The following is a 57,671-nucleotide window of genomic DNA, read 5'->3' as shown; positions in this document are numbered from 1 at the left end:
AAAGCATTGTTAAGTAAAATGAATTTACCTACCGATTAACTTTTCTTAAAATATTTTTTCGGATATTCAAAAAAATCCAATTCAAAATCTTTGGCAGTAATACTCTTCCAGTCTTTTTGTGTTCTCATACAAACAATTCCACAAGTAGGTATATTATCAATTTCTTCATTACACAGAAAATTTTGTAAATCAGTTAGCCCGGGATTGTGTCCAACCAGCATAATAGATTTAAATTTTTGATCAACATCTACAATGAATTTTAAGAGCTTAGCTGATGAGGCAAGATAGAGCTTATCATTCCAAATGATTTCTGATTCTGCAATTCCAAACTTTCTTGCAAATTCAATTGCTGTTAATTTAGTTCGAACAGCTGGACTAGCAAGAATCAACTCAGGTATCACATTTTTTTCTGCTAACAGATTTGCCATAAAAGGCGCATCTCTTTTGCCACGCTTATTTAATGGTCTATAAAAATCATTCAATTCAGGATTATCCCAACTTGATTTTGCATGTCTTACTAATATGAGTTGTCGCATAATAATTATTTTCTGTGATTGTTATCATTTGCTAAACTAAATCAAGCTGCTAAGTTTCGCCACGAAAATAGATTAAGCATAATACACAATCAAGAATCTGAAATATATTTGATGAATCTGGAGTTAATAAAAAAATCCGAAACATTTGTAAAGAATACTCTTTCTGAGAGATGTCCTGCTAATTACAGGTATCACAATTTTTACCATGTTCAGAAAGTTGTTGAAGCTGCAATGAATATCTCTGAATCAGAGCAGGTAACCGATGATGAAAAAGAAATTATTATTCTTGCGTGTTTATTTCATGATATTGGTTACATCGATATTTGTGATGGGCACGAAATTAAAAGTTGCACATATGCAAGAAACTTTTTAACAAAAGAAAATTATCCGGAAAAAAAGATTCAACAAATTGAATCTTGTATTTTAGCAACAAAAATTCCTCAGCAACCAAAAAACAAATTAGAAATGATTGTGTGTGATGCTGATCTTCATCATCTTGGTTCTGATGACTTTCTTGAAGTTGGTAATAATCTAAGACTTGAAATCGAATATAGTAATAAAATTCATTTTACAGATGAAGGATGGCTAGAGAAAACTATTAGTTTCAATAAAAGTCACTCATATTTTACTGATTATGCAAAAAAAATTTTTGGCGTAAAAAAGATTCTGAATGTAATTCGATTAGAACAAATGTTAGAATCAGAAAAACAAAAAGTGAAATAAGAATAACAACTTCTTTTTATATTCCCCATATCTTGCTTCTTCGTCTTTAATCTGAGGTTCAAAAAAATTTTGTGAAAATTATCAATTAAGTCACAGTAACCTCTTGCAGTTTACTAATGTATAAGTATATTTGTATTGTAATTTAGATTTAGTCTTAATAAGTATAACAAAATATCAGGGAGTCTTTATGAAAAATCTTTTTCTTCTAATAGTCACTATTTTATTATCGAAATCACTATTTGCACAGGAGTTTGAATTTTTCGAACCCAAAGCAACTATAGGTGGTTATGGAGAACTTCATTACAACAATGAAAAAATTGGGAGTTCACCTTCAAAATCAATTTGGGACTTTCACAGATTTGTTCTTTTCTTTGGTTACAGTTGGTCGGAAAAATGGTCTTTCAAATCTGAAGTAGAGCTTGAGCATAATTTTGTAAAAAACGGACAGGGAGAACTGGAGCTTGAACAAGCTTATGTTAACTATCATCACTCAGATTTATTAGGATTTAATGTTGGAATTATTTTGCCATCAATAGGATTAATAAATGAATTTCACGAACCACCTTTGTTCTTTGGAACAGAAAGACCGGTTTATCATAATTTGATTATTCCTACAACCTGGTTCGGAAGCGGGGCATCAATTTATGGCAATTACAATGGATTTGATTACAGATTAACATTATTTGAGACACTAAACAGTGATAAATTTTCCTTATCACAGGGAATAAGACCTGGAAGAATGAAAGGTTATAAAACAGATGCTTCACGATTTCTTTACAGTGTTAAACTTGATTATTTGAATTTCCCAGGTCTAAAAGTTGGCGGCTCATTATCATTTAATAATGCAAAAGGCGATTCAACAAATATTGATGTAACAATATCTGAAGTTCACGCTAAGTACGATGCAAATAATATTATAGCAGTTTTCGAATTTGGAAATATCAATTATAATTCTGGTGAACTAAAAGCTTCCCGCGGATATTATTTTGATCTTGGTTACAATGTAGCATCGATCTTCAATTTAAGCACGAAAATAATTCCATTTATCAGATACTCAGATATTAATACAGCAGCAGAAACATTAAGTGGTGGTGATAATGAAAAACTTTACCATTTTACAGAATGGATGATTGGACTTAATATAAAACCATTTGAGCAAGTAGTATTTAAAATTGATTACAGTGAACAAACCAGAAAACTTGATGATAGAAAAAGTAAATTCATCAATTTTGGTGTTGGATATATGTTTTAGGAAACAATAAGTATGAAAAAAATGACTTTACTATTTCTGTTACTAAGTTTTACAGTATTTCCACAGGATATCAAAGATAAAGTTAATCAGGCATTGAAAAACTGCTTTGGAAATAATATTCAATTTGAAATTGAGAAAGTCAGAATTGAAAAGAATATCAAGAACGACATTGAAAAAACTGTAGGTCAAAAGTTCTTTTCAGAGGAAATTTATTTTTATAAAATTTTTGAAAACAAGAGTATAATTGGCTTTGCATTGCTTGATAATGTTTATGGAAAATCTCTTCCAATTACTTTTATGGTAATGTTTGATCTGAATGGTAAAATTATTTGTTCTGACATTATAAAATATCGCGAACCATATGGTGGAGCTGTTCAAAGCAAAGAATGGAATAGTCAGTTTAAAGGTAAAGATGCGCAATCAGAATTTATTGTTGGAAAAGATGTAAGTAGTATCAGCGGAGCAACAATTTCTGTGAATTCGGTTACAAAAGGAATTAAGAAACTTACTTTGTTAATTAAATGGCTAATGAAATAATGAATCTAAAACTTTATCAATTCCCTAAACAATTAAAGAAAATGATTGCAGCATTATTGATTAGTCTAACATTCGGAGTACTAATTGGATTAGGTTTTTTATATTACACAACTTCGTATTCAACTAAGGGAGCCATTGAACGATACAATGGCTCTCAGGTTTCTGATGAATTTGACATAGCAGAAAATTATCCAAAACCAGTCTCAGAAATTTTTATAACTACACACAATCATATAATAGCTTTCACTCTGATATTCACAGTTGTTTGTTCAATATTTTATTTTTCATCATTAATGAATAACGGCTTGAAAACTTTTCTAATGATTGAACCATTCGTATCAATAATCATTTCTTTCGGAAGTCTTTGGCTAATGAGGTTTGTAAATTCAAATTTTGTCTATCTAATGGCTTTCTCATCAACTTTGATTTATCTCTCTTTCTTTGTTATGGTTAGTTTGATTTTAATAGAGATTTTTTTCAAACGGTCGTAAGCAAATATTTTTTATTATTCTGTCAAAAACTTTATTATAAAGGTAAGAATTATTCTTAGTTTTTTATGACCAGAATTCTGTTATTAATTATTACAATAAATTCATTCTTATTTTCTCAATCAGGAGATTGGGTAATCATTCAAACACCGGTTGCAGCGAACTTAAAGAACATTTTTGCAATTGATTCAATGAATATCTGGGTCGCCGGAGATAGTGGATACATTCTATATACAAGCGATATGGGAAATAATTGGTCTATTCAAAACTTCAGACCAGACTTTAAAATTAATGACATTTTTTTTCTTGATGTGAATATTGGATGGGCAATTGAAAACGGAACCGAAGATGGAATAAATGTAGATAACTTTATACTAAATACTACCGATGGAGGTTTAAATTGGCAATCAAGAAGGTTCAGACCGGATAATGTTATATTAAATACTATTTGTTTCGTTGATTCAAGTAAGGGAATTATTGGTGGAGATAATAATATTTTTTCTATCACTACAAATGGTGGAGTTGATTGGACTGAGATTCCAAGAGATACTGCGACTTTCTCTCATTTCCCGGTTCATAAAGTCAGATTTATAAATGATTCTATTGGCTTTGCAGTTGGAGGAATCTATGACCGTGGCGGAGTCATCTGGCATTGTACTAATGGGGGTTTTACCTGGATGACTGATTCGGCCTATGCAGATCCATTTTTTGATATGGTTTTTCCAGATTCGCAAACAGTTGTAACTTTAGCCAGTGATATCGAGAGAAGTTTTCCAAGTGCAGTTTTCAAATCATCGGATTTGGGAAATACCTGGTTTTACAAAGAAATTTCTTACTATGGAGTATCGAGTGGTATTGATAACAGAACCACTGATGAAATTTGGGGAACATTTGGTCATGAGTTTATAGTTAGTTCAGATAAAGGTGAAAGCTGGCAAACCATCTTAACGCCTGATTCAATAAATGTATTTGATATTGTGTTTACTGACTCACTGCACGGATTTGCTATTGGCGAGAATGGAAAGTTTTTGAAATTTGTACCCACTATTTCTTCTGTTGAATCCAAACCGGTTATTACAAATGAATCATTCAGGCTGTATCAGAATTATCCTAATCCATTCAATTCGATTACCAATATCAGAATAGATTTATTTGATGACAGTTTTATAAATGTTGCAGTTTACAATTCATTAGGTGAAAAAATTCAGACACTATTTTCAGGTGAAGTAGAGAAGGGAAGTTTAGAATTGAAATTTGATGCGAAAGATTTAGCAACGGGAATTTATTTCTACTCAGTGGAAATACAAAATAAAGATTATAAATCTTCATCAGATAAATCAATCTTTAAAATGATAATCCTCAAATAAGTTAGCGTAACAAAACCATCTTCTTTGTTTCTGAGTAACTTCCAGCAGTCAGTTTGTAATAATAAATTCCACTTGTCAAATAATATTTAGCAGCATCAAAGTTTAACTCATAACTACCTGCTTCTCTATACTCATCAATCAAAGTTATGATTTCATTACCAAGCATATCGTAAATTTTTAACGAGTGCCAACTACCCGATGGAGTTTGCCAACTGATCTTTGTAGTTGGATTGAAAGGGTTTGGATAGTTTTGAAAAAGTTCAAAGGAACTTAGATCATTTTTCTTATTTTCAACACTTATTGGGTTAAATGAAATTGGTGCTGACCAGATTTGATAAATCCCGGTTGAATTGTCCATCCAAACCGGAAATAATTTATGATCTACTGCTATAATATCAATATTATCACCTTGATACCCTTGACCTAATCCGCCAATTGGTAATGGTTTAAAGTTGTGATCTGATATTTTATAATCTATCCAATTAATCCCACCGTCTGTTGATCTGGATAAAAACACTGATGCAGAATCATTGGTTGTAGCTCTATCATCATAATAGATAATATTTACGCCACCATACTTATCTACATCTATTGCAGGAAAATATTGAGTTTTACCATTATTAAGAGCATCTTGATTTACTCTTATTCCTGAAGACCAGGTTTGGCCATTGTCAGTTGATTTATAAAGGATAATATCCGGATCGGAACCAGCTGGAAACAGATTAATTTGCGTAGTTACTATATAAATTGTTCCTCTCGAATTTGTATTCGATTTATCAACAGCTATTCTTGGTAAACCATTAACCCGAATGTTAGACTTCTGAGCCAGAACACCATTTATTCCATTAATTGGGATTGCATTATTCATGACTGACCAGGAATTCCCACCATCATCAGAATAAGCAAAACTAACAGCTGTTTCATTAAAAGGTGATGTGCTCGTGACTAATGCATAGCAAATAAAGATTTCACCATTATTTCCAACTTCAATGTCCGGTCCGGCAGATCTTTGAGTAAATGAATTTACTGTCTGTGTAGGATTCCAGGCTTGAAAAATATTATCCGTAAAAGAAAATTCTACCGGAAAAGTACCGCTTAGTTTTACCCAAGTTGCATAAGTACGTCCATAGTATATGCTTGAAGGATTATTATCAGAGGCAAGTGTAGCTCTTTCATACAAAGATTCGCCATCACTGGTAATTTTATTTTGTGCTGACCAATTTAGTCCATTATCTGTAGAGTAATGAGAATAGATACCATAAAATGGTTGCCTTCCCAATCGTGATAATATAAAAGTTCCGTTTTTATCGATTGCTACTCCAGGATCACCTTGATGGAATGAGATATTTGGTCCATTGCAGGTATCGCTACCAAACCAGGTGTTTCCACCATTTGTTGTTACATAAATTCCTTCACTTACAAAAAATGGTTGAAACACAATTGTATTAGCCGATGCAAATAAAATATTCGGATTTGTTGGGTGAACAGTTATAAATACCTCAGTTTGATTAACATTACTAAGGTACAAAATGAAATTAGGTCCAATGTTTAAACCACTTCCCTGAGGTAGGGAAGTGGTCGTGAAAACAAATAAAATATAACACAATAATTTTAGATAATTTGATTTCATCAGAAAGTGTATCCTATATGTAAAGATGCAAAAAATGTTCTTGGTTCACCGGCTTCATAAAATCTACCGCTTGTTGAATTTATATTTACAAATCCAACATATCTTTTATCTAATATATTATTCATTCCACCAGATAAAAGTAGATTTATTTTTCCCATTCTATAATCCAAACCAATAGTAGTACCTAAAAGTGTATAAGCATCTGTTTTATCATCATTTGCGTCGTTTACATATAATCCGGAAATATACTGAAGTGAACCTTTTATGAATCCGGTTAAATCATAACTAAATGAATGTTCATATTCAAATGAAGTTAACAAATTATGTTCAGGAACAGAGGGAACTAAATTTCCGGAGAAGTCTTTTTCTTCAGTAACAATATTCCCTAACGAATCAAGATCGATGGATGCAGCTGAATAAGAGTCATACTTGAAATTCGAATAGGTATATGATAGAGTTAATCTGAGTCCTTCAAGTATTTCTGTTTTACCACCAACTTCAACACCTCTTCTTGTTGTTTGAGCTGAGTTTCTGTAAAAGACATCGCCGTAAACTTCAAAAGGAACTATTTCATCTTCAATCACACTATTAAAAAATGTTACTTCGAAAAATGTTTTACCAAAATATTTCTGATCAAAATCAACAATGTTTCCTTTTATTCCCAGTTCAAAGTTTTTTGATTTCTGAGGTTTCAAATCCGGATTCATCAACGTAGAACCATTATTGGAACTTAGTGGATAATTATCCAGCTCATTTCCAGCCGGTGAATCAAAACTTAACCCAAATGAAGTATAAGCAGAAACAGAAGGTGTAATCTTGAAGTTTAATGCTGCCTTTGGAGTAAATGCTTCAAATCTTCTTATATCATTTCTGCTTCCAAGTAACTGGTCTTTCTGATCGAAGTAAACATTATCATATCTTCCACTGAATAACAGGTATAATCTTTTGCCGTAAAGTTCGAAAATATTTTGAATAAAAAATCCGGAATTACCAATTGTTTCATCAGTTAAATTATTTAATATGTCTCCTTTCTTTCCATTTATGTTATTATAATCTTCTATTGGTCCTGTCTGATATAATAAATCCCCACCAATTGAAAATTCATTTTCTCTGTTTTCGAATAAGACTGATTTATTGGTATATCTGGCAGAACCACCAAGTCCATATCTGTTAATAATTCTGTAATTCCTTTGGGTTCTTTCAAAATATTTAATAGTTCCATAAGTGGTGATCTCTACTTCATTATTAAGAGATTCTCCGAACTTACTATTTAATCTTAAAGCAACTCTCCCTTTCTTACTAATTCTTCTGAAATCAAAATCCTTTTCTCTTTGTGCCGCTTGAAATGGATTTGCTTCATATTCAAATTTATTAAGGGAACCTGGTAGTCTTATTAATCCTGTTGTGAAGTAACCTAGAAATTGAACATTTGTATTTTTACCAGGATTTGTTTCGAGAACAGTGTTCAATATATGCCAATAATCTTCACTATGTTCGCGATAACCTTTGTAATTATGGTAAGTATAGGTTGCTAAAAAACTATAATCATCAGTCCTAATTCCTGTTTTGAATCCATTTCTTCTCAATTCATAAGAACCAAAATCATTAAACAAAACAAAAAAGTTATTAGGGAAGTTTATGTCATTTATGAAGTTTACAACACCACCAGGTGCATTAGTATAAAGTGAAGATGAATTGCCTTTGACTATTTCAATACTTCCAATAGAATTAAAATCAATAGCTTCGATTCTGGTTTGTCCGTCTGGTTCAGATTCGGGTATCCCATCTAATAATATTCTTACTCCTCTGATACCAGAATTTGATCTGCTTCCAAAACCTCTTATTGATATTCTTACATCGTGGTTACCATATCTATTCTGAAGAAATACACCCGGAACAGTATTTAATACATCACTAATTGAAGTTTTGCGATCATATCTATAAGTCTTATTACTTAATCTTATAACGGAATAAGGTATGTCAATAATTTTTTTATTAGTTCTGGTACCCGTAACAACTACCTCATCAGTTTGATATTGCAGGGTATCAGTTTTACTCGCATCCTTTGCCTCTTCATTTTGAGCATAGAAATCTATAGTGAGAATTGAACAAAAAAATAGAATAATGAAAAAGGAATTTTTTTTCATTTAACTCTCCTTGAATAATTATTTAAAGTTAAACTAAAGCGAATTAACCAAGGAGAACTTGCGGTGGGGGAGTTAGTACCTCTGAGGTCTGTTGGATTGGATTTTCAATTAGTACTAACGAAAGGTTAGTACTGGTAAAAAAAGTTTCAAATTCCTTATTCTTTTCTAAAAACAGTCCAATAAATGCAAGTATGTTTATCGAATTTCGTTGCTTATGATTTTCACTTTCCGATTTAGAAAAGCTATGAAATAATTCTTCAAGTAAATTTTCTTTATCATCGTAATAACATAAAAATCTAAGACTGTCAGCATCAGATAAATTCTTTTTAATATCATACATTTTACCATTAAATCTGAATTCCCTTGAATGTATCCATTTGAAGGAAACTTTATTTTCTTCTATATCATTTTTACTTATAGATAACAAAATTATTTCTTTATCCAATTCACTATTAAGTAACTTTTTAATTACATATTTTTTAATAATATGTGTTGATGAAAAATAAAGAAGTATATAGCCACTACTATTAAGTAGCAGGATCGAAATGATAATAGCTGATAAAAAATTTTTCAGATAAATATTTTTTTTCAAAATAAGTGCTCAAATTTCAAATCAAAATTAAAGAAAAAAACTTTTTATTGAAATAAAATGCTGAAAGTATATGCTCATAAAAAACATCATCTTGAGTTAAAATTATTGGCTGGTGAATTCGGATTTATTTTCATTGCCTCAGCACGAAAATCGAATTCTTCAAAGTAAATCAATTTCCAGGGAAGATACTTTTTAGTAAAAGTAGAAAGTCCGGAATTGTGATCAGAAATTCTTTTCTGGAGATTGGAAGTGTGTCCAAAGTAAAGTTTGTTGTGCTTAGCAGAGAAAAGAATATAAGTGAAGAATTTAGCCATAGGGATTGCGGAGAGGGAGGGATTCGAATGGCAAAAGCCATACCCTTTTACAGAGTACGACGGTTTAGTCCCTCAAGGGATTGGTTTCAGCCAAAATAACTCTTAGATAATCTTGTTCTGCTTTAACCACTTATAACCTTGATAACTTTTGAAGAATTTTTCTCTTTTCATTGCCTCAGCACGAGAATCGAATTCTTCAAAGTAAATTAGTTGCCAGGGAAGAAACTTTTTAGTAAAAGTAGAAAGTCCGGAATTGTGATCAGAAATTCTTTTCTGAAGATTGGAAGTATGTCCAAAGTAATGTTTATTATGCTTAGCAGAGAAAAGAATGTAAGTGAAGAATTTAGCCATAGGAATTGCGGAGAGGGAGGGATTCGAATGGCAAAAGCCATACTCCTTTACAGAGTACGACGGTTTAGTCCCTCAAGGGATTGGTTTCAGCCAAAATAACTCTCAGATAATCTTGTTCTGCTTTAACCACTTATAACCTTGATAACTTTTGAAGAATTTTTCTCTTTTCATTGCCTCAGCACGAGAATCGAATTCTTCAAAGTAAATCAATTTCCAGGGAAGATACTTTTTAGTAAAAGTAGAAAGTCCGGAATTGTGATCAGAAATTCTTTTCTGGAGATTGGAAGTGTGTCCAAAGTAATGTTTGTTGTGCTTAGCAGAGAAAAGAATGTAAGTGAAGAATTTAGCCATAGGGATTGCGGAGAGGGAGGGATTCGAACCCTCGGTACCCCTTTACAGAGTACGACGGTTTAGCAAACCGTTGGTTTCAGCCACTCACCCACCTCTCCAAAAGTGGACTTTCCACTGAAATTTTGTGCCCAAATATATAAGCCAAGTGTAAAAAACCCAAATTAAATCATTAGCTTATAAATTAATCTAATGTTAAATCCTGCTTCTGGTAAGATAGATTTAATTCTTGATAGATGATTTCGATAACTTTTATTAAATATGTTATCAACATTTAATGTAACTGAATTAACACTTTCGTCTATATAGAATAAATATTGAATAAATGAATTGAAAATAATGTAACCAGCAGTGGGTTGCTCAAATATATCAATATTATTTTGCTTAAAGGCCCAATCAAAGCCTAATCCAAATTGTAAATCATCTGCTTTATACTGAATTCCTGTTGTTCCTTTAAATGGTGGAATTTGTGGTAAAGAATTATGATTCTCTCTGAATTCACCTTTGGTGTAAGTGAATGAGGAACTCAGATAATATCCATCATAAAAGTTCCAATTAAACGATCCATCGAATCCGTATAACAATGCAGCAACACCAAATGTTTTAAAGATCGGAAGAAATGTTTGATAATTTATTTCACCACTGTTTCTTGGAATAATGAACGATTCAAAGTTGTTATAAAAAACATTTAAGTTAAAATTTAGTTTTTCAAATTTATGATATACAAAAACTTCAGTACCAATTCCGGATTCACTGCTTAAATCTGGATTACCAACTTCATACGAATAAGCTGCTAAATGAGGACCTTCTGAAAATAATTCTTCTATAGTTGGTACTCTTGTCGATCGACTTATGTTTGATCCAATGAATACAATATCAGAAAGCTGGTAAAGTATTGACGCAGATAGTGAGAGATTATTAAAAGTTTTTCCCCGAATAGACCCGATTTTACTATCCAGTTTTTCTACCTTTGGTTTAATATCGTCAAAAGAATATCTCGCAGCAAAATTTAAATTTGCTTTTCCAAAATTAATTTCCTCGAATACATAAGCTGAAATGTTGAGTGATTTAGTTGGTGGTGTAAAAACAAATCCGCCGATTTCAAAATCTCTATGCTCTAATGAGATACCAAATATTCCTTCATCAAAGTTGAATAATTTTATATGATTATATTCAATGTTGGCAAGATTAGTAATTATCCGAAATTCAGAACCGATTCTTCCACTGAATTCAAATTCTTTATGACGATAATAAATATTTTTATATGAAAGTTTGAAATAATTAGAATCGTTTAGAAATTTTATGTTTGAATCGAAGTGTATTTGTTTTTTTGTGATATCAATTTTAACTCCATTCGGATGAGCACCAATAAATCCGCCAGGAATTCCATAACTTAAATCATACAATCTGTAAGCAACACCAGAATAGCCGAGATCATTTATATAACTTAATCCCAAGGAGGAATTAAAATTTTTTGATGAAGAATTTTTTAGTAAACCATCTGGAGTGCTGAGATCAGAAGTATTTCTTCTGCTTAACTCAAATCGAATTGCAAGTGGATTTATAGGTATTTCAGATTGGATGGCACCAAGATACCCTTTGTTAACAGTTTCTGCGTAACCTCCAACAGTTAAATGATAAGTGTTGTGAATCTGTTGAGGAATTTCATTTCGCGATACATTGACAATTCCCCCTACAGTTGAGGATGTTTGTGTTAAAATTTTCGGTCCTCTTAAAACTTCAATCCTATCTGATGTAAATGGTTCGATAGTTACAGCGTGGTCAGGTGAAGTTGCCGATAGGTCAACAGTTTTCATTCCATCTTCACTTATCAAAATTCTATCTTGTCCCAAACCTCTGTAAACGGGTCTTGAAGGTGCTGGTCCCATAGAACGGACAGATAAACCAGATTCATTTTTAAGAGTTGAAGCTAAAGTCTGACTTAAATTCCTTTGTAATTCTCTTCCTCTAAGAATGTTTGAATAATCTCTAATCTCGTCAATCAAAGATGTAGAGCGATGCTCTGAAACAACTACCGTCGAAAGATTAATAATCTTTGGAATTAGATATACAATCAGTTTTTTATCCAATTCATTCTGAAATTTAATATCAACCAATTTTTCCTGATAGGCAAGGTGTGTAATCTTAATCCTAAAATTACTTTGAATACTAATTTGTAGTGAAAAAGTGCCATCAGATTTTGTAGTAGTGTATATATCTGTTCCTATCAATTGCACTGCTGCATTGCTAATTGGTTCAGAGTTTTCGGCATCGAGTACTATTCCTTCTAAGATAAAAGTATCTGTATCAGCGAGACTACTAAAAGTTATAAAAAGTGATAAGAATATCACCTTCAAAAAACGAAGGTGATATTCTAAGAAATATTCTTGCATAATCTCAATTAGTTATTTTAACTGGAAATTTACCGGACCTAAAATCAGCGTGGCCTTCGTGCATAATGAAGAATTCTATCTGAGTTAATCCTAATTGTTTTCCTACTAAATGAAATTCATAACTTCCTTCCTCTCCTGGATGTTGCCAGACACCAACCAAACTTGTGTCCTGAATTTCCCAGGCAAAGGGTTGTTTTGTATGATCTGGTGGGTCTAACTCTTGTTTACTTGAATTATAGAATTTAACCTCAAAATGCGTTGAAGTTTGACCCAAAACAGCCGATAAAGTATCTTGAGTTACTCCTCTGAATATTTCAGCAACTTTAATTCCTGATTGATAAAGAACCAAACCTTCAGCTTCAAAGTGATCCATATCTGGTTCTAAAGGATCATCTTTGCATGAATTTAAGATTAATGTTAAAGCGAACAATACTAAAAAGTATAGAACTATCCTTTGGATATATTTAAATGAAAACATTTTCTTCTCCTTAAAATTTTGAGAAATACTTAAAGATAATTATGGAATTGTTTGAAAAATCTTAAGTGAGAAGATTTGGTGGTGCTCTTAGACTGAAGGTATTGAAAAAGAAAAGTGGTTGAAAGAAAGAAAAACCCGTTATGGTAAATTCTTCATCATTTAAAAAAACATTTACTGAATTCTGAAACCAACCTGAACTGAATTTATGAAGACTATTAAAATTATTTTGAACAGGACATTGAAGTGCAGAATGTTCTGAAAAAGTATATAATTTTTCTTTCAGTTCTGAAACTTCATTTATTAACTTATTGTTGAAACTTATGTGATGAAAATGGAAAATATTGGCAGTAAATAATGCCAAGTAGCTTGCAAGAATTAAATATGTAGTTAATTTCTTTTTCATTTTGTCCAAACAAACATTTTGAAAATAAAGAAGAATTTCAAGTTAATTTTTTTACTTCATTACAATTAATAAAATTGTTTGATAGACTCACTTTTAATAACTTTGGCAAAAAAAAATGGAGTTATATGAATAAATTTTCTGGTGTTGATTATTTTGAAATTGAACCTCTATTGACAGAGGAAGAAAGAATGATAAGAGATACAGTTCGGGAATTCGTAGATAATGAGATCATACCTATTATTGAAGAATATAATAGGAAAGCCGAATTTCCTCTGCATCTTGTCTCTAAAATGGCTGAACTTGGATTATTTGGTCCGACGCTTCCTTCAAAATATGGTTGTTCAGAATTAAATAATGTTGCTTATGGACTTATAATGCAGGAATTGGAAAGAGGTGATAGTGGTATCAGAAGTTTTGCATCTGTGCAAAGTGCGCTTGTCATGTACCCCATTTTTACATTTGGTAGTGAAGAACAAAAAGACTATTGGTTACCTAAATTAGCCGCTGGAGAAAAGATTGGGTGCTTTGGACTTACAGAACCAGATTATGGATCTAATCCTGGTGGAATGATAACCAAGGTTGAAAAGGTTTCAGATGGATATCTTCTTAACGGAGCAAAAATGTGGATTACGAATGGTACAATTGCTGATGTTGCTGTAGTATGGGCTAAATTGAACGGAGTTGTCAGAGGATTTTTAGTTGAAAAGGGAACAAAGGGTTTTTCTGCACCTGAAATGAAAGGAAAACATTCATTGAGAGCCTCAGTTACCTCAGAACTAATTTTTGACAATGTCCTTATCCCTGAATCTAATTTGCTCCCTAAAACCGAAGGACTAAAAAATGCGTTAATGTGTCTAAATCAGGCAAGATATGGAATTGCTTGGGGAGTTGTTGGAGCAATGATGGCTTGCTACGATACTGCATTGAATTATGCAAAGTCCAGAATTCAATTTAGTAAACCGATTGCAGCTTATCAAATGACTCAGGAAAAACTAGTTTATATGCTAACTGAAATAACTAAAGCGCAATTATTAAATCTTCAATTAGGTAGATTAAAAGACAAGGGAACATTGAAATTCACTCAAGTGTCATTAGCAAAAAGAAACAATTGCGAAAAAGCTTTAGAAATTGCCAGGATGTCTCGTGAAATTTTGGGAGCAAATGGTATACTTGATGAATACCCTGTTATGAGGCATGCTGCTAACTTAGAATCAGTTAAAACATATGAGGGGACACATGAAATGCACACTTTGATTGTTGGTGAGGATATTACCGGATATCCAGCGTTTGAGTAATCTATCAATTTTGTCACAATTAGTGGTTTTTATTTTTTAGAGGTGAACAATGTTAGATAAAAAATTATTGACTGAAGGATTAACTTTCGATGATGTGCTTTTAATCCCATCAAGATCTAAAGTATTACCAAGAGAAGTAGATGTTTCCACTTATCTGACCGGAGAGATTAAATTAAATATTCCTCTTATATCTGCCGCGATGGACACTGTTACGGAATCCGAAATGGCGATTGCAATGGCTAGGGAAGGTGGAATTGGTATTCTGCATAAGAATATGACTATTGAAAAACAATGCGAAGAAGTGGATAAGGTTAAAAGGTCTGAAAGTGGGATGATCCAAGATCCAATTACATTAACTCCGGATAAAACGATAGGAGAAGCACTTCAGTTAATGAAGAAATATAGTATTTCCGGAATACCTGTGGTTGATAATAAGGGGAAATTAGTAGGAATTCTTACAAACAGAGATCTGAGGTTTGAACCTAATCATTCTCTACCTGTATCAGAATTAATGACTAAGGAAAATTTAATAACTGCTCCTATTGGAACAACATTGGAAAAAGCTGAAAAAATTCTTCAGAAATATAAAATTGAAAAATTACCAGTTGTTGATAAAAATGGTAAGTTACGCGGACTTATAACATTTAAAGATATTCTCAAGAAGAAGAAACATCCCAATGCTTGCAAAGATGATTTGGGAAGACTTAGAGTTGGAGCAGCTGTTGGAATTACATATGATACAATAGAAAGAGTTCAGGAGCTTTTTAATTCTGGCGCAGATGTCATTGTTATAGATACCGCACACGGTCATTCCGAGGGTGTTTTACATACAATTAAAGAAATTAGAAGAAAATTTAAATATGAGCAGATAATTGCTGGAAATATAGGAACTTATGAAGGAGCCCTGGATCTAATTAATCTTGGGGTTGACGCAATCAAAGTTGGTATTGGACCTGGATCAATTTGCACGACTAGAGTTGTAGCAGGAGTCGGCATTCCTCAAATAACTGCTATATCAGAAGCACACAGAGCCGCATCTAAAAAAGGAATTCCAATAATTGCCGATGGCGGAATTCGTCATACAGGTGATGTTCCAAAAGCAATAGTAGCTGGTGCTGATTCTGTAATGATTGGAGGCCTCTTTGCTGGTGTTGACGAAAGTCCGGGTGAAAAAATTCTTTATGAGGGGCGTAGCTTCAAATTATATAGAGGAATGGGATCTTTAGGAGCAATGAAACAGGGAAGTAAAGATAGATATTTTCAAGATGCTGAAGACGACATTGCAAAATTAGTACCTGAAGGTGTTGAGGGGAGAGTTCCTTACAAAGGTCCGCTTAGTGATACGATTTATCAGATTATAGGTGGACTACGCGCTGCTATGGGTTATTGTGGTACGAGAGACATAACAACTCTTAAAAAGAAAGGCAGGTTCATTAAAATTACATTAGCAGGATTACGGGAAAGCCATCCTCACGATATAATTATTACTCAAGAAGCACCAAATTACAGTTTAAAGAAATAATTTTAATGAATGATAGAAAATTTAAAGTTCTGGTAATAGCTTATTATTTTCCTCCTTTGGGTTTGAGTGGAGTTCAGAGGACATTCAAGTTCGTTAAATACATGTTAAAATACAACTGGGAACCAACAGTCATAACTACTGATAAAATTGCCTATTATGCTTATGATTATTCATTATTAGAAGAACTGAATTCATTAAATATTATAGTCATAAGAGTTTCAGGTAAAGAACCTAACTCAATATTATCAAAATTGGGAAACCTTAAACCTCCAAGAGAAGTATTTCGAAAAATATTTGACATAATTTCTCAAACTATTTTCATTCCCGATAATAAAATCTCATGGTCAAATTCTGCAGCCATTAAAGCCGAAGAAATTCTGACAAATGAAAATTTTGATGCAATTTTTATTAGTTGCCCACCATTTTCAGCATTTGAAAAAATATCCAAACTTAGAACTAAATTTGATGTTCCTATCATCATAGATTATAGAGATTTATGGTATAACAGTTATTTTTCTGTTTATATCACTCCTTTTCATAAAATTCTTAATAAAAGGAAAGAATATCTTTCATTAAAAAATGCAGATGCTGTAATTGTAACAAATCGAAAAATAAAAGAGTTCTTGATAAAAAATTATCCATTCTTAACATTTGATGATATCAGTATTATTCCACATGGATTTGATCCGGAAGATTTTCAATTAGCGAAGCCATTTCCGAAGCCAAAAAATAAGTTAGTAATTATGTTTTCGGGAATTTTTATTGGATATGGAACACCAAAATACTTGTTAAAAGCTTTTAAGGAATTATCTATTGAAAGACCTGATATCGCACAAAATATTGAATTACACTTTGTAGGTTATTTAAGAAAAGAAAATGTTAAGTTAATAAAAAAACTTAAGTTAGAAGAATTTGTTGTTGATCATGGTTATGTTGATCATCTTACCTCTGTTCGAAAGATTATGTCTGCAGATGTTCTTTGGTTTATGATTGATTACAGAAAAAATATCGACGCAATCCTTCCTGGTAAAATCTACGAATATATTGGTTCGGCTAAACCAATATTTGGTTGTGTTCCTGAAGGTGCCGCAAAACATGCATTACAAGAATATGGAGCATCTTTTATCTGTAAGCCAGATGATGTTTCGGAGATCAAAGAAAATCTTTACAGGATTTATGACTTATATAAAAATAATCAGTTACCTAAACCATCTGAAGAAATTATCCGGAAATATCAAAGAGATGTCCTTACAGAATCACTGATTAAAATATTTCAATCAAAAATAAAAGTTTAATAATGAATGTAGCAATTGTTGGCTCAGGAGGTAGAGAACACGCTTTAGCTCTATCAATATCCAAAAGTAACTTACTGGATAGACTGTTCTGTTTACCTGGAAATCCTGGCACAAAGAAGATAGCTACGAATATTCAAATCGGAATAAATGATTTTGAGAAAATATTACAATTTTGTAAAGAAAATAAAATTGATTTAGTGGTAATCGGACCTGAGCAACCTTTGGTTGATGGGCTTTCAGATTATTTAAGAGTTGAGAATATAAATGTTTTTGGACCTTCCTCTTATGCAGCAAAGATTGAATCAAGTAAATCGTTTGCTAAATCTCTTATGAATAAATCAAGTGTTCCAACAGCATCTTACAGAGAATTCAATTCAAATGAATTTAATTCTGCAATTGATTACTTAAATGATTGTAAATTTCCTGTTGTAATTAAAGCCGACGGGCTTGCAGCAGGTAAAGGTGTTATTATTTGTGAAAAATTAGATGAAGCCATAAATACTATTAAAGAATTTTCTGTAGATAAAATATTTGGTGAAGCAGGACAAAAGTATTTAATAGAAGAATTTATGAGTGGAGAAGAAGCTTCAATTTTTGCCATAACTGATGGAGAAGATTTTATAGCATTACCAGCTGCTCAGGATCATAAAAGAATAGGTGAAAACGATACCGGAAAGAATACAGGCGGTATGGGTGCTTATGCTCCGACTCCGTTAATCTCAAAAGAGTTAGAAGATGAAGTTCAGCATAAAATTTTTCGACCAATTATTAAACAACTTAAAAAGGAAGGCCATCCATTTATAGGATGTTTGTATGCTGGTTTAATGATTACCAAAGAAGGACCCAAAGTTGTAGAATTTAATTGTCGTTTTGGAGATCCCGAAACTCAGGTCGTTTTACCTTTATTGGAGGGCGATGTCTTAAAACTTTTATTTTCAGCTGCTACTGGTAAACTTGATATGGATGCTGTCAGATATTCAGGCGGTTGTTCAGTTTGCGTTGTGGTCGCGTCAGAGGGTTATCCTGATAAATTCGAGAAAGGGTTTGAAATTACTGGTCTGGATATAGACGATCCGCAAATAATTATTTACCACGCTGGAACAACTGAAAAAGAAGGTAAAATTTTGACAAATGGAGGAAGAGTACTCGGAATTACTTCAGTACTGAAAAGTAATAATCTGCTTGAAGCCCGCAATAAAGCTTATGAGGCAATAAAAAAAATTAACTTTAAAAACATTTATTACCGAAAAGACATTGCTTCAAAAGCTCTGAGATATTTATAATTGTTTCTGAAGATTCAGAGTTACAATTATGATTCCCTTAAATACACACTCCTACTATTCACTTTTAACAGGTGCAAGTTCAATTGAAGATATTGTTAATGGGGCTAAGAACTATAATTTAAGTGCATTAGCTCTTACTGATACGAATGGAATGTATGGTCTTGTAGAGTTTCATAAGAAAGCCAAAGAATTGAATATCAAACCAATTCTTGGTTCTTTAATAACTGATATTCATTCAAAAAATCGTTATGCAATATTTTTAGCAAAAAATAAAGACGGTTATAAAGATTTATGTTCGATAATAACTTCCCGCAAGTTGAATGAAAAATTTGATTTGGATAGTACTGTAAAAAAAATATATCCTAACTTGATAATAATCTCTCCTAATATCGACTTATTAGACAATATCAATCCTGCAAATACATTTTATGGTGAAGCAATTCTTACAAAAAAGCAACGAGCTAAAACTAAATTACTAATTGAGTATTCAAAACAAAAAGGTATTAAGGTTGTCCTAAGTAATCCGATTTATTTTCTATCTAAGGATGATTTCATCGTTCATAAATTACTTAGAGCTATAGATGAAAATACAACCATTGAAAATATAAGTGAGGATGAATTGTTAGATGAAGAATATTATTTCAAACATCCGGATGAAATCTCATCTAACTTAATTGATAGTGCTGAGTTCTTTCAATCAACTGAATTTATTTCCAATCAATGTAATGTTGAACTTGATCAAGGAAAATTTAATTTTCCTTCGTTCCCAAATGCATATCCAGATGCTTATACATTTTTTTATAAAATTGTTTATGAAGGTTTTGAAAGAAAATATTCAAAGCCAACACAAGCTCATAAAGACAGATTGCAATATGAGATTGATGTAATTTCCTCATTAAATTTTATTGATTACTTTCTGATTGTTTGGGATATAGTTCAGGAGGCAAAACGAAGAGGTATGTTATATATTGGAAGAGGTTCAGCGGCTAATAGTATGGTTGCTTATTGTTTGGATTTAACCCAAATAGAACCTATCAGTAACAATCTTTTTTTTGAACGATTTCTTAATCGTGCCAGAAGCAGCCCACCAGATGTTGATATTGATTTTTCCTGGAAAGAAAGAGATGAAATTATAAAATATGTATTTGAAAAATATGGTTATCAAAATGTAGCAATGATTTCTACTCATGTTACTTTTAGAGCAAGATCTGCATTTCGGGAAACTGCTAAAGCATTTGGAATTTCTGAAAGTGAAATCTCTAATTACAGTAGAAAAATACCCTGGACTAATGCAAAGAATCTTCCAAATATTTCAGCATTATTTCCTGAGTCAAAATCGCTTGATTTTAGTAGGGAACCGTGGAAGACAATTATAAATCTTGCTACAAGAATTGCAAATTATCCAAGACATCTGAGTATTCATCCAGGTGGAATTGTAATCACACCTACGAAAGTTACTGACTATTGTGCTCTTGAATATGCAAAAAATAAAGGTCTTGGTTTGATAATTACCCAACCAGATATGTATTCTATTGAAGATTTAGGCCTTATAAAGATTGATTTATTAAGTCAAAGATCTTTGGGGGTTTTGCGCGATGCAATGAAGTCTGTAAGGAAAAAATCTTAATCAGATTTTTTTGAATTTAGTGTTAATATCTTAGAATCAAAAGCCATCAAAGCAATACAAATAATTAACATCAATGTATTTTCTCCAAGTTTTTTCCATCCAACTGGATTTCCTTTACCGAAACATCCGCAGTCAATATCCAGTCCGCGAATTAAGCTTAAGGCAACTGCTACTATAAAAACAAACAAAAGACTTGCAATTATTGATGCATTTTCCTTAACGGAAATTCCAAACAAAAGTAAAATCCCACTTATAATTTCTAACCACGGTAAAGTAATAGCTAAAAAATTGATAATTTGAATTGGAAGAAGTTTGTAATTATATATTGCTTGCGAAAATCCCTTTGGATCAGTAATCTTTTCTGCACCAGCATAAATAAAAACTATCGCAATAATAATTCGACCAAACAGAAGAAAGTATTGATTTGAAAAAATCTTTTTCATTGTCCGCCTTTTGATATTGGATAACCTTTCTCAAGCCAATCATTCCAACCGCCAAAGAAAATATATACTTTCTTGTAACCCTTTTCAAACAATTCATCACCAAGTAAAATGCTCAGGTCACATTCTGTACCACTGCAATATGTAACAAGAATTTCATCTTTACTGATTGTCTTAAGAATATCTCTGTAACTTTCATCACCATCAAACGGAATGTTGATTGCTCCTGTTATGTGACCTTCGTTGTACTCTTCAGACATTCTGGCGTCAATAAACTTAACTCCTTGTTTGTACAGCTGATACGCTTTATCAATCTTAATAGCAAGTGGCTTCGTAAACTCAGTTGGTAGAGATTGAATTTCTTTTTGATCTATCACTTCAGTTTTCACTGAATTTTCAGTGGAGGATTTAATACTAGTTGAATCAATAATAACAAGATTGATGCTATCATTACTAGTCGATAAAGAGTCCTCTTCTACAAATTCAAGAATTCTTTCTTCCCGGATAAAAGGAATGCCGTTAGGATTAAGAAAGTTATAAATCAATCCTATAGCGATGGAAATTGTAATTATCGATAGTAAATTTTTCTTATTCATCGGATTTATAAATTTAAAGCCGAGCTGATAATCACTCGGCTTTTGTTTGTACCGAAGGCCGGACTCGAACCGGCACGAGGTGTGAGCCCCACTGGATTTTGAGTCCAGCGCGTCTACCAATTCCGCCACTTCGGCTTAAAGAACAATAAAACTTTTGAGTCCAAGCGCGCCTGCCTGTCGGCAGACAGGTCTACCAATTCCGCCACTTCGGCTTAAAGAACAATAAAACTTTTGAGTCCAAGCGCGCCTGCCTGTCGGCAGACAGGTCTACCAATTCCGCCACTTCGGCTTAAAGAACATTAAAAAGTTTTGAGTCCAGCGCGCCTGCCTGTCGGCAGACAGGTCTACCAATTCCGCTACTTCGGCTTAAAGAACAGTAAAAAGTTTTAAGTCCAGCGCGCCTGCCTGTCGGCAGACAGGTCTACCAATTCCGCCACTTCGGCTTAAAGAACAATAAAACTTTTGAGTCCAAGCGCGCCTGCCTGTCGGCAGACAGGTCTACCAATTCCGCCACTTCGGCTCTAAGAACAATAAAAAGTTTTGAGTCCAGCGCGCCTGCCTGTCGGCAGACAGGTCTACCAATTCCGCCACTTCGGCTTAAAGAACAATAAAACTTTTGAGTCCAAGCGCGCCTGCCTGTCGGCAGACAGGTCTACCAATTCCGCCACTTCGGCTTAAAGAACAATAAAACTTTTGAGTCCAGCGCGCCTGCCTGTCGGCAGACAGGTCTACCAATTCCGCTACTTCGGCTTAAAGAACAGTAAAAAGTTTTAAGTCCAGCGCGCCTGCCTGTCGGCAGACAGGTCTACCAATTCCGCCACTCGGACAAGAAAGAACCAATATTTTTTAGTTTAACACCGTTTGACTGGGTGATGATATTTATCCAATCTACGTGATACAGAAGTGTCTTTACTAAAACTAAAATATTTCGTCCTTGTTGCGATAATTCATTAAAGATGAATTTTTGCACTGCAATTATAAAAAAGTAAGAGAGTTTTAGCAATTTATTTTTCAGGGATAATCAAGAATGATTCAATAAAATTTTATTTCTCAAAATGAAATGATTGATATAAATAAAATAAAACAAAGCATAAAATCGATTGGCACTATCATTGTAAAATAAAAACAAAGCACGGAGGAATTATGAAAAAAAATTACAAAAGAAAAAAAGTTCAGCAAGAAAAATTTGATACCTTCATCCTTAAAGATTGGGATGAATATCAGGAATTGGAAGAAGAAGAACTCGAAGATTTGATGGAAGAGTTCAATATTCCAGAAATCGATTACATTGAACCAACTGATAAACCGGAAGAATTAACTTTTAACTAAGGAAAATTTTATGAGCAAAACTTACATCGGTTTTGATGGTCAATATGAAATTGACGAACAGGGAAATATTGTCCATCAATTGATAGATCAATTTGGAAGAGTCTCAGGAATTACACGCGTTTACAAAAGCGTTAAAAAAATTCCTAATCTTTTTGATCGGGAAAAAATTGAATATCTGATCCAATTGATGAACATCTATAAGTTTACAGGAAGAGTTTAATCACTTTAGTTCAATTAAACTCTTTCTTCAATTCTCAATCTCCTTCGATTTGAGTTTCATAATCTTTATTTTTGTGCCTCGAATAATGGAATAAGAAAGATTATGAATCAGCAACAAAATACCAGCAAAGAAAAACCAAAAAATTTTATTTACGAAATTATTGAAGAAGACATTCGAACCGATAAATGGGGAGGAAGAGTTCATACACGATTTCCCCCTGAACCAAATGGATATCTTCACATTGGTCACGCTAAATCGATTTGCCTGAATTACGGAATCGCCAGAGATTTTAATGGAAAATTTAACTTACGATTTGATGATACTAATCCCACCAAGGAGGAACAGGAATATGTCGATTCTATTATAGAAGATGTGAAATGGCTCGGTGCTGATTTTGAAGACAGAATATTTTATGCTTCAGATTATTTTGATCAGATGTACGAATATGCTGTGCAACTTATTAAAAAAGGTAAAGCTTATGTTGATGATCTTGATCCTGATTTAATGAAGGAATATCGCGGTACTATAAATGAACCTGGAAAAGAAAGTCCATTTCGAAATAGGACAGTGGAAGAAAACCTTGACTTGTTTGAAAGAATGAGAAAAGGAGAATTTAAAGAAGGTGAAAAAGTTCTTAGAGCTAAAATAGATATGTCCTCACCGAATATGCTATTACGTGATCCTGTGATGTACAGAATTTTACATGCATCTCATCATCGTACTGGAGATAAGTGGTGCATCTATCCAACTTACGATTGGGCTCACGGTTTAGAGGATTCGATTGAGGGAATTACTCATTCAATTTGCACACTTGAATTTGAAATTCATCGTCCTCTTTATGATTGGTTTTTAGATGAACTTGGCATTTATCATCCTCAGCAAATTGAATTTGCACGGTTAAATCTGAGCTATACTGTTATGAGTAAGAGAAAATTGCTTGAATTGGTTCAATCCGGAATTGTAGATGGATGGGATGATCCGAGAATGCCAACTATCTCTGGTTATAGAAGAAGAGGTTATACCCCAGAAGCTATATGGAATTTTGCGGAGATAATAGGAGTTGCTAAACGAGATGCTCTTACAGATATTGCTTTACTTGAGTATGCAATTAGAGAAGATCTGAATAAGAAAGCTCAAAGAGTGATGGGAGTATTAAAACCACTAAAAGTTGTAATCACAAATTATCCTGATGATTTAGTCGAAGAGCTTGATGCGATAAATAATCCTGAAGACCCTTCAATGGGCAGCAGAAAAATTCCATTCAGAAAAGAAATATACATAGAGCAATCTGACTTTATGGAAAATCCACCCAAAGGTTATCACAGATTAATTCCAGGTGGTGAGGTTAGATTGAGATACGCTTACATAATTAAATGTGAAGAGGTTATAAAGAATGATGAAGGAGAAATTGTTGAACTGAGATGTACTTATGATCCTGATACCAAAAGTGGAAGTGGTAAAAGTGATAAAAAAGTTAAAGGTACTATTCATTGGGTTTCTGCTAAAGATGCAGTAAACTGTGAAGTCAGATTATACGATAGACTTTTCACCGTTGAAGATCCTTCATCTGATAAAGAAAAGGACTTTAAGGAATTTATCAATCCTAACTCATTAGAAATAATAACTGATGCCAAGCTTGAGCCCTTTGTTCTTAATTCCAAAGCAGGTGATAAATTTCAATTTGAAAGAATTGGCTATTTCTGTGTTGATTCAAAATATACAACTAAGGATAAACTGGTTTTTAATAGAACAGTTACATTAAAAGATACCTGGGCAAAAAGCATAAATAAAAAATAATTCATGAAAAAAGCTGAAACAAAAACAAAACTATACTCAGTAATTACTGCAGACATAGTTAAATCTTCAAACCTTTCACTTACTAAACATAAAAAACTAATTGAAGTTATTAAGAAGTGTGCAAATGAAATCAAAAAAGTGTTTCCATCAGCACTTCAATATGCACCAGAATATTTTCGAGGTGATAGCTGGCAAATAGTTTTGAAGAAGCCAGAGTTGGCATTGGCTATAGTTCTTTATTATCGTGCATATATTCGGGCAAATATGAAAATTAATTCGATTGATTCACGAATGGCAATATCACTTGGCACAATTGATTTTGTAAAAAGATCTTTTGGTGTTGGAGAAGCATATAAAACATCTGGTGAAGCTATTGATATTAAAGGGAAACGCAGGTTGAAATTTATTTATAACGAAAAAGAAATATCAGAATTATTGGATTTACTTGTTGAGAACTCTGATTTTGTTTCATCACGGTGGACTGTAAGACAATGCGAAGTTATTCTTTTATCCCTGAAAGGCTATAATCAACTACAAATTGCCAAGAAGATTAAGGTTACTCAGCAAGCTGTTTCCCAACAGCTTGACTCAGCTGGCTGGTCAGTAATATTAAAGAATATCTCTTACTTTCAAAACACTATTGAGAAACTAAACTGAAAGTAAAATACAAGCTTTTAAGCTTGTATATGTATAGTACAAGCTTATAAGCTTGTATTAACCTTTGAAAGGTTTAATCAAAAAAATAATAATCATTACGAGGATAAAGATTTGGATGTCCTGCAAATTAAAATTATCGTTCCGTTGGTAGCTGCACATTTTTTAAGTGATTTTGTTTTGCAAACTGATTCGGATGTAAATCAAAAGAATAAAGTAAAAGTTTTTATAAAGCATATATTTTTTGTTACAGGCGTTAGCTATTTATTTTTAGGTCTGTTTGATAATTATCTCATCCCAATTGTTATTTTAATTACTCATTCTTCAATTGATTTGATCAAACTAAAAATTAAAAAAGATAATATTTGGATCTTTTTATCTGATCAATTAGCACATTTATTGGCTATTATATTCATTTCAATAAATGCAAACCTCTTCTTAGATAATGCTGTTAATTTCTTTTGGGAAATTAATTTTGGTGATAACTATTACTTAGTTCTTGTACTTATTACTTCAGTAATTATTGTGACTAAATTCAATGGAATTGTGATTAGCTATTTAATTAAGGCTCTTCAGGTAAAAATATTTAAAACAGATGCAAACAGCGATAGTCTACCTCAGACCGGTAGGATAATTGGTTACCTCGAGAGGTTTATAATTCTTATTTCAGTATTGATGAATGTTCCAGCCATAATCGGATTTCTTATTACTGCAAAATCAATTTTGAGATATGCCGAGATTAAAAGTGAAAATGATAAGCTCTTCGTGGAATATATTCTAATCGGGACATTATTCAGCTTTGCACTTGGGATTTCTATTTCATATCTGACAAATGAATCGATTAAAGCAATGAAAGTTATTCTTTGATTGGTTTTATATTTTTTATTGCTGAATCTATTCTCTTAATCACTTCATCTTTACCAAGAATAAAAAGTAAATCATACATTCCCGGTCCTGTGCTTTGACCGGAAACTGCAAGTCGTAACGGGTGAATTAGTTTTCCTTTCCCGATATTTAATTCTACAGAAACTTTGTTCAATGCTTGTTCAAAATCTTCCTTTGATGGATTTGTTAGCTTTTCAAATTCTTCTTTAAGTTTTAATAGTTGTTGAGGAGTATCTTCTTTCCAATTCTTTTCAATTGATTTTTGTTCATACTCCTTTGGTGCTTCATAAAAATATCTGCAGTTATAGATAAACTCCTTAACAAAAGTCACTCTTTCTTTCATTGCTTCTATTATCTGAATTAATTTTTCATCAGATATTAAATGATCTTTATATTCAGAATTGCTTAGTTCCTTCTTGAGTAAATAAAGGATTTCTTCATTAGATTTTTTTCGAAGATGTTCCGCATTTAGCCAGTTTAATTTTTGTAAATCGAAAACTGCTCCAGCTTTATTGACTCTTTCAAGAGAAAATTTTTCAATTAACTCATCTATGTAATAAAATTCTTTATCATCACCTGCATTCCAACCGAGTAATGCAACAAAGTTAATTAAAGCTTCTTTCAGGTATCCTTTATTCCGATAATCTTCAACAGCAACATCTCCCTGGCGTTTGCTTAATTTGCTTCTATCCGGATTTAGTAATAAAGGCAAGTGAGCAAATACAGGTCTTTCCCAACCAAAAGCATCATAAAGTAAAACATGCTTTGGAGTAGAGGATAACCATTCTTCACCACGGATAACATGAGTTATCTGCATAAGATGATCATCAACAACATTGGCAAGATGATAAGTCGGATAACCATCACTCTTAATTAAGACCTGATCATCAACATTGTTGCTATCGAATTCAACATGTTCGCGGATAACATCGTCAAATTCTATTTTTTGGTTTGGCTCGACATTCAATCTAACTACTTTTGCAACTCCTTTCGCAAGATTTTCTTCAATTTCAGATTTGGTTAAATTAAGACAATGTTTGTCATACTTGGCTTGCGGAAGTTTTTGTTTCTGTTGTTCTTCTCTTAATGCTTCCAGTCTTTCCGGAGAACAAAAACAATAATATGCCTTACCCTGGGATATCAATTCCTGCGCATACTTTTGATAAATCTCCAATCTTTGAGATTGCATATATGGTCCAAATGGTCCACCAATATCAGGTCCTTCATCATATTGTAATCCTGCCCAATGCAGAGCAGAAATTAAATTCTCAACAGCACCTTCAACATATCTGTTGCGGTCTGTGTCCTCAATACGAAGAACAAATTTTCCGTTGTTCTTTCTGGCAAATAAATAATTATACAATGCAGTGCGAAGTCCACCAACATGCAAATAACCAGTAGGACTCGGCGCAAAACGAACACGAACTTGTGGATTAATCATCTTAAATTTTTCTCTGCTAAAAGTTTATGTAGAAATTTGAGAAGCTTAGGTTTTAGGTACATTCTTTTCTGTGTAGTATTTAACCTTATCAATAAATTCCTGGGAATCAATTGGTTTAGGAATATAATCAGTTGCACCTGCTTCAAGACATTTTTCACGATCGCCTTTCATTGCAAAAGCAGTTAGAGCTATAATTGGTGTATCACGATAATCATCAAGCTCTCTAATTTTTTGAGTTGCTTCAAAGCCGTTCATTACAGGCATTTGCATATCCATCAAAATTAAATCGTATTTTTGCTGTTTCACTGCTTCGAGTGCTTGAAGACCATTTTCAACTACTACAATGGAATCAAAATTATTTTTCTTCAAAAGTCTTGTTACAATTATTTGAGAATGTTTATAGTCTTCGACTAAAAGAATTTTAACAGTATCAGTTTTATCTTTAATTGCTTCTGGTGCGGCTGGTTCATCGTATCGGTTTATCATTGCTGCAACAGTGTCTGCAAGATTCTCAATGTTTGTACTGCTCTTATGAAGTAATTCAGTAAAGAGTCCATCAATCTTTTTAAGATCTTCCTGATATGAATCTTTTCCCGTGTAAATAATGATTGGAAGCTTTGCAAATTGCTTTTTAGATTTTATTTGCTTTATAAGTTCAAATCCGTTTAATACAGGCATATCTAAATCTATTATAGCAAGATCAAGATCAATATTGTCAATCATATTAGCAACTTTACTTGATTGATGCTCAGCTATTGCATTAAAACCTGCTTGCTCAACAGCTCCTTTAATCAAATTGAGCGTAGGAATATCATCATCGACAACAAGTATGTTGGAATCTTTTTTTAGTTTATAACTAGTAAGAACTTCAACAAGATATTTGTAATTGATTGGTTTAACAAAATACTCAACCGCACCCATCATAAAAGCTTTTTGCTGTTCAGCTTCTACAGAACAAATTATCACAGGAGTGTGTTTTGAATTAGGATGCTCTCTGACCATTTTCATAAATTCAAATCCATTCATATCGGGTAGAATTATATCCATCAAAACAGCAAGAAAACTTTCCTGATCAATTAACTTTAACGCTTGTTTAGCTGAATTTACAATGATTGGTTCATATCCCCATTTTGTAAGGTAATTGCTTAATAATTTTGAAGTCGCATAATCATCCTCCACAACAAGAACTTTATTCTTTTTATCAGTTGGTTTCGGAATTGCTGCAAAGCCAGCTTCTAAAGTTGTTGCAAGTTCTGCATTGATTGAGAAATTATAAGTGATGCCCTTCCCAATTGAACTTGTTATAATAACATCTCCACCTAAAAACTCGATATACTTTTTACTAAGAGTCAAGCTCAAGCCAGTAATATTTCCAACTTTCGAATTGTAGAGTTCGTTGAGGGAGAAAGGATAAAAGAATTCAGTAACTTTTTTAGATGGAAGTCCGGTACTTGTATCAGAAATTCTGAAAGAAATTTTTTTATTTGAAGAAGCAGTAACTGAAAGTGTAATTTTTCCTTTTTCAGTAAGACGAATTGAATTAGTTATAAATGTAAGCAGAATGTATCTGAGTTTTTGTGCATCAACTTTAATAGTTTCAGGAATTACTTCATCTATCTCGGTGATAAATTCAACATTTGAACTATCAATTTTGTCTTTGAATATTGTTAACAATTCATTTATAAAATCTTTTAGTCGAACACTGTTCATTGTTGATTTAACTAAGCCGCTTTCGAGCTTACTTATATCAATTAAATCATTGATGATTGATAGTAATTCAAATGCGTTATCTTTCAAAGTAGAAACATATTCAGATTGAGAAGGTGAGAGATTCTCTTCATTCAGGAGAGAAGCAAATCCCATTATGCTGTTTGTAGGCGTTCTGAGTTCCTGAGAGATTGAAGAAAGTATTAAGCTGAGTGAGTTACTTAAACTTCCTCTGCCTTGAATCCATAACTTTAATAAATTTTTAAAACTTTCTGCTATAATCTGAATGTTATCAATTTCACTTTTAGTGAATGAAGTTTTCTTCGCAATTTTTAACAGAGCTTTGGTATTATCGCCGAGACTTAATAGTAAACAACCTTCATTTATCAAATGGTCAGTGATGTGAATTGCACAATCGTTTTGTTGGTTGAATGAATCAACTAAAGTTTTTCCGTTTAATATCTGACAATTTGCGCAAGCGTGAGTTGATCCAATTATGATTGACTTCTTAACACCGGTTGATTTTCCAATAGCTTCAAACCCGGATGAATTATTTACCTTAAACAAAACAGCAGCATCAAGTTCAAACTCGGTTGTAAGAAATTCACAAAGTTTACTTGGGAAATCTGCTGAAGAGCTTATTGCAAGATTTAATATTTCGTTATACTTGCTTAAGAAATCAATCTTTGAACTTTGCATAATATTTAATTTGTTTTTGCTAAAAGGAAATTTTATGAAGTCTAATCTAATTTCTAATTCAAATTTATCAAATATGTTTTATTTATGCTAATAAAGAGAAAATGTGCTTAGCGTCAGGGTTGTGATAAGAAATAAAAATTCTGTTACTGGCTCAACTTATTTTTGAGTGGGAAGCAAATAAAAATAATATGAAAAAGAAAATCGTAATTATTGGAGCAGGATTTGGCGGATTGACCGCTGCAAAAAATTTAGCTAAAACTGATTTTGAAATAACTTTGATTGATAAAACGAATCATCATTTGTTTCAACCGCTGCTTTATCAGGTAGCAACTGCAGCACTTTCACCATCTGATATTGCTGTTCCAATCAGATCATTATTAAGTGATTATAAGAATATCAAAGTAATTCTTGATGAAGTTCTCTCGATTGATAAAAACAATCATATCGTTAAACTCAGGAATTCTCAATTAGAGTTTGACTATTTAATTGTAGCAGTCGGTGCAAGGCATTCTTATTTCGGGAAGAATGAGTGGGAAAAAATTGCTCCGGGATTAAAAACTTTAACTGATGCTTTGGTAATTCGTGAAAAAATTATTGAAGCACTCGAACTTGCTGAGAAAGAAACTAATCCTGAGTTGATGAAAAAATGTCTGACATTCGTTATTGTTGGAGGAGGACCAACTGGTGTAGAGCTTGCAGGTGCAATTGCTGAAATAGCAAAAGAAACAATGATTAAAGATTATAAAAATTTCAAACCCGAAGACACTAAAGTTATTTTGATTGAAGCTGCAGATAGAGTTTTGCCTTCATTCGATAGGAAGTTGTCCGAACAAGCCAAAGAAGATTTAGAAAAAATGGGAGTTGAAGTTAAACTCAATACAAAAGTAGAAAACATTTCAGAAGATGGAGTATTAACGAATCAAGGTTTTATAAAATCCAATACAATTATCTGGGCAGCAGGTAATCAGGCATCACCACTATTAAGCTCTATTAATGTTGAAACTGATCGTGCCGGAAGAGTTATTGTTAATAAGGATTGTTCAATTCCCGGTAATCCTGAAATATTTGTAATTGGTGATGCTGCACATTTTGAAGAAGAAAATGGTAAAGTATTACCTGGAGTTGCTCAGGTGGCAATTCAGCAGGGAAGATTTGTTGCTGAAATAATTAAGAATGAAATTCCACCTGAAAAGAGACCTGTATTTAAGTATAAAGATAAAGGCACAATGGCTACAATAGGAAAAGCCAAAGCCGTTGCTGAAATAAAAGGTCTTAAATTATCCGGCGTAATTGCGTGGCTCGCCTGGTCAATCGTTCACATCTTCTTTTTAATTGGTTTCAGAAATCGTTTTCGTGTAATGATTGAGTGGATTTGGTATTACATAACGAAGCGACACGGAACTCGTTTGATTGTTGGTAAATAGTAATCCAAAGAATTAGACTTGATTAAAAATTTCTTCTTAACTTAGTTTGAAACAAAAAATAATCTTGTTTTGAATCTAAGAAATTTATTACTCACATTTTTACTGCTATCGCTTTTTTCAGTCTCTGAAATTTATTCTCAGATTTTCCAAAATAATTTTCTGGTTACTGATTCAATCCGAATAAACTTTGATAATAAATATTTCATTTCACAAATCGCTATTGTTCCCAGAACAGAAATAATAAAAATCAAAGATAGAATTCTGCAGCCAAACGAATATCAGTTTTTTTATGAGGAGGGCTTTTTCACGCTTTCGGATACGATATCGTATTCAATATTTGACACACTTGTTGTTTCATATCTGGCTTACAATCTGGGTTTGAAAAAAGAATATAAAAGAAGAACTCTCGTAATGAAATATGACTCACAATCAGGAGACACATTACAAATTGTAAAAACTGAAGCTAATCCATTTTCTCCTGAAAATATATTCGGAAGTGGAATCCAGAAAAGCGGAACAATTGTAAGAGGATTTACTGTCGGAACTACAAAAGATTTCTCATTAAACAGCGGTTTAAGATTACAACTTTCAGGTAAACTCTCAGATGATATTGAAATTGTTGCAGCACTTACAGACGAGAATACTCCAATTCAACCAGAAGGAAACACTGAACGGCTTGAAGAACTTGATAAAGTTTTTATTCAGGTTAAACACCCAAATGCAATCGGTACTTTTGGAGACTATCAACTAAGACAAAGATTTGGTGAGTTTGGAATTGTTGATAGAAAACTTCAGGGTTTGATGGGTGAATTTATTTATGAAAACACAAATGCATTCATTTCAATCGCAAGCTCACGAGGTAAATTCAATTCTAACAACTTTAATGGGCAAGATGGTGTTCAGGGTCCATACAGATTGAATGGAATAAATAATGAAAGAGATATTATAATTATTGCAGGAACAGAAAAAGTCTTCCTTGATGGAATTGAGATGAGAAGAGGCGAAAACAATGATTATACAATTGAATATTCAAATGCAACAATAACTTTTACACCAAACAGACTTATAACCTCAGCAAGTAGAATAAGTGTTGATTTTGAGTACACAGACAGACAATACTCAAGAAATTTTTTTGGTGCAGGAGTTTCATCTTCATTCTTTAACAACAAACTAAAATTTGGATTTGAATATCTTAGAGAAGGTGATAATCAGGATGCCCCAATTGATATTTCATTAACTGAACAAGACAAAGAAATTCTTGCACAAGCCGGCGATGACAGAAATAAAGCAATAAAAAGTGGAGTACGAATTGCTGAACCTGATTCACTTGGAATTATTAAAGGTATTTATTCAAAGATTGATACAATAATAAACGGAAATACTTTTTCGTATTATGTCTATAATGCGGGCGATACTTTAGCAATTTATAATGTTTCATTCAGTTATGTAGGTGAAGGCAATGGAGATTATGTGAGAGAAAGTTTAGGCGTTTACAGATTTGTAGGAATTGGCAGAGGAGGTTATTTGCCAATCACTTTTATTCCTGTTCCTCAGTTAAAACAGTTAGGAGCTGTTACGCTTTCAGCAAATCTTTTTGAGAACCTGGATATCAATTTTGATTATGCAGGAAGTTTGTTCGATAAAAACAGATTTTCCTCTTTGGACGAAAATGATAACTTTGGTTATGCAGCAAATTTTTCTCTTAAACTTAAACCTTCACAGATTGAAGTTGGTAATATCAATCTCGGTAAAGCCGGAATAAGTTATCGTGAAAGATTTGTCGAGAAAAAATTCACTTCATTTGATAGATTTAACGATGTTGAATTCAACAGATACTACAACACTTCAACTGCTAATGAAAAAGAAAATGAAAGTCTTCGTGAAATTGGATTGACTCTTATTCCGATTGAAGAACTTCGTGTTAATTCCGCTGCTGGTTTTTTATCCAAAGGAGATTCATTTTCTTCAAAGCGATTTAACAACCTGATAAATCTGAGTGATAATAAATCCTATTCTGCTGAATATAATCTTGATTATGTTAACACATCCAATCAGATAATAAACTCAAAGTGGTTCAGACATCGTGGAAATGCATATTACCAATTTTGGAATTTGAAACCAGGAATTGAATTTCTGGCTGAAGACAAAAATGATAAACGAAGCGGAAAGGATTCCTTATTAAACGGAAGTTTGAAGTATTTGGAATTTATTCCTTTTATCGAGCTATCTGATTTTGAAGGGTTAAATTTTATCACAAGGCACTCATTCCGTGAAGATTATTTCCCAATCAACGGATTAATGCTGAAAGAATCTGTTTCGAAAACAAATTCATTTGAAATTAACTACAAAGGATTTCGTGAGTTTACTTCTTCATTAAATCTTACAATCAGAAATAAAAATTATACACAGGACTTCAAACAACTTGGCTATCTTGATAATCAATCTATTTTAGTTCGTTCGCAGTCAAAGTTTAATTTTTGGGACCCAATGCTGAAAGGAGATTTATTTTATGAAGTATCAACTCAGAAATCAGCACGATTGCAGAAAGTGTTTGTGCGGGTTGAACAAGGCACAGGTAATTACAAATATCTTGGAGATTTAAACAATAATGGAATAGCTGATGAGAATGAATTTGAACCTACAACTTTTGATGGTGATTATATACAGGTTACAATTCCGACTGATCAACTTTTTCCTGTAATTGATTTGAAGACAAGTACAAGATGGAAAACAAATTTTTCTAAAATCTCAAATGAAAGAAATTTTCTTTCTTCAGTCTTAAAAGCAATTTCAACAGAAACATTGTGGAGAATTGAAGAGAACAGTAAAGACACAAAATATTCAAATATCTATTTGCTTCGTCTATCAACATTTCAGAATGAAGCAACAACAATTCGTGGTTCAAACTTATTGCAGCAGGATTTTTTCCTTTTTGAAAATGAACAAGACCTTTCCTTCAGATTTCGTTATTTACAAAGAACAAATCTTAATGAATTCAGTGGTGGCTTTGAAAGAGGTTATTTCAGAGAAAGAAGTCTTCGCATAAAATTTAAAATGGTTGAAGAAGTTAGTAATCAAACCGATTTAGTTAATTCCGATGATAATCTGACTTCGCAAAAAAGTTCAAACAGAGTAAGAAGAGTAAATAGTAATTTCGTTACCTCAGATTTTTCTTATAGACCAGTCAGAACAGTTGAAGTTGGTTTTAAAATCAGAGTTGGAAGAAATGAAGATACATTTCCAATTCAACCAACAATAATTGATTTAAATGGACAAGCTGTGAGATTGAATATTTCATTTCTCGGAACCGGAAGACTTCGAATAGAATTAGAGAGAAACGAACTTCTTGCAAATACAAATCAGAATTTTATTCCTTTTGAATTAACTGGTGGAAACCAGATTGGCAAGAATTATTTTTGGAGAGTTAATTTTGATTACAAACTTTCTTCTAATCTTCAAACTACAATTAGTTATGATGGAAGATTACAGGGAAGTTCTAAACCTATTCACACAATGCGTGCAGAAGCTCGTGCATATTTTTAGTAATGGAAAAATTTAAGAGACCAATTTTTTTAATCAATAATATCCACTTAATCAAACAAAGAAAAATTTTTTTAATATGAAAGTAATTTCAAACCTTATTGAAGCACATATATTCAGAGAAAAAGATGGTGAGATAGAATTCCTGCTTTTGAAGCGAGCACCATATCAATATTATCCAAATCTTTGGCAAATGGTTTCCGGTAAAATAAAAGATAATGAAAAAGCTTATCAAACAGCGTTGCGGGAAATAAAAGAGGAAACCGGTTTAATTCCGGAAAAAATCTGGATTGCACCAAACATAAATTCTTTCTATTCACCTGAAGATGAATACATTTCGTTAATTCCGGTTTTTGCCGCTAAAGTAGATTATCAGTCGCATATAAAAATCAGCACTGAACATGTTGAATACAAATGGTTAAAACCAGTTGAGGCACGAAATCTTCTGGCGTGGGAAGGACAAAGAAAGTCAGTAGATTTAATTACTGAATATTTTTTTCACAGAAAAAGTTTTTTGAATTTTGTTGAGATAAAGATTTAACGATTTATTAAGTATTATTTAAATACCTTATTTTAAAATTATAATTTCTAAATTTTTCAGGAGAATAAATTGGGTTTATTAGTCGTCGGCTCTCTCGGTCTTGATACAGTTGCAACACCTTTTGACAAAATTGAAAATGCACTTGGTGGTTCAGCAACTTACATTTCTTTGGCTGCAAGTTATTTCAGTGGACCAATAAGATTAGTTGGAATTGTGGGAAGTGATTTTCCAAAAGAATACATAGATATGTTAAACACTCATAACATCGACCTCGAGGGTCTGCAGATTGTTGAAGGAGGAAAAACTTTTCGCTGGTCAGGGAAATATCATTATGATTTGAATGTAAGAGATACACTTTATACTGAATTAAATGTATTTGAAAAATTTGATCCGGTTATTCCGGATAGTGCACGAAAATCTAAATTTGTTTGTCTCGGTAATATTGATCCTGTGCTTCAATCAAAAGTTTTGGACCAGATGGAAAATCCGCAATTTGTTGTCTGCGATACAATGAATTACTGGATTGAGGGAAAGAAAAAAGAATTATTGGAGTTGTTACCAAGAGTGAATGTCCTGATTATAAATGATTCTGAAGCAAGACTTCTTGCCCACGAACCAAATCTTATTAGAGCTGCTAAAATGATAAGAGCAATGGGACCAGAAATCCTGATTATCAAAAAAGGTGAACACGGTGCATTGCTTTTCACAGAAGAGACAATTTTTTCTGCGCCGGCTTTTCCAATGGAATCTATTTATGATCCAACTGGAGCAGGAGATTCTTTTGCTGGTGGTTTTATTGGTTATCTATTTAAAACAAGAGACTTATCATCAGAGAGTTTAAAACGTGCTGTTATTTATGGAAGCACAATGGCTTCATTTTGTGTAGAAAAATTCAGTACGAAAGGATTAGAGGAATTATCATACTTACAAATTCAGGATCGTTTCAGACAATTTATGAATCTATCAAGGTTTGATGAAGAATAATTCTTACTTCCCGCTAAAGTTCGAAGATGATCATCTGATTTTTATTGATCAGACAAAACTCCCTTTACAGGAAAATTATATCTCAACTGATGATTACATCCGAATAGCAGAAGCAATTGAACGCCTTGAAATAAGAGGAGCTCCTTTAATTGGAATAGCGGCAGCTTATGCTTGTGCTTTGGCTTTCAAAAATAAAAATGAAAAGGATGATAATTTTTTTAATAAAGTTTATAACAGACTTGCAACCACAAGACCAACTGCAGTTAATTTATTTTTTGCTTTGAAAGAAATTGAAAAAGTTTATTCCAGTATGGATGATAGTAATGTTTATGAGTCTCTACTATTAACTGCGCATAAAATTTTTTCTGATGAAGAAAAATTCTCTGAGAAGATTGCAAAAAATGGTTTGAATATTTTCCTTAAGCGATCAAATGTTCTTACACATTGTAACACAGGTGCTTTAGCAACTGCCGGTTTTGGAACCGCTTTTGCAATTATAAAAAATGCTTTTGATCATCAATTAATAAATCATGTTTTTGTAGATGAAACCAGACCATTACTTCAGGGATTGCGATTAACTGCATTCGAATTAGAAAAGAATGAAATTCCATTTACTGTTCAAACAGATTCTTCTGCAGCAGTTTTAATGCAGGAAGGCAAAATAGATTTAGTGATTACCGGTGCTGACAGAATTGCATTAAACGGAGATACAGCAAATAAAATCGGGACATACAATCTCGCTGTGCTTTGTAATTATCACAATATTCCATTCTATATTGCGGCTCCATCAACTACAATTGACAGAACAATCGCAACCGGAGCTGAAATTGCCATTGAATTCAGAGATAGTAAAGAACTTTTGTTTATTGGTGATAAGCAGGTAGGAAAAGAATCATACCAATGTTTTTGTCCTGCATTTGATGTAACTCCTTCGCATCTTATCAGAGGTATTATTACCGAAGAAGGTGTGTTTACATTTCCATATAACTTCATAAGATGAGTGAGATAATAAAAACACAAGCAATAGTTCTTGGAAAAATGAACTACAGTGATAGTAGTTTAATTGTAACTCTTTATACAGACCATAACGGAAAAGTTCCTGCAATTTTAAAGGGTGCAAGATCACCAAAATCAAAACTTGCTTTGATTGTTGATACATTAAATCACATAGAAGTAATATTCTATAAAAAAGAATCTAGAGAACTTCAAATTGTATCATCTGCAGACTTGATTTCACACTTTCCGAATATTAAATCTGATCTTGAATCCACAAAATATGCTTTTGCAGTTCTTGAGCTTGTTCGCAACTTAACGATTGAAAATGAATCAAACTCACGTCTGTTTAAGGGTCTTGTTAGAATACTCGAGCATTTTGAAAATAAAAAAGAATCGCCATCAATTTTGTTTGCAAGATTTTTTATGTTTCTAATTACTGAAACAGGTTACGAAATTATGATTGATAAATGCTCGATTTGTGGAAAAGAGTTAACACCTGAATTTTCAATCGGGTATAATTTTTCCACGGGATTTATTTGTAATGAATGTCTTCAGTCTCATTCTGGATTTGAAAAAATTGAGTCGGAACTTTTCAAATTTCTTTATTGTCTAAAGAACAAGAAATTTCTGAATGGATTGAAAGTTACAACAATCGATGAAGGGAATTCTTTTCTTGAAAGATATGTTAAAGAACATATTCCTGACTTTAAGGGAATTCAATCATTGGAAATGTTCAAGTAGAGTTTAATAAAATATTTCTATCGATAGGAGGAATAAAATGAAACTAAACAAAAAAGGAATCATAAGTGCAATACTGTTGGTTTCTATTGGAATTGTCTTTGGCGCTTTATTAGTATCTGGTTTTGGATTTGTTCGACCAGGATTAGCAGATATAAATCTTGGTGCAAAAATTCCACCTGTTAATCTTGATGCTGATGCAACTTCTTTCTCAAAAGCATTCATTGAAGTTGCTGAAAAGGTAACTCCTGCAATTGTTCAGATTACAGTTGTAGCCGAACGGGAAAATCCACACGAAGACTTTTTCTTTTTCCCATTCAAAGATTTGCCTGAAGAACAACGCGGCAGCGGGAGCGGAATCATAATTTCAGAAGATGGTTATATATTAACTAATAATCATGTAGTTGAAAAAGCAACAAAAGTAACAGTCAATCTCGCTGATAAGAGAACCTTCGATGCTGAAGTTGTAGGAACTGATCCTTTAACAGATTTAGCAGTTATAAAAATAGATGCAAAAAATCTTACCGTAGCTTATCTCGGCGATTCGGACAACTTAAAAGTTGGACAATGGGTAATGGCAATTGGTAATCCGCTATCGCTTAGCTCAACTGTTACAGCAGGAATAGTTTCTGCAATTGGTCGCGGACAGCTTGGTTTAATCAGAGATAGTTATGGAGTTGAAAATTTCATTCAAACAGACGCAGTTATTAATCCTGGAAACAGCGGTGGTGCTTTGGTTGACTTATCCGGCGCTGTTGTTGGAGTAAACAGTGCAATTGCAACCCGCGGAACGGGAACATATATCGGTTATGGATTTGCAATCCCAATTAATCTTGCAAAGACTGTTGCACAGGAAATTATAGCTTACGGAAAAGTTAACAGAGGTTACATAGGAATTAACATTGGTGAAGTTGATAATGCAATTGCAAAATCTGTTGGATTAGACAGACCAAAAGGAATAATTATCAATGGAATAATTGAAGGCGGTGCTGCTTCAGAAACTGATCTTAAATCCGGTGATATTATTCTTAAAATTGATGGAAAAGAAGTTAACAAACCAAATGAACTTCAGAGTTATGTTGCTTCGAAAACTGCCGGCACAACTGTTAAATTAACAATCTTCAGAGATGGAAAAGAATTAGAAAGAAAAGTAACTCTTAAACCAAGAGATGAAAAATCAAAGAACGAACCTGTAGCAAAAAAAGATAATAAAGATTCAGACAAAGGTGTAAAGAAAGATATCATCTCTCTTGATAACATAGGAATGACAGTAAGAAATCTTAATCAGAAAGAAAAAGATACTTACAAAGTTTCTGAAGGAATTATAATAACTGATGTCAAAAGTTTCAGTAAAGCTGATGATCAGAGACTATTCAAAGGTTTGGTTATAGTTGAAGCGGATAGAAAGCCCGTTGAAGATGTGGAGCAATTCAGAAAATTAATTGAAAGCAGAAAAGGAAGTGCTGTTCTTCTTAAAGTACAGGATGCAGATGGTAATTCAAGATTTGTTGGATTAGAAATTCCTGAATAAGAAAAATTTTTTCCTTACAAACGCCCGTTCTTTACGGGCGTTTTTTTTATATTTGAAGTAGTATCTGGAGAACAAATGATAAGATTTCTTACTGCTGGCGAATCTCACGGAAAAGCTCTCACAACAATAGTTGACGGCTTTCCTTCAAATTTTAAATTGAACTCTGAATATATTAATCATCAACTTAAACGAAGACAGTTTGGTTATGGTCGCGGACTTCGTATGAAAATTGAAAACGATAAAGTTGAAATTCTATCCGGAGTTCGATTTGGTAAAACTTTAGGAACACCAATTTCATTGCTTATAAAAAACAATGATTGGGAAAACTGGCAGAACAAAATGTCAGTCACAGAGATTGATGAGCAAATTGAAAAAATTACTATTCCAAGACCCGGCCACGCTGATCTGGTTGGCATTTCTAAATATAATTTTAATGATATTCGAAATTCAATTGAAAGATCATCAGCGAGAGAAACTGCCGCAAGAGTAGCTGCCTGTTCAGTTGCAAGAAAATTTTTAGAAGAATTCGGAATTCATATTGGAAGTTATGTCGAAAGTATCGGAGGAATTTATTCTAAAGAAGATTTCTCTGAGAAACTCTTTAATAATTATTTACCACAATCATTCAACGGTAAAAAATTAAATAGTCAGTCTGATAAAAGTCTGGTGCGTGTTCTTGATTCTGATCAGGAGCGAAAGATTATTAACAAAATAAAACTTGCGAAGAAAAAAGGAGATACTTTAGGTGGGACTTTTGTTGTTGTTGCAACTGGAATTCCTGTTGGACTTGGTTCCTTTATTCAGTTTGACAGAAGAATTGATGCAGAAATTGCACATTCAATAATGTCAATAAATGCTGTTAAAGGAGTTGAAATTGGAGCAGGTTTTTATTCAGCAGAAAATTTTGGTTCTCAATCACACGATGAAATTATAATTTCTAAAAATAAATTTTCCAGAAAGACAAATCGTGCTGGTGGAATTGAAGGCGGAATAACAACAGGTTTACCAATAATTGTTCGTGCTGCAATGAAACCAATCGCAACACTGATGTCTCCGATAGAATCCGTAGATTTAAGTAAAATGAAAAAAGTTTTATCAAGAAGAGAGAGAAGCGATTTCGTTGCTGTACCTGCCTGTGCTGTAATTGCTGAATCAATGCTTGCCTGGTCAATTGCTAAATTCTTTCTTGAGAAATTTGGTGGTGATTCGCTCGAAGAAACTAAAGAAAATTATCACAATTATAACTCAGAACTATTCAAAAGAATCAGAGAAAATTTCAAAGGATAACGATGCTAAAAATTCATTCATTTGAATTTAATCCATTCAATGAAAATACATATTTACTTTGGGATGATGAGACAAAGGAAACTGCTATTATTGATCCAGGATGTTATGATGAATTTGAAAAATCCGAATTGAAAAATTTTATTGAAGAACAAAACTTGATTCCAAAGCTGTTGATTAACACTCATTGTCATATTGATCATATACTTGGTGTTTCTTTCATAAAAGAAAATTATGATGTAATATATCTCATTCCTGAAAAAGACTTACCTCTGCATAAAAATGCTTCTTCTCAGGGACAAATGTTCGGCTTTGATTTAGAAGAATTACCTGAACCTGATGAATTCATTACTGAAGAAAAAATTATCAGACTTGGTCAGGAAGAATTAAAACCGTTATTCACACCGGGTCATACTGCAGGAGAGTATTGTTTTTACTCAGAGAAAAATAAAATATGCATAACGGGTGATGTACTTTTTCATCAGTCAATTGGAAGAACTGATCTTTGGGGTGGTGATTATGATACTTTGATTCAAAGTATCAGAACTAAATTACTCACTTTGCCTGATGATACAAGAATTTTCCCTGGTCACGGAATTGATTCAACAATTGGAATCGAAAGAAAACAAAATCCATTCTTAACTAATATCTGAAATGAAGTCGAATAAGATTAAAATTATAATTTTTAGTTTAGTTGCTTATATCGCTTTATTCGAATTCCTATTTCCTTTAAATGGATTTTTTCCATCAGTGACGGTTATTTTTCTTTCTCTTACCGAACTTTTACAAAACTACAATTTTGCATTAAACTTAATTTCAACTTTCGCTGCAGTATATGTAACAATTTTGTTCAACTTTTTATTCACAAAAATTTTATTCCCTTATCTGATAAGAAAAAAAGTCGAGCAGGATTCATCCTATTCAAGTTCAATTCATTCAATAGTCTGGATATTTAGTCACATTCCGTTTATTCTGACTGCACTTTTAATACTAACCTGGTTTCCTGATTTCATACTTGATAAGTACATAGTTGCAATAATTATTCTCTTACCGAAAAATTTAATGGAAATTTCAGAATATGATATTTCGAATCATAAAAATTATTTCTATTTCTATAATTCGGTCGGTGTTGATAAAACTTCAATTCTCAATAAAATTATTTTCAAACTGATTGAGCCGGAATATTTTTTATATCAGCTTAAAAACCATTCTCGGATTTGGAGTATCATTATCATTACTGAATTCATTCAACAGAAAGAGGGTGTTGGAGGAATTCTCAGAACTGTATTCAAGTATCAGGATATTTCATTGATTTTTACAATCACAATTTTCGTTTCATTGTTAGTCTTCGCGATTCAAAAAGCTCTGAACTTACTTTATCATAAAGTTTATTTCTGGAAATAATAACAATGATTGTAAGTATATCAAATATTTCCAAATCATACCTGGTAGAATCAATCTTCGATAAAAAAGTATTGAATGAAATAAGCTTTGAACTGAACTTTCTTGAAAATAATTTCATATCATTGATTGCTCCATTTGGCTCAGGTAAGACAACTTTACTAAAAATTATTGCCGGATTAACTACTACTGATTCAGGTAAAATAATTGTAAATGAAAATGGCAATGAAAAAATACTCGATAATGTTGTTTATATTCCAACTGAACCAGTATCAATTCCGTGGATGAGTGTAAAAAAGAATATCGAATTTGCCATAGCTAAAAATCAATTATCTCAGGAGAGAACAAAATTCATTATTAGTCTTATAGGTTTAGAAGGATACGAAGACCATATTCCAGATAAAGATAGTTTTGGTTTTCGATTCAGAATTACTCTCGGAAGAGCATTATACTCAAACCCTAAACTGATTTTGCTTGATGAACCATTTAATAAATTGGATTGGTTAACAAAAGCAGAAATATTTTCTATGATAAAAAGTGTTGTTACTCAAACTGATTCAAAATTTTTAATGGCTACAAGTAATTTATTAGATGCGATTTTTCTTTCTGATGAGGTGATGTTTTTTAATAAAGAAGGAAAAACTATAACAGAAAGTTTGAAGATTGAAAAAAGTTTTTCTACAATGAATGAAATGTTACAATCAGATTACTTCAATCAGGTTCTAAATAATTTCAAATTGAAAATGAATATTCATTCCGGATATAATATCAAAGATTTTTCAATTTAATTTGAGGGCAGAATGAAAGATAAATTTGATGAACTTGCAAAGCGAAAAGCTGAGGCATTACTCGGCGGCGGCAAAGATAAAATTGAAGCCCAACATAAAAAAGGAAAGTTAACTGCTCGGGAAAGAATCGAACTATTGTTGGACGAAGGCTCATTTGAAGAAGTTGATATGTTTGTAAAACATCGCGCTACAAATTTTGGATTGGATAAAGTAAATTATCCCGGAGATGGAGTCGTTACTGGTTTTGGTAAAATTGATGGAAGACCTGTTGCGCTTTTTAGTCAGGACTTTACAGTTTTTGGTGGTTCACTTTCAGAAACTCACGCAGAAAAAATTGTTAAGATTATGAATATGGCAATGAAAGCCGGGATTCCTGTTATTGGATTGAACGATTCTGGCGGTGCAAGGATTCAGGAAGGTGTAAATAGTCTTGGTGGTTATGCTGATATTTTCTTACTAAATACACTTGCGTCGGGAGTTATTCCACAAATTTCAGTAATACTCGGTCCTTGTGCAGGTGGAGCAGTTTATTCACCCGCAATTACCGATTTTGTTTTTATGGTTAGAAATACAAGTTATATGTTCGTTACAGGACCAAATGTTGTAAAAACTGTAACTCACGAAGATGTAACTTTTGAAGAACTTGGCGGTGCAGATACTCACGCAATCAAATCAGGAGTTGCTCATTTTGTATTTGATTCAGAAATTGAAACGCTTCAGAATGTTAGAAAACTTCTGAGCTATCTTCCACTCAATTTTATGGATCAACCTCCAAGATTTGATTTTGATATAAGTCAATTATCTGAAGAGCCAAGACTCGACACAATTATTCCCGATAATCCTAACAAACCATATGACATTAAAGAAGTAATTTCATTAATTGTTGATGATGGTGAATTTTTTGAAGTTCACAAAGATTTTGCTGAAAATATAGTGACAGGATTTGCAAGAGTGTCAGGAATGTCGGTCGGAATTGTCGCCAATCAACCTGAAGTGCTTGCAGGAGTGCTCGATATTAACGCTTCTGTTAAAGGCGCAAGATTTGTAAGGTTTTGTGATGCGTTCAATATACCTTTATTGGTGTTTGTAGATGTTCCGGGCTTTTTACCGGGAACAGAACAAGAATGGGGAGGAATAATAAGACACGGTGCAAAGTTGCTTTATGCATTTAGCGAAGCAACAGTACCAAAGGTTACTGTGATTACAAGAAAAGCTTATGGTGGTGCTTACGATGTGATGAATTCAAAGCATATAAGAGGTGATTTCAATTTTGCCTGGCCGTCGGCAGAAATTGCCGTTATGGGACCAAAAGGTGCGGTAGAAATTATCTTTAAAAAAGAAATTGAAAGTTCAAAAGATCCTGAAAATGAGTTAAATAAAAAATTAAATGAGTATATAGAGAAATTTGCGAATCCTTACATTGCCGCTGAGCGTGGCTTTATTGATGATGTGATTTATCCAAGAGAGACCAAAATGAAATTAGTTCAAGCTTTTGACTTATTGAAAAATAAAGTTGACAAGAATCCAAAGAAAAAACATGGGAACATCCCATTGTAATCTTAAATCGTTACAGGCAAGTAAGTTATAAACAAACAGTTAACTTTTTGCTTGAAAAAACTAAATGATAATTTTATATTGCAAGTAAAATAATCCGGAGTAATAATGAAAAAAATTCTTCTACTACCATTTGCTCTACTGATTCTTAATTTTTGGGGATGCAGTGGTTCAGAAGTAACACAGACAGAGTTAAAACAGGAAACTAATGTTAGTAAGACAGGAATAGTTTCAGAATTGTTGGAAGAAGCGAGACAAAATTATGTGATGGCTCTAAAGAAACAGGAATTGAATAGTATAAATGAAACTGTTGAATTTTATGAGAGTGCTTTGAGAATAATAAATAATCTTAGTTATTATCCGGGAATTGAAAAGAATGAGGCATATAAAGAACTTGAGAATTCCATAATTGATGATTATAAAAATTTTATTGATGGATTAAGTTATTTACCTGAAGGTGTTTCGTTCGCTGCTTATGATGAATGGATGAGAAAAGCTGTTCCTGAAATTGAACTCTCATTAAAAGATGACGATACTCATCCTAAATTAGTAATCCCTGCTGATATTCCACTCGAAGTTAATTCTTATGTTGAACAATGGTTAAATTATTTTACCGGAAAAGGAAGCGACGCAATGCGCCGTTGGCTTTCTCGTTCAGGCAAATATTTTCCTATGATGTCTCAGGTCTTTAAGGAAGAAGGTTTACCTTTGCAACTTCTTTACTTAAGTATGATGGAAAGTGGACTTAACCCAACTGCCCGTTCCTGGGCATCTGCAGTTGGTTTATGGCAATTTATAAAATCGACTGGTTCGCTATATGGGCTTGAAACTGATTTCTACTTTGATGAAAGAAGAGATCCCGTTAAGTCAACTTATGCGGCAGCTAAACACTTAAAGGATTTATATAACTCACTTGGAGATTGGTATCTGGCATTGGCAGCTTATAATTGTGGAGAGGGAAGAGTAAGAAGAGCAATAAGCAGAGCAAACTCCTATGATTATTGGACAGTAAGAAAATATTTGCCGAAGGAAACCCGGAATTATGTCCCCATTTATATTGCTGTTTCAATGATTGCAATGGAACCTGAAAAATATGGTTTTACCAATATCAATTATGAAAAACCTTATGAATATGATGTGTACACTGTTGAAGGTGCAATTGATCTCGGTTATTTGGCAACCTGTGCAAATACTGATCTTCAGACTTTAATTGATTTGAATCCTGAGCTTACTCAGTTATCCACACCTATGAATTATCCTGGCGGATATCCATTAAAAATTCCAAGAGGAACAATTCAACAATTTGCCGAGAATATTAAAAACATTCCGGAATCTGCACGAAGAAATTATCTTGTTCATACCGTTAGAAAAGGTGAAACAATTACAAAAATTGCTAACAGATATGGTGTTTCTAAATTTGATCTTGCTGATGCAAACAACATCACGACTAAGACAAAACTTTATGCCGGATTAAAATTAAAAATTCCGGTAATGGTAGCAAGCACACAAACTGACTATACAGAAAATACAGACACTCAAATCGCTTCAGATAATGGTAATGATGAATATATATCGCCATACGCTTCTTTATTAAAAAATGACTCTGAGAAGAGTAGTAATGAAGAAAATACCGTTGAACAATTAACTCAAAACGAAAATGAAATTGCATCAAATGATGTGAACACCGATGAAGAAATAAAACAAGAAGCTTCAATACTTCAACCTGAAGGAACAGTTCCTGTAACTTACCAGGTAAAGAAAAACGATAGTTTATTAGGAATAGCAGATTTGTTTAATTGTCGTGTTAGCGATATAAGAAACTGGAATTCTATTCCTTATACCAGATCTATAAAAGTTGGCGAAACATTAACAATCTTTGTCCCCGAAAATCAAAAAGATTATTACGCAAGTCTTGATAAAACAACAGAAATAACTTCAAAAACAAATTCTAACAATTCTGAGAAATCAGCTTTAGTTTACCATCGTATTAAAAAAGGCGAAACTTTGAATCAGATCGCTTCTTCTTATGGAGTAACCACTGATCAGTTAAGAGACTGGAATGATATAAACGGAAATAAAATTTATGTTGGAAGAAAGCTGAAAATCTATACTGACGGACGAGCTCCAAATAAATCTCGAACTGAATTGGTAAGTAATACCTCGACAAATCTCTTCAAATATAAAGTTAAAAGAGGTGATTCTCTCAGTGAGATTGCAGATAAGTTTGGTGTTTCAGTAGCAGAATTAAAAAAATGGAATGGACTGAAAGGTAATTCAATTGCTGCAGGTAAAACATTAAAGATTTTCTCTTCATCATCTTCATCTTCTTATGGAGATATTACAACAAAGAACAGTTCAAATTTGACTTACTATAAAGTAAATCCGGGTGAAACAATTGGTCAGATTGCTGAAAAGTTCAAAGTAAAAATTTCTGATATTCAGAATTGGAATAATTTATCAGGTAATAAAATAATCGCTGGCTCAAGATTGAAAATTTATTCAAATGCAAGTGTAAATGACATAGATGTTGAACCTGTAAGAAATTCGAATAATTCATCAGGCACTCACATAATCAGAAAAGGTGAGACTATCATTTCAATAGCAGCTTTGTACAATATTTCAGTTTCTGATTTGAGAAAATGGAATAACTTAACTAGTGACAATATCCAGATAGGTGATAAACTTATTGTCTCTTCTGAAAATAAAAATGTAACTACATCTAAAGCAAAACCTGATTACCATATAGTTCAGAAAGGTGAAACTTTATTTTCAATTTCGAAGTTTTATAATGTACCGGTTACAAGACTTAAATCTTTGAACGGTTTAACTTCGTCTAATATAAAAGTTGGGGAAAGGTTAAGACTTAACTAAATACAAATTTAACTAACGATAGCCGTTAGGGGTGTTATCCCGCAATTTCCTTTGTGGGATATCTGAGATAATACCCTCAAACCTGATCTGGGTAATGCCAGCGTAGGGAAACGGGCTTGAAGAGTGATTTGCTTTAAGCCGTTTCCAACGGCTTTTTTCATTTATAAACTTTTATGGAGGTTAAAATGAAAAGTAAAATCATTCTTCTTTTTTTGTTTCTATCGTTTTCTGCTTTCTCTCAGCAGAAAGATTTATCCGGAATTGTTGTTGATTCCGAGACTTCAATCCCATTGCAGAATGCAAATATCTATCTTACAAAAAATAAAACAGGAACAACTTCTGATCGACAAGGAAAATTTGTTCTTAAAGGAGTTTCAGAATCTGACACTCTTATTATAAGTTACCTTGGTTATAAACAACTCAGTTTGCCTGTCTCTCAACTTCAAAATAATCAAACCTTTTTTCTTGAAAGGATAATTCTTCCTTCTCAGACTGTTCTCGTAGAAGCGAGTATTGGTCAAAAGGGAGTAACACCTTTAACTTTCGAGAAAATAAAACGAGACCAGATTCAGAAAGACTATGTTGTTCAGGATATTCCACAGTACCTCAGTCAACTGCCGTCAACAACTTTTTATTCTGAGAATGGAAATGGAATCGGATATAATTATTTAAGCATCAGAGGTTTTGATCAAAGGAGAATTTCAGTTTCAATAAATGGAATTCCGCAAAATGATCCTGAGGACCACAATGTTTACTGGCTGGATTTTCCCGATTTATTAGCAAGTACAGAATTAATTCAGGTTCAACGTGGAGCTGGTTCTGGAGTTATTGGATATCCGGCAGTTGGTGGTTCAATCAATATTATCACTTCTCCTTTTTCTGATAAAGCAAAACTAAATCTTTCATCATCTTACGGAAGCTATCACACCAGAAAATACAGCGCTGCATTTGCAAGTGGATTGATTGATAACAAATATTCGTTCTATGCAAAACTATCTCAGATATTAAGCTCAGGATATAGAAATTTATCCTGGGCAAAATTTAATGTTTACCATTTTTCTGCAGTCAGATATGATGACAAATTAACTTCTCAAATTAATTTTTATGGCGGACCAATCTCAGATGGACTTGCATATACTGGTATCGCAAAGTTTGCTGTTAAAGATAAAAATTTAAGAAGGGCGAATTATTCTTATTGGGAAGCAGATGAAAACGGTTATACTTTTACCGTTAACAGAAGACCAGAAGAAATTGAGAATTTCTCTCAACCACATTTTGAACTTCTGAATGAATATAAGTTTAATGATGATGTTAAATTTAACTCTGCACTATTTCTGGTAATTGGTGAAGGATTTTTTGACTACGATGGTTCCTGGTCAATTTATTATGATGATTATTTCAGACTAAGAGCAAATGGATTTGATACGAATTATATTCCGACTAATGCGATTATAAGAGCTCAGGTCGAAAATAAGCAGTATGGATGGATACCAAGATTAAGTTTTTCACACGACAATGGAGAATTGATTGTCGGTGGAGAATTAAGAATTCATCGCTCTAATCACTGGGGAAATATTAACTATGCAGAAAATCTTCCGCCTAACATTTCAAAAGATTATTACTACTATTTTTATAACGGTGCAAAAGATATCGCATCAATCTATGCACACGAATCTTACAAGTTGAATGACCAAATAAATCTACTTGGTGAACTACAAGTTGCATATCATAAATACAAATTATACAACGAAAGATATGTTGGAAATGATTTTTCCATTAGCGATATCTTTTTTAATCCTCGTTTAGGTATAAATTATAAAATCTCTGATCAATTCAATTCCTTTATCTCTTTTGCAAGAGTAACACGAGAACCAAGATTAAAAAACTATTATGATGCTGCTGAATCGAGTGCAGGAGAAGTTCCACAATTTGAATTAAATTCTGATGGAACATATAATTTTTCTAAACCACTTGTAAAACCGGAAACTATGAACGATTTTGAAATTGGTTTGTCCTTCAATAATCAGTTTATATCTGCGTCAACTAATTTTTATTATATGATTTTCAATGATGAAATAGTTCGCAAAGGTCAGGTTGATAGATTTGGTCAACCTATTACAGGAAATGTTGATCAAACAATTCACGCTGGAGTTGAATTACAATTAATAGCAAAAATTACTGACGCGCTGGATGTTTTCGGCAACTTCACTTACAGCAATAATGAAATTAAAAATGGTAAATACTTTTTAGGTGGTTCTGATTTCATAGATTTAAGCGGAAATAAAATCAGCGGATTTCCAGATGTGCTTGCAAACTTTGGAATTCAGTTCAAACAGAATAATTTATTTCTGAAACTGAGTGGTAAATATGTTGGCAAAATGTTCTCGGATAACTTTGATAAAAATCTGAAAGATTATCTTAACAGATTCCCTGGCTTTGTTGATTATTCTGATAATGTTAATGATGCTTATTTTGTGATGGATTTTTATGGGAGTTATGACTTCAAACTTTTTGATGCTTTAGATAATTCAAAAATCTTTTTGCAGGTAAATAATTTGTTCAATAATCTTTATTCAGCTTATGCAATAGGAAAAGAATTTTTCCCTGCAGCAGAAAGAAATTTTATTGCCGGAATTCAGGTTGGACTTTAAAGGAAAGCAGTTTGAAAAAATGTATTATAATTGCAAATGGAAGAGCACCTTCAAAAAAGGTGATTAACTTCTTTGAGAAAAAAGGTTATACAACTTTAATTTGTGCAGATGGTGGAGCCAACTCAGCAAAAAAGCTCGGGTTGGTTCCCGATTATATTATCGGTGACCTTGATTCAGTTAGTCCTGAAACCATAAAATATTTTTCAGATAAATCAACGATTATAAAAATCACAAGACAGAATGACACTGATGTTGAAAAATGTCTTAAGTTCGCAATTAAAAAAGGATTCACTGAAGCATTATTACTTGGTGTTACCGGTGACAGGTTAGATCATACAATTTGTAATCTTGGAATTGTCCTGAAATTTTTTAATAAAATTGAATGCAATGTCGTTGCTGAAAATTCTTTTTTAACTCCAACCAATGAATCGATTACCTTGAAGTCAAAACCTGGTGAAACAATTTCTTTATATGCATTCGATTCAAAGACAAAAATTTCTTCCGATGGATTAAAATACCAGCTTAAAAATTCCAGACTTCCATTCGGTGAAAGAGAAAGCACATCAAATGTAGCCACACAAAATGAAGTAAAGTTAAACATTAGAGGTGGAATAGTTTTTATTATTCGCGATTTTAATTTCGTTGCAAAAAATGATCTCATTTAGTTTTGAAGACATTGCAGTCATTCTCACTTTTTTTGTATTACTTCTTTTGATCGGATTTCTATCATCAAAAAAATCCAAAGATGCAACTGACTATCTTCTCGCCGGAAGGAATTTAAACCTATTATTATTCGTGCTTGTAACGGTTTCAACCTGGTATGGTGGCATATTAGGAGTAGGCGAGTTCACTTATCGCTACGGCTTACTCAGTTGGTTTACACAAGGACTTCCGTATTATCTTTTCGCTTTTTTATTTGCAATTTTCTTTGCTAAAAAAATTCGTGAAGCATCTTTATTCACAATACCTGATAAACTTTTTGAAGTTTATGGCAAAAATGTTTCTTTACTTTCTGCAGTTATAGTATTCATACTTGTTTCACCAGCACCTTATCTTTTGATGACAGCAAGTTTATTGAAAGAAATCTTTAAGATTGATTTTCTTTTAGCATTAATCATTTCATTCCTGCTTTCGGGTTCATATCTGATTAGAGGTGGATTCCGTTCAAATGTTTATGTTGATGCTTTTCAGTTCTTTGTGATGTTTATTGGATTTATTATAGCTGTTATAATTTGTTTTAACAACATTGGTGGAATTGAATTCTTAAATACAAATCTTCCAGCTAATCATCTGAAACTAACCGGTGATGCTTCACCAACTTTTATAATTGTTTGGTTTCTAATTGCATTATGGACATTTGCCGATCCAGGATTTCATCAGAGAGCTTATGCTTCAAAAAATGGTAATGTAGCTAAATGGGGAATAATCATTTCAATTTTTTTCTGGGCGCTTTTTGATTTTCTTACAACTTCAACAGGACTATTTGCCAGAGCGTTATTCCCAAATCTTGAACAACCAGTCTTAGCATTTCCTTTTCTTGCAGAAAAAATTTTATCTCCGGGATTGAAGGGAATTTTCTATGCCGGAATGTTTGCTACAATCATTTCAACACTTAACAGTTTTCTTTTTCTTAGTGCAACCACTATTGGCAGAGATTTTTTTTATCGGCTTAGTCCTGAATTGAATGATGAAAAATTAAAATATTATACATCAATCGGAATAATTATTTCTGGGATTGTTGCAATAGTAATTTCTTACATTATTCCTTCAGTAGTTCAGATTTGGTACACAATCGGTTCGTTGTTTATTCCCGCAATTATTCCAGCAGTTGTGAGTGCTTATTATTCGAAATCCAGAATAGCAAAAAATATAATGCTGATTGAAATGATAATTTCTCTTTTATCAGGAACAATCTGGTTTTTTATAAGAGACAGTTTTCAAAATTCGCTTTGGTATGAAATTGAACCAATGCTAGTTGGACTTGGCGCAGCGATAATCATTCACATTATCGGACTAATCAGAAAATTTTCTCTTCTTGATAAGTGATAATAAAATGGAGATTGATAGAATAGTAACTATGATGATTAATGAAACTTCAGTAGGAATTTTATAAAAATCACTTATCAACATCTTAATACCAACATAAAATAACAGCAAAGCAACGCCGTATTTCAAATACCTGAACAAATCCACCAATCCGGCAAGAGCAAAATACAAAGCCCTTAATCCGAGTATCGCAAAAATGTTGGAAGAAATAATTATAAAAGTATCGTGGGTAATTGCAATGATTGCAGGAATTGAGTCAACGGCAAATACGATGTCAGATGATTCAATCAACAACAATGTTAAGAACATTGTTGTGATATAAGTTTTGCCGTTTTCTTTAACAAAAAATTTTCTGCCGTCATAATCAGTTTTAAGTTTGAAGTACTTTACAAAAATTTTTATAAGCCAGTTGTTTTCAACATCAATTTTCTCATCACTGCCGAAAGCCATTTTATATGCTGCGTAAAGTAGAATGGCACCGAATACATAAATCACCGGATGAAATAAGCTTATCAGAGCAACACCAGCAAGAATGAAAACTATTCTGAAAAATATTGCTCCTAAAATTCCCCATTTAAGTATATGAGGTTGATGTTCAGCTTTAACATTCATCACGCTGAAAATCATCAGAAAGACAAATAGATTATCTACTGATAAAGACTTTTCAATGATGTAACCTGTAAGAAATTCAATTGCCTTCTGATGACCGTTTTCAAGGTAGAAGTATAGGAATATGTTAAAAAGAAGAGCGGTAATGATCCAAATACCGCTCCAGATAAGACTTGCTTTTAAGGTTATTTTTCCTCGTCTGTGATCAGTTACATAAAGATCAATCATCAGCATTATTGCGATGATGACGGAGAAAATAATCCAGAAAATATTTTCAGATAACAATCAGTCCCTCGTTATGGTAAAAATATACCGGCAGCTACTACAGTAGTCCATAAACCGTTTTTATCACCTTCAGCAGATTGAGTAACATTAAATGTTCGAACTATTTTACCGGACATTTTATAAATATCTTCTCGTTCACTCCAATCTTTATCTGCATCGAACTCAACTCCCAAAGTTGTAGCAAGCATTGTTGCAGCCAAATCTTCGGCATACTCACCGGCAACTTTTTCAGTTTGTCCATAAGGATGATGTTCAGATAGATAACCATAAGCATTTGGATCAGCAGGAATTGCAACACCAATTGAAGCCGCGATAAGTCTGTTTGGTTCATTTGTTGAATTACGAGCCATAACACAATGCGTAATCTGACCAGGTGTAATAAGTTTCAATCCTTCTTCAACTGATATTCTTTTGCAGCCGATAGGGAAAATACTGCTAACTGAAACAAGATTGCATATTTCAATTTTAGCATTTCTCAATGCCAATTCGAAAGAGCTAAGATACTCTTTGTGTCTTCCAACACCTTTTGTGAAGAAAATTTTTGTCGGTAGATACAATTTTTATTTTCCTTTCTCTATTAGTTTTAGAAATTTTCGTTTACCTACTTTAAGAATCATTCCTGATTTGATATTGATGCTCTGATGAACATCTGAAACTTTTTCACCATCAATTGAAACTCCACCTTGCTGAACTAATCTTTTGGCTTCGCCTTTCGATGGCGCAAAGTTTACTAAAAGAAGCAGGTCTAAAATATTGATTTCTGTGTTTTCTTCAATATGAAATTCATCAATCTCATCAGGAATTTCTTTTTTGATGAATATTTTGTCAAACTCTTCCTGTGCTTTATTAGCAGCTTCTTCATCATAATACATCGAAACAAGAGTTCTGGCAAGCTCGCGCTTTAAATCGCGCGGATTTGTTTTACCATCTTCGAGTGCAGCTTTTATTTCTTTCAGCCGTTCATTTGAAACATTTGTAGCTAGTTCGAAATAAGTGTAAATCAAAGTGTCAGGAATTGACATTGTTCTTCCAAAAATTTGTTCCGGTGGATCAGAAATTCCGATATAGTTATCATATGATTTACTCATTTTCTCAACACCATCAGTTCCCACAAGCAATGGCATTGTTAAAATTACCTGAGGTTCAACTCCGTATTCTCTTTGAATATCACGGCCAACGAATAAATTAAATTTCTGATCTGTTCCTCCCAGTTCAACATCACTCTGAATTGCAACTGAATCCATTGCCTGAGCAAGTGGATAAAGAAATTCGTGAATGCTGATTGGTTCACCGGCTTTGTATCGCTTTGTGAAATCGTCTCGCTCAAGCATTCTTGCAACTGTGTACTTTGAAGCAAGTTTAATTACATCTTCGAAAGTCATTTTACCAAGCCATTCAGAGTTGTAAACAATTTTAGTTTTATTCTTATCCAGAATTTTAGATGCCTGCTGAAAATAACTTTCACCGTTTATTCTTGTTTGTTCAAGAGTTAACGCAGGTCTTGTTGAATTTCTACCGGAAGGATCACCAATCATTCCTGTAAAGTCACCAATAATAAGAATTGCCTGATGACCAAGTTGTTGGAACTGAGCAAGCTTTCTTAACACCACAGAATGACCAATGTGAAGATCAGGACGACTTGGATCGCATCCTAATTTTATGTTCAGTGGTTTCCCGGATTTAATTGACCGTTCAATTTTCTGAACTAACTCTTCTTCAGGAATAATCTCAACAGTACCGCGCCTGATGAGATCCATTTGTTCATTTACAGAAGGAAATTTTATCATATGCTTTATTCAGTACTTTCTTTTAATGTAATTCGAATTTAAATCTGATAATCAATTCAAAAGAGATTTAATAAGATGAAACTGTTAAATTTATTCAACTCAACATCCATTCAACCATTCAATCATTCAATCAATCATTCATACATCCATTCATCCATTCATCCATTCATTCATACCTTCATTTATACTTTCATTCAATATTTTATTCTTCTTTCTTGTTCACGCTGAAAATCGCGTTTAGCAATCGTTTCCCGTTTATCATAAGATTTTTTACCCTTTGCCAGAGCGAGCTCGACTTTCACTCTACCGTTTTTGAAATACATTCTTAAAGGAATGAGTGTTAACCCTTTTTCTTTAGTCTTTCCAATAAGTTTTCTTATTTCACTTTTGTTTAATAATAATTTTCTGTCGCGTGTCGGATTATGATTATTGATATTTCCTTGTTTGTACTCACTTATATGTGCACTAACAAGCCAAACTTCACCATTTTTTATTGTTGCATAACTATCAACAAGATTTGCTTTTCCTTCACGCAATGCTTTAACTTCTGTACCGACTAAAACTATTCCTGCTTCAAATGTTTGAAGAATGTGATAATCGTGTCTTGCTTTACGATTAACCGTAATATTTTTTTCTTCAGCTTGCTTGTCCATAACTCAAAAATTTAGTTTCAAAAATTAACTTAATTGAAGTTAATTACAATGAAATTTGACGAGCTAATTATGGAAATTTTAGTGAAGGATTTAATTGAAAGAATTAAAAATTGCTCAATGATTATTGCATCAGTCAGAAATACTCACTGTTCTTAATATTTTGTTCTTAAGCTTGATTTCATTCAATTCAAAAGAGGTTAAATAATTTTGCCAAAGGGTAAAAATGATTTTATTGATCAAAATTGCGATGAATGGAGCAAGCAAATAATAAATATGTAAAGTTGTAGTTCCGTGAATAAGATTAAATATTAAACTATCCGAGTTGATATGAGCTATTTCTTTTATTCCCAGGATTTTATATCCAACAAATTCAACAGTTAATAATGAAGTTAAATAGAACAGATAAAATATTGGATAGAATTTCAGTTTATTAGAAAATTTATCTTTAAAGTGTGAAAACGAAATACAAATGATAAGTATAGAAACCGACCAGCATCCAAATGCCCAGAAATTAAGTCCACTTGAATTAAGGAAATCATAATTATATCTATATTGGTAGAATCCGACCCAGAAAAAAGAAATAGTTAATGAAGTAACGATAGCAGGGAAGTAAGACGAATATTTAATCTCATTTCTTGAATTGAATATATACTTTCCCAATCTGAAGTTTAAGAACAAACCTGATAATCCTACTAATATATCTGTTATTTGATCTTTTATTGTTTCAGGTTTGAAAATATTAAAAGCAATGTAAATCAAATATATTTCAACAACTTCGTAAAGAACTAACAACAGAAAAGTAATGAGATATATTCTTCGGATTCTGAGATTAGATAAAATTACCGGAATGAAAAAACCTGAGAAGAAATGTACCAGTGACCAATAATCAAAAAAGAAATATTTGTTCTGATAAAGAACAGTATAGAGCCACTCCGTATTAACTCTAATAAATTTTAGAATCTCAGCTAATTCCATCTGCGAATAACTTATTTCTGTTTCTGAAAATTAAAAACCGAAAAATAATCTGATAAAGCAGCAACTGTGAAAAGAGATTAATCATCAAAACATTTACAAACGCAAATCCGAAGATGAATAATGTACTGAATATCATTAGCAAAGTGTTTACAAACACTGAAGAGATTAAAGCTTTGAATCTTAATTTATCAGTTAACTCAATCTCAGTTTTTTCTTTTGAGAAATTTAGTAGTAACAGACCAGTTAGTAACAAAAGCGTAACAATTTCTTCTGAAATGTTGTTTGTAATAACCTGAAAAGTTTTGGTTTCTAAAAAGCTTGAGTAAACAGTAAATACGGGTAAAGTTAAAACAGCAGGTTTAATTCCTAATGAAAATCTTACATAAGCAGAGATTATTCCTAAAAGGAATAAAATCATCCCCACAAACCTGAATTTGTGGGGAAGAAAAAACTTATGATTCATATTAAATCTGATCAGGAATTAGGAGCGAAAATATATGAACTAACTTTGGAACCATCTTCAAGATAAATTTCAACATAAACTATTCCGAATTTGTGGTTCGCACGATATACAAATTTTTGAATTCCGGGAATTCTGGAATCCTGTTCAAGTGTAATGGTTTTTATATAATAAAATCCATAAGGAAAATCGTCCACATCGGAA

54 protein-coding genes, 2 tRNA genes and 1 riboswitch (2 of these 57 cut by a window edge) are annotated in these 57,671 nt (G+C 32.7%); of the genes, 33 read left to right on the top strand and 23 right to left on the bottom strand.

Going from position 1 to position 57,671, the window contains the following annotated elements; genetic code table 11:
• Positions 1–39: the final stretch of an adenylate/guanylate cyclase domain-containing protein gene (locus Q0X14_RS03735; RefSeq protein ID WP_297842603.1), read on the top strand. Its footprint begins 1,905 nt before the window's first position; the window shows 39 of its 1,944 coding nt (coding positions 1,906–1,944); the start codon falls outside the window, past its left edge; its stop codon occupies positions 37–39.
• Here the strand turns inward: Q0X14_RS03735 and Q0X14_RS03730 are convergent.
• The gene (locus tag Q0X14_RS03730) at positions 36–536 is read right to left on the bottom strand and encodes a histidine phosphatase family protein (RefSeq protein ID WP_297842600.1); all 501 of its coding nucleotides are present in this window, start codon (positions 534–536) and stop codon (positions 36–38) included. The two genes, Q0X14_RS03735 and Q0X14_RS03730, sit on opposite strands and share 4 nt — an antisense overlap.
• A 111-nt stretch (positions 537–647) precedes the next feature.
• Between Q0X14_RS03730 and Q0X14_RS03725 the strand changes: the two genes are divergently transcribed.
• The 5 genes from Q0X14_RS03725 (at position 648) to Q0X14_RS03705 (ending at position 4,903) form a co-directional block, all read left to right on the top strand.
• Positions 648–1,259 carry an HD domain-containing protein gene (locus tag Q0X14_RS03725; protein ID WP_297842597.1) on the top strand — a complete coding sequence of 204 codons (612 nt, stop codon included), beginning with the start codon at positions 648–650 and terminating at the stop codon, positions 1,257–1,259.
• Positions 1,260–1,446: 187 nt separating this feature from the next.
• A complete protein-coding gene (locus tag Q0X14_RS03720) occupies positions 1,447–2,511 on the top strand; it encodes a hypothetical protein (RefSeq protein ID WP_297842594.1) in 1,065 nt (354 codons plus the stop codon).
• A 12-nt stretch (positions 2,512–2,523) separates the two neighbouring features.
• Positions 2,524–3,048, top strand: a complete 525-nt coding sequence (locus Q0X14_RS03715) for an FMN-binding protein (RefSeq protein WP_297842590.1) — start codon at positions 2,524–2,526, stop codon at positions 3,046–3,048.
• On the top strand, positions 3,033–3,539 hold the full coding sequence (locus Q0X14_RS03710) for a hypothetical protein (protein WP_297842588.1): 507 nt from the start codon (positions 3,033–3,035) through the stop codon (positions 3,537–3,539). Before Q0X14_RS03715 ends, Q0X14_RS03710 begins: the two co-directional genes overlap by 16 nt.
• 65 nt (positions 3,540–3,604) lie before the next feature.
• On the top strand, positions 3,605–4,903 hold the full coding sequence (locus tag Q0X14_RS03705) for a YCF48-related protein (protein ID WP_297842586.1): 1,299 nt from the start codon (positions 3,605–3,607) through the stop codon (positions 4,901–4,903).
• Between the two features lies 1 nt (position 4,904).
• Here Q0X14_RS03705 and Q0X14_RS03700 read toward each other — a convergent pair whose 3' ends face one another.
• The 10 genes from Q0X14_RS03700 to Q0X14_RS03655 all read right to left on the bottom strand — a co-directional run bounded on the left by Q0X14_RS03700 (position 4,905) and on the right by Q0X14_RS03655 (position 13,559).
• The gene (locus tag Q0X14_RS03700; RefSeq protein WP_297842585.1) at positions 4,905–6,533 is read right to left on the bottom strand and encodes a T9SS type A sorting domain-containing protein; all 1,629 of its coding nucleotides are present in this window, start codon (positions 6,531–6,533) and stop codon (positions 4,905–4,907) included.
• Positions 6,533–8,680 (bottom strand): TonB-dependent receptor, encoded by a 2,148-nt coding sequence (locus Q0X14_RS03695; RefSeq protein WP_297842582.1) that lies wholly within the window; start codon positions 8,678–8,680, stop codon positions 6,533–6,535. Before Q0X14_RS03695 ends, Q0X14_RS03700 begins: the two co-directional genes overlap by 1 nt.
• A gap of 43 nt (positions 8,681–8,723) precedes the next feature.
• On the bottom strand, positions 8,724–9,272 hold the full coding sequence (locus Q0X14_RS03690; protein WP_297842578.1) for a hypothetical protein: 549 nt from the start codon (positions 9,270–9,272) through the stop codon (positions 8,724–8,726).
• Between the two features lie 86 nt (positions 9,273–9,358).
• Positions 9,359–9,586, bottom strand: a complete 228-nt coding sequence (locus Q0X14_RS03685; protein ID WP_297842576.1) for a GIY-YIG nuclease family protein — start codon at positions 9,584–9,586, stop codon at positions 9,359–9,361.
• Between the two features lie 102 nt (positions 9,587–9,688).
• Positions 9,689–9,937: a GIY-YIG nuclease family protein gene (locus tag Q0X14_RS03680; RefSeq protein ID WP_297842574.1), complete on the bottom strand. Its 249-nt coding sequence runs from the start codon at positions 9,935–9,937 to the stop codon at positions 9,689–9,691.
• 102 nt (positions 9,938–10,039) lie between these two features.
• The gene (locus Q0X14_RS03675; protein WP_297842572.1) at positions 10,040–10,288 is read right to left on the bottom strand and encodes a GIY-YIG nuclease family protein; all 249 of its coding nucleotides are present in this window, start codon (positions 10,286–10,288) and stop codon (positions 10,040–10,042) included.
• 8 nt (positions 10,289–10,296) lie between these two features.
• A tRNA-Ser gene (locus tag Q0X14_RS03670) sits at positions 10,297–10,386 on the bottom strand.
• 63 nt (positions 10,387–10,449) lie between these two features.
• Positions 10,450–12,678 (bottom strand): TonB-dependent receptor, encoded by a 2,229-nt coding sequence (locus Q0X14_RS03665; protein WP_297842570.1) that lies wholly within the window; start codon positions 12,676–12,678, stop codon positions 10,450–10,452.
• Between the two features lie 4 nt (positions 12,679–12,682).
• The gene (locus tag Q0X14_RS03660; RefSeq protein WP_297842568.1) at positions 12,683–13,156 is read right to left on the bottom strand and encodes a hypothetical protein; all 474 of its coding nucleotides are present in this window, start codon (positions 13,154–13,156) and stop codon (positions 12,683–12,685) included.
• Positions 13,157–13,217: 61 nt separating this feature from the next.
• Positions 13,218–13,559 (bottom strand): hypothetical protein, encoded by a 342-nt coding sequence (locus Q0X14_RS03655; RefSeq protein ID WP_297842567.1) that lies wholly within the window; start codon positions 13,557–13,559, stop codon positions 13,218–13,220.
• Between the two features lie 125 nt (positions 13,560–13,684).
• Here Q0X14_RS03655 and Q0X14_RS03650 point away from each other — a divergent pair, with 125 nt between their 5' ends.
• The 5 genes from Q0X14_RS03650 to Q0X14_RS03630 are packed head-to-tail and all read left to right on the top strand — an operon-like array spanning position 13,685 to position 20,581.
• Complete coding sequence (locus Q0X14_RS03650) at positions 13,685–14,854, top strand: acyl-CoA dehydrogenase family protein (RefSeq protein ID WP_297842566.1); 1,170 nt, start codon at positions 13,685–13,687, stop codon at positions 14,852–14,854.
• Between the two features lie 49 nt (positions 14,855–14,903).
• Positions 14,904–16,376 carry an IMP dehydrogenase gene (gene guaB / locus Q0X14_RS03645; protein WP_297842565.1) on the top strand — a complete coding sequence of 491 codons (1,473 nt, stop codon included), beginning with the start codon at positions 14,904–14,906 and terminating at the stop codon, positions 16,374–16,376.
• Positions 16,377–16,381: 5 nt separating this feature from the next.
• Positions 16,382–17,671: a glycosyltransferase gene (locus tag Q0X14_RS03640; protein WP_297842563.1), complete on the top strand. Its 1,290-nt coding sequence runs from the start codon at positions 16,382–16,384 to the stop codon at positions 17,669–17,671.
• A 2-nt stretch (positions 17,672–17,673) separates the two neighbouring features.
• The gene (gene purD, locus Q0X14_RS03635) at positions 17,674–18,954 is read left to right on the top strand and encodes a phosphoribosylamine--glycine ligase (protein WP_297842561.1); all 1,281 of its coding nucleotides are present in this window, start codon (positions 17,674–17,676) and stop codon (positions 18,952–18,954) included.
• A 28-nt stretch (positions 18,955–18,982) separates the two neighbouring features.
• Positions 18,983–20,581 (top strand): PHP domain-containing protein, encoded by a 1,599-nt coding sequence (locus Q0X14_RS03630; protein ID WP_297842559.1) that lies wholly within the window; start codon positions 18,983–18,985, stop codon positions 20,579–20,581.
• Here the strand turns inward: Q0X14_RS03630 and Q0X14_RS03625 are convergent.
• From Q0X14_RS03625 to Q0X14_RS03615, 3 genes are all read right to left on the bottom strand, one after another.
• Positions 20,578–21,024: a MauE/DoxX family redox-associated membrane protein gene (locus tag Q0X14_RS03625; RefSeq protein ID WP_297842556.1), complete on the bottom strand. Its 447-nt coding sequence runs from the start codon at positions 21,022–21,024 to the stop codon at positions 20,578–20,580. The genes Q0X14_RS03630 and Q0X14_RS03625 overlap by 4 nt on opposite strands.
• The gene (locus Q0X14_RS03620; RefSeq protein WP_297842551.1) at positions 21,021–21,617 is read right to left on the bottom strand and encodes a rhodanese-like domain-containing protein; all 597 of its coding nucleotides are present in this window, start codon (positions 21,615–21,617) and stop codon (positions 21,021–21,023) included. The genes Q0X14_RS03625 and Q0X14_RS03620 overlap by 4 nt, the downstream gene beginning before the upstream one ends.
• Positions 21,618–21,666: 49 nt before the next feature.
• Positions 21,667–21,752, bottom strand: a tRNA-Leu gene (locus tag Q0X14_RS03615).
• 1,008 nt (positions 21,753–22,760) lie between these two features.
• Between Q0X14_RS03615 and Q0X14_RS03610 the strand changes: the two genes are divergently transcribed.
• From Q0X14_RS03610 to Q0X14_RS03590, 5 genes are all read left to right on the top strand, one after another.
• Positions 22,761–22,946, top strand: a complete 186-nt coding sequence (locus tag Q0X14_RS03610) for a hypothetical protein (RefSeq protein WP_297842549.1) — start codon at positions 22,761–22,763, stop codon at positions 22,944–22,946.
• Between the two features lie 10 nt (positions 22,947–22,956).
• On the top strand, positions 22,957–23,166 hold the full coding sequence (locus tag Q0X14_RS03605; protein ID WP_297842546.1) for a hypothetical protein: 210 nt from the start codon (positions 22,957–22,959) through the stop codon (positions 23,164–23,166).
• A 102-nt stretch (positions 23,167–23,268) separates the two neighbouring features.
• Entirely contained in the window at positions 23,269–24,963 is a 1,695-nt protein-coding gene (locus Q0X14_RS03600; RefSeq protein ID WP_297842543.1) for a glutamine--tRNA ligase/YqeY domain fusion protein, read from the top strand.
• Between the two features lie 3 nt (positions 24,964–24,966).
• Positions 24,967–25,620, top strand: coding sequence for a SatD family protein (locus Q0X14_RS03595; protein WP_297842540.1), 654 nt, complete (start codon positions 24,967–24,969; stop codon positions 25,618–25,620).
• Between the two features lie 111 nt (positions 25,621–25,731).
• Positions 25,732–26,484, top strand: a complete 753-nt coding sequence (locus Q0X14_RS03590; protein ID WP_297842537.1) for a DUF3307 domain-containing protein — start codon at positions 25,732–25,734, stop codon at positions 26,482–26,484.
• On the opposite strand, the gene gltX is transcribed toward Q0X14_RS03590, so the two are convergent.
• The gene (gene gltX, locus Q0X14_RS03585; RefSeq protein ID WP_297842534.1) at positions 26,474–27,943 is read right to left on the bottom strand and encodes a glutamate--tRNA ligase; all 1,470 of its coding nucleotides are present in this window, start codon (positions 27,941–27,943) and stop codon (positions 26,474–26,476) included. The two genes, Q0X14_RS03590 and gltX, sit on opposite strands and share 11 nt — an antisense overlap.
• A gap of 45 nt (positions 27,944–27,988) precedes the next feature.
• Positions 27,989–30,349 carry a response regulator gene (locus Q0X14_RS03580; RefSeq protein ID WP_297842531.1) on the bottom strand — a complete coding sequence of 787 codons (2,361 nt, stop codon included), beginning with the start codon at positions 30,347–30,349 and terminating at the stop codon, positions 27,989–27,991.
• Between the two features lie 188 nt (positions 30,350–30,537).
• On the opposite strand from Q0X14_RS03580, the gene Q0X14_RS03575 reads away from it, so the two are divergent.
• The 16 genes from Q0X14_RS03575 (at position 30,538) to Q0X14_RS03500 (ending at position 52,698) form a co-directional block, all read left to right on the top strand.
• Positions 30,538–31,773 carry an NAD(P)/FAD-dependent oxidoreductase gene (locus Q0X14_RS03575; RefSeq protein WP_297842528.1) on the top strand — a complete coding sequence of 412 codons (1,236 nt, stop codon included), beginning with the start codon at positions 30,538–30,540 and terminating at the stop codon, positions 31,771–31,773.
• A 69-nt stretch (positions 31,774–31,842) separates the two neighbouring features.
• Positions 31,843–35,316, top strand: a complete 3,474-nt coding sequence (locus Q0X14_RS03570; RefSeq protein WP_297842525.1) for a hypothetical protein — start codon at positions 31,843–31,845, stop codon at positions 35,314–35,316.
• Between the two features lie 76 nt (positions 35,317–35,392).
• The gene (locus Q0X14_RS03565; RefSeq protein WP_297842522.1) at positions 35,393–35,854 is read left to right on the top strand and encodes an NUDIX pyrophosphatase; all 462 of its coding nucleotides are present in this window, start codon (positions 35,393–35,395) and stop codon (positions 35,852–35,854) included.
• 69 nt (positions 35,855–35,923) lie between these two features.
• On the top strand, positions 35,924–36,838 hold the full coding sequence (locus Q0X14_RS03560) for a PfkB family carbohydrate kinase (protein WP_297842520.1): 915 nt from the start codon (positions 35,924–35,926) through the stop codon (positions 36,836–36,838).
• Positions 36,828–37,838 (top strand): S-methyl-5-thioribose-1-phosphate isomerase, encoded by a 1,011-nt coding sequence (mtnA, locus tag Q0X14_RS03555; protein ID WP_297842516.1) that lies wholly within the window; start codon positions 36,828–36,830, stop codon positions 37,836–37,838. The genes Q0X14_RS03560 and mtnA overlap by 11 nt, the downstream gene beginning before the upstream one ends.
• Positions 37,835–38,575 (top strand): DNA repair protein RecO, encoded by a 741-nt coding sequence (gene recO / locus Q0X14_RS03550; protein WP_297842513.1) that lies wholly within the window; start codon positions 37,835–37,837, stop codon positions 38,573–38,575. Before mtnA ends, recO begins: the two co-directional genes overlap by 4 nt.
• 37 nt (positions 38,576–38,612) lie before the next feature.
• Positions 38,613–40,103 (top strand): Do family serine endopeptidase, encoded by a 1,491-nt coding sequence (locus Q0X14_RS03545; protein ID WP_297842511.1) that lies wholly within the window; start codon positions 38,613–38,615, stop codon positions 40,101–40,103.
• Between the two features lie 75 nt (positions 40,104–40,178).
• On the top strand, positions 40,179–41,390 hold the full coding sequence (gene aroC / locus Q0X14_RS03540) for a chorismate synthase (RefSeq protein WP_297842508.1): 1,212 nt from the start codon (positions 40,179–40,181) through the stop codon (positions 41,388–41,390).
• A 2-nt stretch (positions 41,391–41,392) separates the two neighbouring features.
• Positions 41,393–42,040: an MBL fold metallo-hydrolase gene (locus tag Q0X14_RS03535; protein WP_297842506.1), complete on the top strand. Its 648-nt coding sequence runs from the start codon at positions 41,393–41,395 to the stop codon at positions 42,038–42,040.
• Position 42,041: 1 nt separating this feature from the next.
• A complete protein-coding gene (locus Q0X14_RS03530) occupies positions 42,042–42,791 on the top strand; it encodes an ABC transporter permease subunit (protein WP_297842504.1) in 750 nt (249 codons plus the stop codon).
• Between the two features lie 5 nt (positions 42,792–42,796).
• Complete coding sequence (locus Q0X14_RS03525; RefSeq protein ID WP_297842502.1) at positions 42,797–43,576, top strand: ATP-binding cassette domain-containing protein; 780 nt, start codon at positions 42,797–42,799, stop codon at positions 43,574–43,576.
• Between the two features lie 12 nt (positions 43,577–43,588).
• Positions 43,589–45,133, top strand: a complete 1,545-nt coding sequence (locus Q0X14_RS03520) for an acyl-CoA carboxylase subunit beta (protein ID WP_297842499.1) — start codon at positions 43,589–43,591, stop codon at positions 45,131–45,133.
• A 105-nt stretch (positions 45,134–45,238) separates the two neighbouring features.
• Positions 45,239–48,001: a LysM peptidoglycan-binding domain-containing protein gene (locus Q0X14_RS03515; protein ID WP_297842496.1), complete on the top strand. Its 2,763-nt coding sequence runs from the start codon at positions 45,239–45,241 to the stop codon at positions 47,999–48,001.
• Positions 48,002–48,018: 17 nt separating this feature from the next.
• Positions 48,019–48,127: riboswitch (TPP riboswitch) on the top strand.
• 59 nt (positions 48,128–48,186) lie between these two features.
• The gene (locus Q0X14_RS03510; protein WP_297842493.1) at positions 48,187–50,652 is read left to right on the top strand and encodes a TonB-dependent receptor; all 2,466 of its coding nucleotides are present in this window, start codon (positions 48,187–48,189) and stop codon (positions 50,650–50,652) included.
• Between the two features lie 11 nt (positions 50,653–50,663).
• Positions 50,664–51,317 carry a thiamine diphosphokinase gene (locus Q0X14_RS03505; protein WP_297842490.1) on the top strand — a complete coding sequence of 218 codons (654 nt, stop codon included), beginning with the start codon at positions 50,664–50,666 and terminating at the stop codon, positions 51,315–51,317.
• Positions 51,304–52,698, top strand: a complete 1,395-nt coding sequence (locus tag Q0X14_RS03500) for a sodium:solute symporter family protein (RefSeq protein WP_297842487.1) — start codon at positions 51,304–51,306, stop codon at positions 52,696–52,698. The genes Q0X14_RS03505 and Q0X14_RS03500 overlap by 14 nt, the downstream gene beginning before the upstream one ends.
• Here Q0X14_RS03500 and Q0X14_RS03495 read toward each other — a convergent pair.
• From Q0X14_RS03495 to tyrS, 3 genes are all read right to left on the bottom strand, one after another.
• Positions 52,666–53,535: a TerC/Alx family metal homeostasis membrane protein gene (locus Q0X14_RS03495; protein ID WP_297842485.1), complete on the bottom strand. Its 870-nt coding sequence runs from the start codon at positions 53,533–53,535 to the stop codon at positions 52,666–52,668. The two genes, Q0X14_RS03500 and Q0X14_RS03495, sit on opposite strands and share 33 nt — an antisense overlap.
• 68 nt (positions 53,536–53,603) lie before the next feature.
• On the bottom strand, positions 53,604–54,149 hold the full coding sequence (locus Q0X14_RS03490; RefSeq protein ID WP_014560604.1) for an arginine decarboxylase, pyruvoyl-dependent: 546 nt from the start codon (positions 54,147–54,149) through the stop codon (positions 53,604–53,606).
• A 3-nt stretch (positions 54,150–54,152) separates the two neighbouring features.
• Complete coding sequence (tyrS, locus tag Q0X14_RS03485; protein ID WP_297842483.1) at positions 54,153–55,379, bottom strand: tyrosine--tRNA ligase; 1,227 nt, start codon at positions 55,377–55,379, stop codon at positions 54,153–54,155.
• A 75-nt stretch (positions 55,380–55,454) separates the two neighbouring features.
• Here tyrS and Q0X14_RS03480 point away from each other — a divergent pair, with 75 nt between their 5' ends.
• Positions 55,455–55,607: a hypothetical protein gene (locus Q0X14_RS03480; protein ID WP_297842479.1), complete on the top strand. Its 153-nt coding sequence runs from the start codon at positions 55,455–55,457 to the stop codon at positions 55,605–55,607.
• On the opposite strand, the gene smpB is transcribed toward Q0X14_RS03480, so the two are convergent.
• From smpB to Q0X14_RS03460, 4 genes are all read right to left on the bottom strand, one after another.
• Entirely contained in the window at positions 55,574–56,032 is a 459-nt protein-coding gene (gene smpB / locus Q0X14_RS03475) for an SsrA-binding protein SmpB (RefSeq protein WP_297842476.1), read from the bottom strand. The two genes, Q0X14_RS03480 and smpB, sit on opposite strands and share 34 nt — an antisense overlap.
• A 129-nt stretch (positions 56,033–56,161) precedes the next feature.
• Entirely contained in the window at positions 56,162–57,007 is an 846-nt protein-coding gene (locus Q0X14_RS03470) for a hypothetical protein (protein WP_297842473.1), read from the bottom strand.
• Positions 56,994–57,470 (bottom strand): hypothetical protein, encoded by a 477-nt coding sequence (locus Q0X14_RS03465; protein ID WP_297842471.1) that lies wholly within the window; start codon positions 57,468–57,470, stop codon positions 56,994–56,996. Before Q0X14_RS03465 ends, Q0X14_RS03470 begins: the two co-directional genes overlap by 14 nt.
• Before the next feature lie 11 nt (positions 57,471–57,481).
• Positions 57,482–57,671, bottom strand: partial view of a hypothetical protein gene (locus tag Q0X14_RS03460; RefSeq protein WP_297842469.1) — the final stretch only. The gene runs 473 nt beyond the window's last position; 190 of the gene's 663 nt are visible here — the last part of the coding sequence; its start codon lies beyond the right edge, outside the window — the gene reads right to left on this strand; it ends in the stop codon at positions 57,482–57,484.

Origin of the sequence: Ignavibacterium sp., from assembly GCF_025998815.1 — a bacterium.
Lineage (GTDB): Bacteria > Bacteroidota > Ignavibacteria > Ignavibacteriales > Ignavibacteriaceae > Ignavibacterium.
The sequence above is the reverse complement of the archived record's forward strand: the minus strand, read 5'-3'. Positions and strand labels throughout refer to the sequence as shown.

Bases quoted from the DNA above. Each gene is read 5' to 3' on its own strand.
- Q0X14_RS03575 (WP_297842528.1), top strand. From the start codon at position 30,538: ATGAAAAAGAAAATCGTAATTATTGGAGCAGGATTTGGCGGATTGACC.
- tyrS (WP_297842483.1), bottom strand. From the start codon at position 55,379: ATGATAAAATTTCCTTCTGTAAATGAACAAATGGATCTCATCAGGCGC.
- Q0X14_RS03495 (WP_297842485.1), bottom strand. From the start codon at position 53,535: ATGATTGATCTTTATGTAACTGATCACAGACGAGGAAAAATAACCTTA.
- Q0X14_RS03500 (WP_297842487.1), top strand. From the start codon at position 51,304: ATGATCTCATTTAGTTTTGAAGACATTGCAGTCATTCTCACTTTTTTT.
- Q0X14_RS03630 (WP_297842559.1), top strand. From the start codon at position 18,983: ATGATTCCCTTAAATACACACTCCTACTATTCACTTTTAACAGGTGCA.
- Q0X14_RS03730 (WP_297842600.1), bottom strand. From the start codon at position 536: ATGCGACAACTCATATTAGTAAGACATGCAAAATCAAGTTGGGATAAT.
- Q0X14_RS03680 (WP_297842574.1), bottom strand. From the start codon at position 9,937: ATGGCTAAATTCTTCACTTACATTCTTTTCTCTGCTAAGCATAATAAA.
- Q0X14_RS03610 (WP_297842549.1), top strand. From the start codon at position 22,761: ATGAAAAAAAATTACAAAAGAAAAAAAGTTCAGCAAGAAAAATTTGAT.
- Q0X14_RS03520 (WP_297842499.1), top strand. From the start codon at position 43,589: ATGAAAGATAAATTTGATGAACTTGCAAAGCGAAAAGCTGAGGCATTA.
- Q0X14_RS03530 (WP_297842504.1), top strand. From the start codon at position 42,042: ATGAAGTCGAATAAGATTAAAATTATAATTTTTAGTTTAGTTGCTTAT.
- Q0X14_RS03465 (WP_297842471.1), bottom strand. From the start codon at position 57,470: ATGAATCATAAGTTTTTTCTTCCCCACAAATTCAGGTTTGTGGGGATG.
- Q0X14_RS03660 (WP_297842568.1), bottom strand. From the start codon at position 13,156: ATGTTTTCATTTAAATATATCCAAAGGATAGTTCTATACTTTTTAGTA.
- Q0X14_RS03470 (WP_297842473.1), bottom strand. From the start codon at position 57,007: ATGGAATTAGCTGAGATTCTAAAATTTATTAGAGTTAATACGGAGTGG.
- guaB (WP_297842565.1), top strand. From the start codon at position 14,904: ATGTTAGATAAAAAATTATTGACTGAAGGATTAACTTTCGATGATGTG.
- gltX (WP_297842534.1), bottom strand. From the start codon at position 27,943: ATGATTAATCCACAAGTTCGTGTTCGTTTTGCGCCGAGTCCTACTGGT.
- Q0X14_RS03650 (WP_297842566.1), top strand. From the start codon at position 13,685: ATGAATAAATTTTCTGGTGTTGATTATTTTGAAATTGAACCTCTATTG.
- Q0X14_RS03625 (WP_297842556.1), bottom strand. From the start codon at position 21,024: ATGAAAAAGATTTTTTCAAATCAATACTTTCTTCTGTTTGGTCGAATT.
- Q0X14_RS03695 (WP_297842582.1), bottom strand. From the start codon at position 8,680: ATGAAAAAAAATTCCTTTTTCATTATTCTATTTTTTTGTTCAATTCTC.
- Q0X14_RS03715 (WP_297842590.1), top strand. From the start codon at position 2,524: ATGAAAAAAATGACTTTACTATTTCTGTTACTAAGTTTTACAGTATTT.
- Q0X14_RS03700 (WP_297842585.1), bottom strand. From the start codon at position 6,533: ATGAAATCAAATTATCTAAAATTATTGTGTTATATTTTATTTGTTTTC.
- Q0X14_RS03600 (WP_297842543.1), top strand. From the start codon at position 23,269: ATGAATCAGCAACAAAATACCAGCAAAGAAAAACCAAAAAATTTTATT.
- Q0X14_RS03535 (WP_297842506.1), top strand. From the start codon at position 41,393: ATGCTAAAAATTCATTCATTTGAATTTAATCCATTCAATGAAAATACA.
- Q0X14_RS03665 (WP_297842570.1), bottom strand. From the start codon at position 12,678: ATGCAAGAATATTTCTTAGAATATCACCTTCGTTTTTTGAAGGTGATA.
- Q0X14_RS03510 (WP_297842493.1), top strand. From the start codon at position 48,187: ATGAAAAGTAAAATCATTCTTCTTTTTTTGTTTCTATCGTTTTCTGCT.
- Q0X14_RS03480 (WP_297842479.1), top strand. From the start codon at position 55,455: ATGAAACTGTTAAATTTATTCAACTCAACATCCATTCAACCATTCAAT.
- Q0X14_RS03620 (WP_297842551.1), bottom strand. From the start codon at position 21,617: ATGAATAAGAAAAATTTACTATCGATAATTACAATTTCCATCGCTATA.
- Q0X14_RS03525 (WP_297842502.1), top strand. From the start codon at position 42,797: ATGATTGTAAGTATATCAAATATTTCCAAATCATACCTGGTAGAATCA.
- Q0X14_RS03655 (WP_297842567.1), bottom strand. From the start codon at position 13,559: ATGAAAAAGAAATTAACTACATATTTAATTCTTGCAAGCTACTTGGCA.
- Q0X14_RS03515 (WP_297842496.1), top strand. From the start codon at position 45,239: ATGAAAAAAATTCTTCTACTACCATTTGCTCTACTGATTCTTAATTTT.
- Q0X14_RS03675 (WP_297842572.1), bottom strand. From the start codon at position 10,288: ATGGCTAAATTCTTCACTTACATTCTTTTCTCTGCTAAGCACAACAAA.
- Q0X14_RS03545 (WP_297842511.1), top strand. From the start codon at position 38,613: ATGAAACTAAACAAAAAAGGAATCATAAGTGCAATACTGTTGGTTTCT.
- aroC (WP_297842508.1), top strand. From the start codon at position 40,179: ATGATAAGATTTCTTACTGCTGGCGAATCTCACGGAAAAGCTCTCACA.
- Q0X14_RS03605 (WP_297842546.1), top strand. From the start codon at position 22,957: ATGAGCAAAACTTACATCGGTTTTGATGGTCAATATGAAATTGACGAA.
- Q0X14_RS03725 (WP_297842597.1), top strand. From the start codon at position 648: ATGAATCTGGAGTTAATAAAAAAATCCGAAACATTTGTAAAGAATACT.
- Q0X14_RS03640 (WP_297842563.1), top strand. From the start codon at position 16,382: ATGAATGATAGAAAATTTAAAGTTCTGGTAATAGCTTATTATTTTCCT.
- Q0X14_RS03580 (WP_297842531.1), bottom strand. From the start codon at position 30,349: ATGCAAAGTTCAAAGATTGATTTCTTAAGCAAGTATAACGAAATATTA.
- Q0X14_RS03710 (WP_297842588.1), top strand. From the start codon at position 3,033: ATGGCTAATGAAATAATGAATCTAAAACTTTATCAATTCCCTAAACAA.
- Q0X14_RS03595 (WP_297842540.1), top strand. From the start codon at position 24,967: ATGAAAAAAGCTGAAACAAAAACAAAACTATACTCAGTAATTACTGCA.
- recO (WP_297842513.1), top strand. From the start codon at position 37,835: ATGAGTGAGATAATAAAAACACAAGCAATAGTTCTTGGAAAAATGAAC.
- purD (WP_297842561.1), top strand. From the start codon at position 17,674: ATGAATGTAGCAATTGTTGGCTCAGGAGGTAGAGAACACGCTTTAGCT.
- Q0X14_RS03720 (WP_297842594.1), top strand. From the start codon at position 1,447: ATGAAAAATCTTTTTCTTCTAATAGTCACTATTTTATTATCGAAATCA.
- Q0X14_RS03705 (WP_297842586.1), top strand. From the start codon at position 3,605: ATGACCAGAATTCTGTTATTAATTATTACAATAAATTCATTCTTATTT.
- Q0X14_RS03565 (WP_297842522.1), top strand. From the start codon at position 35,393: ATGAAAGTAATTTCAAACCTTATTGAAGCACATATATTCAGAGAAAAA.
- Q0X14_RS03685 (WP_297842576.1), bottom strand. From the start codon at position 9,586: ATGGCTAAATTCTTCACTTATATTCTTTTCTCTGCTAAGCACAACAAA.
- smpB (WP_297842476.1), bottom strand. From the start codon at position 56,032: ATGGACAAGCAAGCTGAAGAAAAAAATATTACGGTTAATCGTAAAGCA.
- mtnA (WP_297842516.1), top strand. From the start codon at position 36,828: ATGAAGAATAATTCTTACTTCCCGCTAAAGTTCGAAGATGATCATCTG.